The following is a 57,186-nucleotide window of genomic DNA, read 5'->3' as shown; positions in this document are numbered from 1 at the left end:
TTCGGCGATTCGGAACTCCCCCGAGTCGGGGTTGACGCCGCGCCAGATCGCGGCGACCGACGGCCGCTCGTCCTCGGGCGGGAGTTCGGCTTGAATGTTCGAGATAAAGTCGTCGTAGAACGTCTGCCACGCCTCGAACTGGTCCTGGCGCTGGAAGATCTCCGCGGCCTTCTCGAACGCACCGTAGAGATCGTACGCCGGCTCGTCGCCGTTGGTTATCGAACTCGAGGCGAACCGAATGGTCGAGCCGAGGAACGGACCGGTCGCCTCTTCGATCTCCGCGATGTCGTCCTCGTTCCAGTTGGCGTAGAACTGCAGCGTTCGCGGATCGATGAGGTGAACGTCGACGTCCGCAGTGTAGAAGTTCTCCTTGTCGTACCCCTCCTCGGCGTCGCCAGCGAGCAACGTGACGGCATCCGTATCGAGGGAGACGTCCGGCAACAGGTCGTAGTATTTCAGGGGTGCGCGATCGAAACTCGCGACGGCGTCGGGTTCGATTCCCAGCGCCATCCCGATATCGAGCCAGACGCTGGGGATCACCGCGTACGATTCCGGCACCGAATCGAACTCGTAACTGCCGTGTGGCTCGACGGTCACGGTGTACGGATCGACGTCCTTGCTCGAATCGTCTTCATCCGCGGTCGGATCACCCGTACAGCCGGCGACGGTCGCTGCAACGAACCCTGCGCTACTGGCGAGTACTGCCCGTCTGCGTGGCATGTTTTAGGCTTACCTAAGAACGTATTAGTGATTCCCCACGTTGCATGTTACACGCCGCGTTACGTGTAATCCAGTCCGTAACGGACTAGTCGTCGGTCGTGCCGGCTCCGGGACGGCGTTGCTCGAGCGGGACTGCAGCGGCTCGTTTCTCGCCAAATAGGTTCCGTGCCCAGTCGACGACCGTCGAATGGGTCGTTCTGACGACGTTGAACCCGCCGGCTTCGGCGTTGCTGACGGACAGAAAGACCGTCTCGTCGTCGATGATATCGACGTTACAGGGGACCGCCTCGTCGACGCTGTAGTATACCGACCGATCCGTTTCGGCTTCGATCCGTCGCCACCGATCGACGAGGTCCGGATCGTCGAGGCTGACCGCGGTCGCGTCGGTATCGAACACGACCTCGGCGTCCGGCGGATCGCCGGCGTGTAACGCCTCGGCGTGAGTGTACATCGGGAGACTCGTAAACGCCCCGACGACGGCGCGGACGGTCGTCGCGCGACCGACGGCGTTGGCGACGACTCGCATCCCCGCGAGCGGATCGGCGCTCTCGGCCGCGACGATATCGGCGTCGGTGAGACACCTGAGTTCGAAGTCGAACCACTCCGTCGGGAGGGAGTCGATCACGTCCGGGGATCGTTGCCCGACGGCGATCGTCTCGAGCAAGCGGTCGAAGTGTTCGTACACTTCTCGGCCCGTATCCGTGGCCGCGTACCGGCCCTCGGCGTGGTCCCGCTCGATCCAGCCCCGATCCGCGAGATCGCCGAGGATCCGACTGAGCGTGACCCTCGTCACGTCGGTTCCCGCCTTCAACTCCTCGCGCGTCCGTGTGCCATCCGCGAGCAACTCGAGGACGCGGACCCTGTGCTCCGAACGCGCGAGAAACGCCGCTCCGTCGATGGCGTCGATCGGCGACTCTCCCCCTCCATCCTGTGTCGATCCGGTGAGTACGCTTTCACTCATCGTCTCCTACTGTCGAACCGTTGTTTAGGTGAGCCTAAAGTATGTCGTTCTCTACTTGACGCGTCCGATCCCGCGCGGCCCGGTGGCTATCGCCAGCGGCTCGATCCTTCATAGAGGGCGTTTAGTGTGTGTTTCACACGCAGGGTGTGGCCGGTTCGAAGCGCTTATACTCGAGAGCTAGATAGTTACGGTAGACTCGCTGGTTCGCGGGCATCAGCGGGCACCTGCACGGCTTTGCCGCAGGTCGGGATGTGATCCGCGGGGCATGGCCCCGGTCGGGATTGAACCAGGAAACGCCCGCGGGTGAACATACATGGCACAAAGCTTCTACTCCCACATCAAGGAGGCATGGAAGGACCCCGACGACGGCAAGCTCGGGGAACTGCAGTGGCAGCGCAAACAGGAATGGCGCAAGCAGGGCGCGATCGAACGGATCGAGCGCCCGACGCGACTCGACAAGGCGCGCGAGCTCGGCTACAAGGCCAAACAGGGTATCGTCGTCACTCGCGTGTCGGTCCGCAAGGGGACCGCCCGAAAACGTCGCTTCAAGGCCGGCCGACGGACCAAGCGACAGGGTGTCAACCGCATCGGACGGCGCAAGAACATCCAGCGCATCGGCGAGGAACGCGTCTCGCGAAAGTACCCCAACCTGCGGGTGCTCAACAGCTACTGGGTCGGTGAAGACGGCAGCCAGAAGTGGTTCGAAGTGATCCTCGTCGATCCGAACCACCCGGCCATCGAGAACGACGACGATCTCAACTGGATCTGCGACGACTCCCACCAGAACCGCGCGTTCCGCGGACTCACCAATGCCGGCAAGGACAACCGCGGCCTCAACAACCGCGGCAAGGGTGCCGAGAAGGTCCGCCCGTCCAACACCGGCGGCCAGGGCCGCGCGAAGTAACGGTTTCGCGCCGCTGTCCTCGATTTTTATCGCGACCCGGACTCGAGAGCGGCAGCTGTCTCCGTCGACAACGGCTCACGACCGCCGTCGCCGTCTCGCTCCGTCTCGACCGCCCGCGCTCGGACGGACTACTCCGGTGTACTCGGGCGAAACGCAGCGTTTCGGACAGAGCGGGAATTGGAGCCGACACTTATCACGTCGGACGCGATACAGCCCTGTATGGCGACTCACGTTCTCGTTCCGGTAGACGACTCCAACCGATCGACCGAAGCGCTCGAGTTCGCGTGCAGCGAGTACCCCGAGGCCCGGATTACTGCGTTGCACGTGCTCGATCCGGGCGATTTCTATGCGGCGACCGGTATCGAGGGTGGCGCAATGGCGAACTACGAGGAGATCCAGCAACACCACGAGCAGCGGGCCGAGGACCTCCTCGAAGAGGTCCGGGAGTTCGCAGCCGAACGCGACCACGAGATCGGGACGGCAAAGGTCGTCGGCGGCGTCTCCCGGTCGATCGTCGACTACGCCGCTGACCACGACGTCGACCACATCGTTATCGGAAGCCACGGCCGAACGGGGGCCAGTCGCATCCTCCTCGGTAGCGTCGCGGAGAACGTGGCTCGGCGGTCGCCGGTCCCGGTGACGATCGTTCGGTAGAGAACGGTCCGGCGCTCGAGGAAAACGAATCGACCGCAAGTCCGTACCGAGATTACACGGTCGTGAGCGCGCCGACGGGTGCATCGGTCCGCTCGCGTGCACGCCGGATGCCGTCGTCGCCGGCGGCGATGAGCGCGAACACTCCGGCGACGTCAGCGTCGGCGGTTTCCGCGATATCCAGCAGCAGTTCCTGCGTCTCGCCCGATCTGATGAGGTCGTCGACGACGAGGACGGACTCGCCCTCGTCGATGGCCGAGGCGGGCAGGTAGTAGGTGAGTTCGATGCCGGACTGCAGACGCTGGCGTGCTTCGATAAACTCCTCGACTGCCGTCTCCTTGCGCTTTTTCGCGTACGCACACCGCGTTCCGTAGTAACTCGCAAGCGACGCCGCGAGGGTGATCCCGTCAGTAGCGGCAGTGAGGACGACGTCCGGCCGGTCGAACTCGAATCCGTTTGCCACGACGGGGGCGACGAGATCGAGGAACGGCTGATCGAAGACCGCACCGGAGTTGTCGACGTAGCCCTCCTCGTCGACCCTGATTCGGGCGTCGAGTTCCGCCGCCAGCGCCTCCCGACCGAGATCCTCGACGACCTCGCGGGCGCGGTCGGTCCCCGGCAGGACGTGTCCGTTGACGTAGCGGTTGAGATCGCCCGCCGGCAGTCCCGTCGTCTCGGCGAGTTCGTCGTAGGTTCGCGTCTCCTTCAGCATCCGCAACACGTCGACGGCCCGCAACTGGAGGGCCGCCTTCTCGGCTCTGTTCATACCGAATATGCACGATCCTGCAACTATGGGGGTTTCGATACGATGACTGTGGGAGATAGCCACGAACGTGGTCAGAAGCGAACACGATCGAACGGCCGAGCGATCGGCTCTCGTCGGTCCACTCGCCGGATAAATCCCCTAGCGTATTCGGGCGAAGTCACAGACCGCTCGGCGACCGATATGGACGTATGCCGACGTTCGATCCATCGACGGTGATGTACCGATGACTGGCGTTCTGACAAGCGGAGTGTTCGCCGTGGGCGTTCTCCTCACCATCACGAATCTCGGCGGTATCGTCGCCAGCGCGTTCGGACTGTGCGGGTACTGGCCACCCGGCGAGCGAAACTGGGCCTACTACACCCACTGGGGAATCTCGCACGCGCTGAACGCGGTGATGCTCGCGCTCACCGTTCTCGACTGGAACAGTCTCGGCCTGCCACGCGGCCCGTCACTGATCGTCGGTGCAGTGGTGTTCGTCGCCGGCTACGGCGTCGCCATCGCGTCCGGACTGGATCTCGGGGTCGAGGAGACGAAGGGACTGGCCGGCGAGTTGCGAACCGGTGGCTGGTACCGTTACTCGAGAAATCCCCAGTACGTCGGCTATCTCGTCGCGACGGTCGGGTTCGCGGTCCTGACGAACTCCACGCTGGTCGCCGTCGTCTGTGCGATCTACATGGGCTGGTGGCTCGCGTTACCGTTCGCCGAGGAGCCGTGGCTACGCGAGCGCTACGGGGAGGATTACGAGCGGTACGCCGAACGCGTCCCGCGGTTTCTCGGCCGCGAAACGCTGCGTGCGCTGGTCGACCGCGATACGGCGGCCGCGTCGGGTTCGGGGACCTGACCCTCGAGTCGGCCGTCGAAGACGGTGACCGCACAGAAGAGGTCCTGCAGATCGGAGGACGAAACGCGGACAGTCGACGCGGGCCGTTACTCGTCCTGCGTAGAACGTGCCGTCACCCTCCTCGACCACGTTCGCAGTCAGTTACCTGATATTTCCTTCAACCTTCGCAATACGTCGATCGCCCGCAACCGGAGGGCTGTCTTCTCGACTCTGTTCAGACGCCCATCTACGAGTATGTATATAGTAGGGTCAACGGTATGTACGCACCATCGAGTATCGGACCGACGATGGCACAAACGGTGTCGTCAATATTCCTGCTGAACCGGAATGTCCACCACACCCGAGTGTATCACGCAAAATCGATCTCTATTATGGAGCCGAGCGGGAGATGACGTATCGAGAAGTAGTACACTGCTGTTGTGACTAATCGGACGACGTAAATCCACGAACGCCGGGATAAACGTTGCAGTACAGACTGCGACGCTACTCGTCCTGCAGGAAGTCGGGCTGGGTTCGCTGTTCCTCGATTTCGTCCTCGAGATGGCGCTTGAACGCGTCGATCTCGACGTCGTACTCCTGGTCCTCGAAGCGGTCCCGGACCGAGATGTTGCCGGCTTCCTCCTCGTTGTCGCCGACGATGATCTGGTAGGGGACGCGATCGTCGTGGGCCGCGCGGATCTTCCGCTCTAGGGTGCTGTCTCGGTCGTCGACCTCGACGCGGAAGTCATCGAACTCGTTTGCCACCCGGTGGGCGTAGCCGAGGTTGTCGTCGGAGATCGGCAGCACGCGGACCTGTTCGGGAGCCAGCCACAGCGGGAACCGGCCTTCGTAGTGCTCGATGAGCATCATGAAGAACCGCTCGTAGCTGCCGTACAGCGCCCGATGGATCATGACCGGCCGGTGTTCCTCGTTGTCCTCGCCGACGTACGAGAGGTCGAACCGCTCGGGCATGTTGAAGTCCAGCTGGACCGTCGGGCCGTCCCACGAGCGGCCGATGGCGTCCTCGAACGCGAAGTCGATCTTCGGGCCGTAGAACGCGCCGTCACCCTCCTCGACCTCGTAGTCGTGGGCGCGGTTCTCGAGGACGGACTCGAGTTGTTCTTCCGCGCGCTCCCAGATCTCGTCGGAGCCAACCGACTTCTCGGGGCGGGTCGCAAGCGCCATCTCGTACTCCAGATCGAACGTCTCGAGGACGTCGGTGATCATGTCCATGATCTCCTCGACCTCCTGTCTGATCTGGTCGGGTCGGATGAACAGGTGGCCGTCGTCGATGGTAAAGGCCCAGACCCGCGAGAGGCCGGAGAGTTCGCCGCGCTGTTCCTTCCGGTAGACCTTGCCGTTCTCGGCGTAGCGGATCGGGAGGTCGCGGTAGCTCCAGGACTGATCCTGGAAGATGGCGGCGTGGCCGGGACAGTTCATCGGCTTCAGGCCGAACTCGTCGTCGCCGACGTCGAAGATGAACATGTCGTCGGCGTAGTTCTCGTAGTGGCCGGAGCGGTGCCACAGATCCGTCTTGAAGACGTGGGGCGTCTCGACGTAGTCGTAGCCTGCGTCCTTGTTGAGGTCCTCGACGAAGGTCTCGAGTTCCTTGAGGACGGTTTTCCCCGGCGGATGATAGAGGGGAAGGCCCGGTCCCGTCACATCCTGAATCGAGAAGAGGTTCATCTCCGACCCGATCCGGCGGTGGTCGCGCTTTTCGGCCTCGCGCTTGCGCTCTAAGAACTCCTCGAGATCGCTCTCGTCCTCGAAGGCCGTCCCGTAGATCCGGGTCTGCATCTCGTTTTCCTCGTCGCCGCGCCAGTAGGCACCGGCGATCTCGAGCAGTTCGACGACGCCGATCTCGCCCGTCGAGTCGACGTGCGGGCCGGCACAGAGGTCCTCCCACTCGCCCTGCCGGTAGAACGAGACGGTGTCGTTCTCGTCGGCGAACTCCTCGAGCAACTCGAGCTTGTAGGGTTCGTCCGCAAGGCGTTCTTCGGCCTCCTCGATCGAGACGTCCTCGCGCTCGATCTCGTAGTCGGCCTCGATGATCTCCGCCATCTCGGCCTCGAGTTCGTCGAGGTCGTCCTCGTCGACGTCGAGGTTGTCGAAATCGTAGTAAAAGCCCTCGTCGGTCGGCGGGCCGATGGCGAGTTTGACTTCGTCCTCGTCGAACAGCCGTTCGACGGCTTGGGCGAGACAGTGGGACGCGGAGTGGCGCATCACGCGCAGGTACTCCTCGCCGCCGTCGTCGGTGACGATCTCGAGTTCGGCCCCGTCGTAGACGGGTTCTTCCTTGGCGACGAGGTCGCCGTCGAGTTTGCCGGCGACCGTGTCGCTGCCGAGGCCGGGACCGATCTCGTAGGCGCAGTCTTCGACCGTCGCATCCGCGTCGACCTCGAGTTCGGAGCCGTCGGGAAGTACGACTGCGATTCGTCCGTCCGCCTGCGGTTCAGGTTCTGATTCTGACATGGTTGTAACTGTGGTGGGATAACTGTCCGGAGAACGCCGGTGGCGTGTCCGTCAGCGAGCGGGCCGTCGACACCGTTTGCTGGTCGGTTCGGGTCGACACAGCGAACGGTAGGTGGGAGTTAGAAGCGGGCACGAGCCCGGCGTGTAAAACGGACACCTACCATCGTGACTACGCGTAGTCTCGACCGGAATAAAAGCGTTGTGATGGTCCGTGGCGCTGTTCGAATTCGGATGCAAAGCGAAGCGGGACGAGTTGCGGTTGAGAAGCGAAACGACACCGCACGAATTGGTGTCAGGGAGCCGCCGGAACCGAACTAGAATGTACTGTGCTGGTGGATGTACTGGACGTTTTCGTGGAGGAGAAGCAGCATCATTATGACCAAAACGACGCCCGCGATCGCTTTTCCAAGACCGTATATTCCGTACTCGCCCGCGGTCCATCGTTTCGATCGATCGGAAATGACGAATTCCGATTCGTTCGGCCCGTTACCGACGACGATCTCGGCAGAATCCCCTTCGGTAGCGGGCCGCTTGTACCCCGTAATGTACACCGTGTCCCCGATATCCAGCCGGCGTTCGACGAATCGATTGTGGTTCCGTAGTATAGTTGACACCACGGGATGGAGCAACGTGTCCGGCGGTCGTGTTTCCGGGTTCCGTTGCATGTACTCCTCGACCGGCTCAGGGGTATCGCTTAGCGGCGCGTTGTAGTGCGTTTCGGGCGTGAATTCGAACGTCGCACCGGCCGGATCGACGAGAACCCGTCCCGTCTCGTCTTCGACGTAGAATCTCGTGGACGCTTTCCCCTCGTCGAGCACGTCGTACGTCCCGTCGTCGGACCGGGGCGCGTCGTCCGGCCCCGATCCCCGCTTTCCCTGTGCACTGTACGTGTATGCGAGACAGTCGGTTTCGGTGAACGGTCCGGTAACGGTCCCGTGTTCGTCGGCTGGAACCGCCGTTCCTTCCACTTCGATCGGCCCGCTTCGAGCGGAAACCTCGCCGATCGATCGCGGATCGGCGGTCACGATCGTCCGAGATTTGCGTAGATCGCGACCGCCAAGGTAACACAGATAGGCTGCAAACGCGAGAAACGCAGGAACGAAGACGAGAAAGAGTGGTAACACGAGCTTCGACATGGCGTAACCTGCGATCATGACAATCGAAAACCATTTTGATCCGATATCGGCCGCTGTACTGATCTGCGGTGGGACGACGGGACCGGTACTCGTTTTTCGCTCGCCATTGACCATGGGGTATGAGCGTCAACGCCGTCCTCTTCGATTTCGACAACACGTTCTACCCGTATTCGCCGTGCAATCGGGCGGGAAAGGACGCGGCTTTCGAGACCGCCCGGGAACTGGGCTACGACCTCGACCGCGAGGCGTTCGAGGAGTGCTATCGGACGGGCCGTCGGGAAACGAAACGCGAGGTCCCCGGCACCGCGGCCGCCCACGGGCGGGTGCTCTACTTCAAACGCGCCCTCGAGGAGCGAACCGGCCGTCCGCAGCCGGCGGACGCGCTCGCGCTCGCCGACGCCTACTGGGAGGCGTACATCGACGCGATCGATCTCGTTCCCGGCGTCGAAGGGACGCTCGGGACGTTGAACGAACGCGGGATCGACGTCGGCGTCGTCACGAACCTGACGACGCGCGTCCAACTCGAGAAACTCGCGACGCTCGGACTCGACTCCGAGATCGATCTCCTGTTGACCTCGGAGGAAACGGGTCGGGAGAAACCGGGATCGGCCACGTTCACGCTGGCGCTGTCGCGTCTCGAGCGCCGCCCCTCGGAGACGGTGATGGTCGGCGACAACGTCGAGACGGATATCGTCGGCGGTAACGCCGTCGGTCTCGAGACGGTGCTGTTCGACGCCGACGCTCCCGACGGGGACGAATCGCTCGACGGTCATCGAGCGCCGGATCACCGGATCGACGCGTTCGACGAACTACTGGAGGTGGTGCTGTGATCCTCGAGGCCGAACGCCGAGCGGTGGTCGAGCACGCGCCGGACCTCGCGGCGCTGACGCCCGGCCGGACGGGCAACATAAGCGTTCGTGACGGGCGCGACGGAGACGCCTTCGCTGTCACGCCGACCGGCGTCCCCTACGACGGGTTCGACGCCGCCGACGTGCCCGTGGTCGGAACCGACGGCGAACAACGCGACGGCCGGATGGCACCGAGCAGCGAGGTGCCGATGCACGCCGCCATCTACCGGCGCGAGGACGTCGGCGCGATCGTTCACACCCACTCGCCGTGGGCGACGACGCTGGCGGTCGCCCGCCGGCCGCTCCCGCCGATCCACTACATGATCGTCGCGGTCGGCAAACGCGTGCCCGTCGCCGAGTACGCACCGTACGGTACCGACGCGCTCGCCGAGAACATCGTCGCCGCGATGGCCGAGGCCGACGCGACGGCGTCGTTGATCGAAAACCACGGTCTGGTCGTCACCGCGCCCGACCTCGAGACGGCCCTCGAGAACACCCACCACGTCGAGAGCCTCGCCAGACTCTACCTCCAGTCGAGGGCGGCCGGGCTCGAGCCGGCGACGCTCTCGGACGCGCAACTCGAGACGGTCGTAGAGCAGTTCGAGTCCTACGGGCAGTAGCGGCTAACGGCCCGGAAACGGGCGCGGGTCGGTCCTCACTCCCTGTCGGCCAGCAGTTCCTCGGCCGTCACCAGCGCCTCCATCTCGACGCCGGCGTCCTCGACGTTCTCGCGGCCGCCTTCCTGCCGGTCGACGACGACCAGCGCGCGCTCGACGGTCGCGCCCGCGTCCCGCAGCGCCTCGACGGCTTCGACGAGGCTCGTTCCCGTGGTCACGATGTCCTCGAGTACCACGACCTCCTCGCCCTCCTCGAGGCGGCCCTCGATCAGATTGGCGGTGCCGTACTCCTTGCGCTGTTTCCGAGCGATGACGTAGGGAACCTCGGCCGCGACGCTGGTCGCCGCAGCGAGGGGGACGCCGCCCAGCGCAACCCCGCCGAGTTTGTCGTCCGGGTCGACCCGCTCGGCGAAGGCCGCGGCGATGGCCTCGAGACAGTCGGGGTCGGTCTCGAAGAGGTACTTGTCGACGTAGTACTCGCTGGTGCCGCCGTGGGAGAGTTCGAACTCGCCGAACCGAACGGCATCGGCCGCCCGCAGGGCGTCGATGAGTGCCTGGTTCGTCATTGCTCGAAGGCGCGTGCCGAACCGAAATAAGCGGTGTGGAACGAACCGTTCGGACGCCCCCTCGAGAACGGGACCACAACGTGCCCGTCGAGGAGCGAACCGCCGCTTGACGTACCTTTTTGTCTCGTCCGGTGAGAGTTCCGTTCGATGACGGTCTCTCGCGCTTCCGAACCGCATCCGGACGTACAGGAGTTCCTCGAACTGTACGACTCCCTCGATACGCCCTCGTTTTCCGAGCTGTCACCGCCGGAGGCCCGCCGGGCGTTCGAGCGGTTGCAGGCCGGCGGCGACCCACGGATCGAACTGGCGTCGGTCGAGGACCGGACTATCGACGGTCCCGGCGGCGACCTGCCGATCAGGGTTTACGAACCGGGAACCGACGGCTCGAACCGACCGCTGGTGGTGTATTTCCACGGCGGGGGCTGGGTCATCGGGAGCATCGAGACCCACGACGCAACCTGTCGCAAACTCGCCGCCGAGTCCGGCTACCCCGTCGTCAGCGTCGAGTATCGTCTCGCGCCCGAACACCCCTTCCCCGCCGGACTCCGGGACTGTTATGCCGCCCTCGAGTGGGCGGGTTCGGCCGCCCCAGAACTGGACGCCGACCCCGATCGGATCGTGCTGGCCGGCGACAGCGCGGGCGGGAACCTCGCGGCGGCGACGGCGCTGCTCGCACGCGACCGTGACGGACCCGACATCGCCTACCAGTTGCTCGTCTACCCCAGCACGGGGAACGTCCTCGAGACGGACGCGTACGAGGAAAACGCCGACGGATACTTCCTGACCGAAGACGACATGGCGTGGTTTCGAACGAACTACTTCGAGCGCGAGATCGACGAGGGGAACGTCTACGCGTTGCCCCGGCTGGCACACGACCTCTCGGGGCTGCCGCCGGCGACGGTCATCACCGCGGGGTTCGATCCACTTCGGGACGACGGTGCCGCCTACGCACGGCGGCTCGCGGACGACGGCGTTCCCGTCAGCCACCACCACTACGACGACGTGATCCACGGCTTCTTCGGGATGCTCGCCGGCCCGGCGGAACTCGAGCGCGCCCACGAGGCCCACGACGACGCGGTCGCGGATCTCCGGGACGCGCTCGAGTGAACGATCGGAGGTCCGGTCGCTGGCACGCTCCACGCTCGAGAACGGCCGAGTCGGGCGAGTAATAGACGCCGCTGAAAGCACTTACCAGGGTTCGTTCTTCAGCCCGAGTTTGTACGCGATCATATTCGTCGTGACGTGCAGGACGGGCGTAAGCACGACGACGACGAGGATCACGTCCAGCGTAAACCACGTACGGAACCACTCGGTCGCGAGCAGGGCGGTCAACGGCAGCGAGACGACGACGAAATCGAGCTGGTCGAGACCGGGGAACATCGCGCCGCGCTGGCGGCCGCTTCGGCGCTTGAGAAACGAGGCGAGGATGTCGCCGAGCATCGCTCCGGCGGCGAGACCGAGCGCTGCAAGCGGCTCGAACGCCGGGACGTCGAATCCCAGCGCGTCGCTGACGGTCGGTTCGATGACGGTCAGAACGGCCGCGAGCACGACGCCCGCGGCGATTCCCGCGGCCGTCCCGCGCCAGGTTTTCCCGTCGCCGAGGACCCGTTTGTCCCCCCACGTTCGGCCGCCGTCGATCGGTCGGCCACCCCCACCGAGCACTGCGGCGTTGTTCGGAACGTAGGCAGGCAACATCGCCCAGAACGCGATCACGACTGTCTCGAGTACTGCCATGTGCGCCGGAATGTCCCGGCACGTCTTAACCGGTGGTGGTTCGGTCCACGCCAGCGACGGCCCGCTCGCGCACGATATCTCCACAATCCAACAGTATCGGGAGAGTGGCGACGAATCGGTACGAAACGGGTCAAACGAGCCGATTCGGGTGCTTCACGGAGCGGACCCGTGTCGATCGAAATACCAAACTCCTTATGCCCGGCAGCCGATACGCCGGCTATGATCCCGCCGATCGCGAACCGGTTCGTCGCGGGGGAATCCCCCGCGGAAGCGCTCGACCATGCCCGTCAACTCAACCAGCAAAACGTCAAGGCGATCATCAACCTGCTCGGGGAACACTACGACGAGCGGCCGCCGGCCCGTTCCGACGCCGCGGAGTATCGGTCGCTGGCAAACGACATCGCGTCCTCGGACCTCGACGCGTGTCTCTCGGTCAAACCCTCGCAGCTGGGGCTGGACCTCGGCGACGACGTGTTCCGCGAGGAAGTGACGGAGATCGTCAACGCCGCGGCGGAACACGACGTCTTCGTCTGGATCGACATGGAGGATCACACGACGACCGACGTGACGCTCGATACGTTCGAGGAACTGGCCCGCGAGCACGACGGCGGCGTCGGCGTCTGCGTTCAGGCGAACCTCAAACGAACCCGTGAGGACGTCGAACGACTCGCCGACGTCCCCGGCAAGGTCCGGTTCGTCAAGGGCGCGTACGACGAGCCGTCCGAAGTCGCCTACAAAAAGGGCGAGCGGGTCGACGAGGCCTACCGGTCGCTTCTCGAGTACGCGTTCGAGCACTTCGACGGCGGGATCGCGGTCGGAAGCCACGATCCCGAGATGATCGAGTACGCGACTTCCCTCCACGAGGAACACGGCACCGACTTCGAGATCCAGATGCTCATGGGCGTCCGCAAGGACGCGCAGTACGACCTCGCAGACGAGTACGAGGTCTGGCAGTACGTTCCCTACGGCGGGCGCTGGAAGTCGTACTTCTTCCGGCGCGTGATGGAACGCAAGGAGAACCTCCGGTTTGCCCTCCGTGCCGTTCTCGGCCGATAAAGGGAAGGGCTCATTAGGCCCTAGTGTGAGTCTCACTACATGGCTTCGTGGAAGCGGGACTTTGCGAGCGGGCTGATCGTCCTCGGGCCCATCCTCGTGACGCTCTACGTCATCTACTGGCTCTACGGGCTCGTCGCCGGAGTTACTCCCGGGCTTATTCTCAAAGCGGAAGCGCTCGAGTCGTTGATCCCCGGCAGCACTGACCAGGCCGTACAAACGCGTCGACAACTCGCCCAGTTCCTCCGTGTCATCGTCGCACTGACGGTCTTCATTATTCTCACCTTCTCCGTCGGCTATCTCATGCGAACGACGATCGGTGGGCTGGTCGAACGCGTCGTCGACAACGTCGCCAACCGGGTCCCGGTGATGCGGGTCGTCTACAACGCATCCAAAATGGCCGCCGAAACCGCCTTCGGCGAACAGGAATCGCTCCAGAAACCCGTCAAACTCGAGGTGTGGGACGGGCTTCGAATGACCGCGTTCAAGACGGGCAAGGTAACCGAAGACGGACGGGAAGTGCTGTTTTTGCCGACGTCTCCGAATATCACGACCGGGTTCGTGATCGAGGTCGAGTCCGAGGACATCATCGACCTCGACGAGGACGTCGAGGATGCGCTCACCCGGGTCCTAAGCGCCGGGTTCGGCGACGCGGACCGAAACCGCGGTATGGACGCCGGCGTCTCGATCGACGTCATCGACGAGAGTCAGGCCGGTCGCTCCGACGACGACGATTGAACGCCGTCGGCCGGCTCGAGCGGGCTATCGCGTGCAGTCGTTGCGTCTCGATCGGTGACGGTTTGCGGGGCTAGACGTACTCGAACCACTCGTCGTACTCGTCGGTCGTCCGTTCGACGAGATCGAAAAACGCCGACTGGAGTTCCTCGGTGACGGGACCGCGGGAACCGTTTCCGACGACGACGTTATCGACTTTCCGGATGGGCGTAACCTCGGCCGCGGAGCCGGTGAAAAACAGTTCGTCGGCCGTGTGGAGTTCGCCGCGCGAAATCGAGACGTTGTCGTGGACCGTATACCCCAGATCCTCGGCGAGCGTGATCACGGTATCGCGGGTGATGCCGTCGAGGATCGATTCCGAAAGTCCGGGCGTGTAGATTTCGCCGTCGCGAACGAGGAAGACGTTCTCGCCGGGGCCTTCCGCGACGTTGCCTTCCTTGTTGAGGACGATCGCTTCGGCGTAGCCGTTCCGGCGCGCTTCCTCGCCGGCGAGCATGCTGTTGACGTAAAGTCCCGTCGTCTTGGCGTTGGTCGGGATCTGGCTCGAGGCGTGTTTGCGCCACGAGGAGACCATCACTTCGATGCCGTTCTCGAGCGCGTCCTCGCCGAGGTACGCGCCCCACGGCCAGGCGGCGATGGCCGTCGTGGTGGGACAGTCCTGCGGGCTGACACCGAGGGAGTTGTAGCCGTAGAAGGCGAGCGGGCGGATGTAACAGGACGCGAGGTCCTGACGGCGGATGAGTTCCTTCGTCGCCTCCGTGAGTTCCGCTTTCGTGTAGTCGATGTCCATCTCGTAGGGCTTTGCGGACTCGAAGAGCCGATCGAGGTGTTCGTCCCAGCGGAAGATGGCGGGGCCGTTTTCGGTGTCGTAACAGCGGACACCCTCGAAAACGCCGCTGCCGTAGTGGAGTCCGTGGGTGAGCACGTGGATCTGTGCGTCGTCCCAGTCGACGAACTCTCCGTCCATCCAGATCGTGTCGACGTCCATCTCGTCGAATCCCATGATCGTGTGTGTTGCAAGCCACCGTACTAAGTGTTCGCGATTTTTCGGGCGCAAACCGGCCGGCGGCGGCCGGCGGTTGGACGATCGACGGCGATTAGTCGCCGAACCGGACGGCCTCGAGGACGACCGCGGCGGTACCGACGACCGCGATCGCGACCGCGCCGAACCGAAGCCAGATAGGAAGCGGGGGATCGTTCCCATCGGATCGAGCGGTGTCGTCGCTCGCGGTGCGATCGTCAGCGACGCGCGCGTCGATCCACCAGTCGTCGAAATCGCCGTCCGGCGCGCCGGTGATTCGAAGCTCCCAGTCGCCGTCGGCGGGCAGCCGCTGGACCGTCGCGTACGTTCCCCCGTTCGTCTCCTCGAGTTCGACCTCGATCGTCGCGTCGCCGTCGACGGCGGTTGCGAGCAGCCGAACCGGCCGATCGGAGGCGACCGGGTCCCCGCCGGCACCGCTCGAGAAGGCGACCTCGAACACGAGCGGCGTGTTCTCCGCGACCAGAAGCCGCTCGCGCCGGTCGCCGGTCGCGTCGCGGTCCGTTACGGTCGCGGCTGGGGTCGCCGCCAGTTCGACCACGGTATCGTCGTCGGTGCGTTCGACGGTCGCCGTCTCGAGCCCATGGTCCCCGCCGGCGACGACCGCGGCCGTCGGGACGGAAGCGAGCAGGCCAGAGAGGAGGACGACGACCGCGAGGAGGGCGACTTCGAGCCTGACGGCGCGCGTGAACGCGACGATCGGTGCCGAACGATCGGCTCCGGTCTCGAGGCGGCGCAGGAGGACGAACCGTGTGCCTCCACCGAGGCCGAGCGCCAGCAGGACCAGGAGGGTCTTCGCGGAAAGGGTTCGACCGTATCCCGTTCCGGCGAGGTCCTCGAGCGCGGGGACGTGCCACGACGCGAGCGTGAGTCCGGTCGCGCCGGCGAGGGTGACGCCGGCCAGCGCGAGCAGCGAGTACCGCCGGATCGTTTCGGCCGCGGCGGCCCTGCGGTCGGCCGCGGCCGTCCCGCGGAGCATCGGCGGGACGACGACCGCGAGGACGAACAGCCCCCCGAGCCACAGCCCGGCACCGACGACGTGGGCGAAGTCGGCGGCCAGTCCCCATAGCCGATCGATCGCCGTCGCCGAGTGGCTCGTCCAACTGCCGAGCGCGCCGACGGCGAGCGCGCCGACGAGTGCCGTTCCGAGCCGACCGCGACGGGAGCGTCGATCGGGGTCGCGGGCGATACTGACGAGGGCGACGGCGAGGGCAGCGGCGAGGCCGAGCTGCACCAGCCAGACCCGTCCCAGCGCGGTGGCGACGAACTCGCGGACGGTCCCGACGGCGAGCGGTCCAAGCGACGCGGCTCGCGCTAGTCCGAGGGCGAGCACCGACGCGAACAGGATCGCGCTCGTTCCCGCGACCGATCGCGCGAGGAGACGATCGACCGTCCGGGTTGGCGAGTCGAACCGAGTCGCGACCGGGTACACGGCGACCGCAGCCGTCGCCGGGAGGCCGACGAGTCCGGCGATCGCGAGCAGTACCAATCCCTTCGCGCCGGCTTCCGGTAGCGGCGTCCCCTCGTCCGCCCCGCCGCCTTCGGTCCGGTAGGTCTCGAGGACGGCATCCCGATCCAGCGGCCCGTCGCCGACGGTGAACACGAACGATCCGGACGTGGTGTGGCCGTCGTCGGCGAAGACCTCCCACTCGACGGTGTACAGTCCGTGCTGGCCGTCCGTCGGTCCGGGCTCGAGGGGCACGCGGACGAGTTGCGCGTCGTCGGGGTCGACGCGCGCCTCGCGGCTGACGTCCTCGCCGTCGGGGTCGAGGACGGCGACATCGGCGGTCTGGATCCCGTCGCCGGCGAACGTAAGCGTCGCCTCCGCGGGACGGGTCTCGAGCCGAGCGCCGTTTTCGGGGTCGGAATCGCTCAGGGACGCGTGTGCCGCCACGGGGGCGGCGACGCCGGTCAGGACGAGGACGGCGACCGCGAGCACGGCCGGCACCCACGCCGGCGGCGACCGGCCACGGGGATCGCGCGCGAGCGATTCGCCGGGGATCATTCGGACGCGGGGACGTACTGGACGGTGTCGACGCCGTCCTCGACCGGGACGTGCGCGACCAGCTCCCGGGCGGTCATATCGATGACCGCGACGGTCCCGTCACCGTCGGCGGGAGTGAAAAAGTAGCCGTCGCCGGAGACGCCGGAGCGATGGAGGTGGTGTGCGTCCTCGGGGCGTTCGATGTCGCCGGCGTCGATGTGCTCGACGACCTCGAGTTCGTCGACGTCGACGACCGTCGCGGTGGCGGCCATCGTGTTCGCCGTGAATCCGTAGCGCGTGCCGTCGTGTTCGTGGTAGGCGAGTGCATCCGGCCCGTCGTCGACGGCGACGGACCCGATCGAGACGGTGTCCTCGCCGGTCACGTCGAAGACGTGGATTTCGCCGTGGTCGACGATGCTCATCCGGTCCCCGCTCGGGGTGAGATACATCCCGCCGGCGACGTCGAGTTCGTCGACGACCTCGTCGGTATCGGTGTCGACGACGGCGGTGACGTCGCCGTACTCGAAGTACGCGAGGCCGTTCGCCGGACTGTACGCCTTGTAGTGGGTGCCGCCCTCCTCGCCGAGTTCGATCGATCCAGTCCGCTCGTACGCGTCCAGATCGACGACGTGGGCCGCGGGGTCGTTGACGTTCGTCGCGTAGCCGACCGACCCGAGATCCGCGTGGGAGAGGAGTTTGCCGTGGCCCTCTCCCTCGAGGCCGACCGCGACGGTCTCGACGACCTCGTGGGAATCGGTGTCGATGACGTAGAACGTCCCTTCCGCGTCCGAGTGGGCCCACATCTCGTCGGCGTTCGGATGGTACATGTGCGTGCCGTCGGGACCCATCGGGACCTCGTCGACGATGGTCCGCGTTTCGGTGTCGATCACGAGCACCTGCGTGAGCGTTTCCTCGATGACGAAGAGTTCGCTCCCGTCGTCGGTCAGGACCGCGTCCCCGTACTCGTAGCCGTCGACGCCCTCGGTGAGTTCATCGACGACCTCGCCGGCCTCGGGATCGATAAGTGCGATCGTGTTCGGGCCGAAGGCGTACGCGAGGCCCGAACTCCCCGTCCGCTCGCCGTGATCGGCGGTTTCGTCCGACTCGTCGCCGTCGTCCGGATCGGCTTCGCCATCGCCGCTCTCGCCGCCGAGACAGCCGGCGGCCCCGACCGCGAGACCGCTACTTGCCATCTGTACGAACCGCCGCCGCTTGACGGGCTGTTTCATAGCCGATCGCACGCCCGGTGTATTATTCCTAGTTATGGTTCGAACGTCGAAATTATGGTACGGCCGTCGAAACCCCGCCGCCCGATGGGTGATCGTCGGTCGGCGACCGCGGAACCGTCCGACGCCCGGCGTCACTCCGAGGCGGGACCGGCCTCGAGCAGGCCGTCGACGAGCCGCGTGAACCGGTCGACGAGCCGATCCGGAACCGACGGCTCGACCGTCGACAGCAGTCGGGCCGTTCGCTCGGGGTCGGCCAGTCGGATCGTCACCCGGTTTCGATCGTCGTAGGTTTTCTCGACCACGTCGCACTCGACGAGCCGGTCGAGGTGGTACTCGAGCGTGCTGCGGGCGATGCCGATCGCGTCGGCGACGTCGCCCGGCGCGGCCGAATCGTCCTCGAGCAGGTGGACGACGATCTCCCGAGTCGTTTCGCGGCGAAACAGCGCAAGGACCGCTCGCTCCCACTCGTCGTACTCCGGCGGATAGTAGTGGGTTCGTCCGTAGCATTCCTCGCGGACGAGGTCACCGGCGTCGATCAGGCGGCGAACGTGATACTGGATCTGTCCCGGTGCGAACTCCGACTCCCGGACGAGTTCGTTGAAGTGAATGCCGGCGTTCGCGTGAACGTGCGTTCTGATCTGTCGACGAGTCTCGCTCATTGGAATCGATAGCCGTCGAACGGACGGCCGCTGTCGAGAGGTAGCGGTGGCGCCCTGATAACGGGTTCCGATCGTTCCCGTTCGTTGAGAACGGGTCATATGACCCGTCGGTTTCGTTCCGACCGAAGCACATACGTAACTCTCACACCCACGTAGGGTAGCGGCGATGGAACATACGAGTCCGTTCGACGTCGGGTGGCTGGACCCGCAGCTCGCGCCAGTTCTGCTTGCCGTGATCGTCCTGGCGGTCGCGGGGACGACGATCCTCTTTTGCTGTGGCGTCGTCGCGTACTCGCGTCGGCGGTCGCTCAGATACCTGCTGATTACGGTCGTTCTCGGCTTGCTCGTGGCACGGTCGGTGACCGGGCTCTGTACCGTCTTCGGGTTGCTCCCGATGACGGTCCATCACCTCGTCGAACACAGCTTCGATTTCGCGATCGCCGTGCTCGTGCTCTATGCCGTCTACCGGAGCGGGCCGTCGGGCAACGGGGCGTCGCTGGGGTCCCGCAGCGACTAGCGGTTAGCCGAGTCGTTCGAGGACCGCACGGCCCTCGAGATAGGGGAATCCGTGTCGGTCGGCGTAGGCACGGGCGTCGACGGGCGAGCGCGCCTCGCCGGTTTCGTCGTCCAGCATCTCACAGACGACGACGGCCGGCGGGAGGTCGGCCGCGTCGGCGAGAGCGAGCCCGAGTTCGGTATGGCCCTTCCGCTGGGCGAGCAGATCGGGAGCGGCCTTCAGCAAGTGGACGTGTCCCGGCACGCGGAACTCGCCGGCGAAATCGGTTTCGTCGGGTTCGGCGGCGGCCGCACCGAGCGCCCGGATCGTCCGCGAGCGGTCGTTGTCCGTGATCCCGGTGTAGGTATCCCGGTGGTTGACCGTCAGCGAGAACGAGGACCGTTCGTCGTAGCCGAGGTCGTGGTCGCCCGTCGCCGGGTGATCGACCGCCGCCGCGTAGAAGGGGAGCTCGAACGCTTCGGCGACCTCGTGGCCGAGCGCGACGCAGACGAGCCCGCCGGCGTCGTTTCGCAGTCGGGCGAGGGCATCGGGTGTGACGGCGTCGGCGTGATAGATGAGGTCGGTTTCCCCCTCGCGGTCGGCCGCGTCGTGGACGAGAACCGGCTCTCCGGACCGGAGCGCATCGAGCGCGCGTTCGAACGCCGCATCCGTGTCCACGTCGGCGTCCCCGCTCGAGGCGGCACGCGCGTTCGCGTTCGACCGTGGACCGGCGTGCGAGCCGGTCATCGTCGATCACCCACGTGGACGGTGACGTGGTCGTCGTCCTCGAGTGCCAACTGCTCGCGGAGTTTGTCCGGCGCGATGACCTCGAGTTGATCGTCGTCGTGGTGTGTTCGTTCGGGGGCGATGGTGTGGGCGTTCTCGTATCGGTCCCCCTCCGCCGTCTCGACGATCGCGGGGTGACAGACCGCGGGGCCGTAGGTCCGTTCGTCGTCCTCCCAGCCGTCGATCGGGACGGGCTCGAGCGACGAGACCGCGCTGCGCCGGCGCACGCTGTCGTCGCGGAGGTCGACGTTCAACGTCCCGGGGAACGGTTCGTAGCCGAGTCGATCCTCGAACTGGCGTTTGTACCCCGGCAGCGAGATGTAGTGGCGGCCCTCCCCCATGCCGCTGGTGACCGTCCCCTCGAGTTCGACCTCCGCGTCCGTCTCGAAAATACGCCGGTAATCCTCGTACTCCCCGTGGAGGACCTGCTCGCCCGCGTCGGTGATCGCGACCCACTGGCCGTCGCTTACCGTGTCGCGTTCGAGCAGGGCCGCGCTCTCGAGTCGCTGGAGCCGACGCGATGCGGTCTGGTTCGACGCCTCGAGACGGTCCGCGAGGTGAGAACAGGAGATCTTGAGGTCGCCTTCGAGACCGCCCTCGAGCGCGAGAAGTTTCAGCACGGCGAGTTCGTCGTGGCCGACGGCGGACTCCGATGTCACTGACATACCCACAGGTTTGGTGTACCCGCTCAAAAGCGTATCGAATATGGTATGCGTCACAAAACCGTGATGGAGTTGGCGAGCGTTTATCCGTACCTTCCGATCCCGGTCGGGGTGGAAAAGCCCACCGATCCGGCGTCGATCGGCTGCTCTCCCGTTTCGAAACCCGTGACAGTAACGACCGTCGCCCCTTGCACAATGCAGGGCGGCCGGCTTTGTCACAACCTGATGAACGGTTACGCGTCCTCTCATGAAGCGTCTCGTCGAAGCCCTGTTCGGGGTGGTGGCACTGACCGGACTCCCGTACCTGTGGTATCTCTGCCTGTACTACCTCCGCCGACCGACCGGCACTCCCGCCGATACGCGGCCGCAGACGCCGCCGGTGAGTATCGTCCTCCCGACGTACAACGAGGCGGCGATCGTCGGCTCGAAACTCGAGAACCTCGTCGCACTCGACTACCCGATGGATCGGGTCGAGATCGTCGTCGTCGACTCGAGCGACGACGGGACGGCCGAGCGGGTCGAAACGTTCTTCGCGGGGCGATCGGAGCCGGAACTGACGCTCGTTCGACGGGACGAGCGCGAGGGGCTTGCGACCGCCCTGAACGAGGCCTACGCCGTCGCAAGCAACGAACTCGTCGTCAAGACCGACTGTGATTCGCGGATCGCGGCCGACGCCGTACGGACGGCCGCGGCGAACCTCGCCGATCCCGACGTCGCCGCGGTGACCGGTCGCAACGCCGAGGTCATCGGCGACAGTGACGTCGAGCGGGGCTACCGGAACCTCCAGACCCGGATCCAGATGCTCGAGTCGCATCTCGACTCGACGCTGATCTTTCACGGCCCGTTCTCGGCCTACGAGCGGGAGGCGATCGTCCCGATCGACGAGGACTCGATGGCCGACGACACCGAACTCGCCCTGAAGATCCGCCGCAACGGCGATCGGGTGGTCTTCGATCCCGACATCCGATATCGGGAAGCGGCCCACTCCGCGTTCGGTAAGCGCCGCGAACAGAAGGATCGGCGAGCGGTGGGCCTGTTGCGGTTGCTGTGGCGACAGCGGGACGCGCTCGGCCGACACGGCACCTACGGGCGCGTCGTGTTGCCCTTCAACTGGTGGTTCATGGTCGTCTCGCCGTGGCTCGTCGCCGGCACCCTCGCGCTGGCGACGGTCGGTTCGCTGGCCGTCCTCGGCCCTGCTGGACTTGCCGTTCCGGCCGCCGTCGTCGGAGTCACCGCGCTTGGCTCCCGCGACGCGCTCGGACCGATCCAGCCGTTGTACTCGCTGTTCGACGCCCAGATCTCGCTGCTTCGCGCGAGCGTCGCCCTCCTGCGCGATCGCGACGACGAAACACACGACGGAACCTGGGATCCGGATCGGGAACTCCGGGAGGTGTTACAGTGACCGACGTCGACGTCGCGATCCTCCACGACCGGTTTCCCGGTCTCGGCGGCGGCGAAGCGTTCGCCATCGAGGCCGCGCGCGTGCTCGAGGCGCCGATATACACGACCTACGTCGCCGACGGGACCGACCTTCCCGACGACGTCGAGGTTCGCCCGTTCCGGCAGTCGAAGTACACGTCGTTGCCGTGGCGTCCGCTACTCGAGTGGCGAAACGAGGGGATGAATCCGCTCGAGACGCTCAACGTTGCACTGGATATCACTGACGCCCACGAGGACCTGCCCGAGTACGACGTGATCCTCGAGAGCGCGCCGCTGTCGAAGTACTACGTCCCCGAGGTCGACCAGCGGGTCGTCCACTATCCCCACAGCCCCCCGCGGTGGCTGTACGATCGGTATCGAGCCCGGCTCTCGTCGTTCGATCTCCCGCTCGTCGGGACCGGACTCAAAGCCTACGCGAAGGGCTGGCGAGCGCTGGACAAGGAGGCAAACGACTACGTCGACCGGTTCGTCGCGAACAGCGAACTCGTTCGTGACCGGATCCGGCGGTTCTACGGCCGCGACGCCGCGGTCCTCTATCCGCCGGTTACCGGCGACTGGCGCAACGACGGTGACGACGGCTACTTCGTCACCTGGTCCCGGCTGGCACCCGAAAAGCGGATCGACCTGATCGCGACGGCTTTTGCGGGTCTGGACGAACGGCTCGTAATCGCCGGTGACGGACGCCAGCGCGAACGACTCGAGGCGTTCGCGGCCCGCCACGACAACATCGAGGTGCGCGGCTACGTCGCGGACATCGAGTCGCTGGTCGCGCGGGCGACGGCGGTCGTCTACGCGCCGGTTCAGGAGGACTTCGGCCTCGTCGGCGCGGAAACCATGATGGCCGGCAAACCCCTGCTCGGGGTAAACGAGGGGTTCACGCGCTACCAGATACAGGGCGGCCGTACGGGGATGTGCTTCGAGCCGACCGTCGCGTCCCTCCGGGAGACGGTTCGACGGTTCGACTCCGACGACTTCGATCCGGTCGAGATCCGCGAGGAAGCGCGCCGGTACGAGTACGACCGCTTTGCGGAGCGACTCCGCGGAATCGTCTCGGAGACGGCGACCGCCGACGTCGGCCCACCGGCTGCCACGGACCGCGTTCCGAAGGCGGACAGCGAACCGGTCGACTCCGCCCTCGAGAGCGAGCGCGAGCTGCCAGCGACCGAGGCGTCTCGGCACGCCGACGAGGAGCGTGACCGGGATGCATCGATCGAGGGGGTGACCGACGGATGACCGGCCAGCGGGCGACGGCGGCCGACGCCGTTTCCGCCGCCGACTCCGGTCCCGAAACCGACCTGAATGCCTGTATGCTCTTCCAGAATCCCCACCCGGCACACCGGACGTTCGGTGACGCGCTCGGGGCCGAGTACGTCCACTTCGAAACCGGCGAGGGACTCGCCGACGGCTCCCGGACGCTCGACGACGAGTTCGCGCGCCTCGAGACGGGGACGACGCTGTCGGGCGACTACGACGTCGTGATCGCGGAGGGGACCGCGCCGCTCCAGACGCTGTTGGCCTACGGAGCGAGCCACCCGTCGACGCTGTTCGGCTCGACGGCACTGGTCTACCTCGCGGCGGACGAGACCTTCCTGACGCTGCGCAACCGCGGGACCAGACACGTCTGGACGGCGCTCGAACCGGTGACCGGCCGGCTGCTCGACGGCGCGATCGGCGTCAGCGAAACGGCCCTCGAGTGGGCGCGGCCGTATCTCGGGGCCGTCCACACGCGGGTCGTCAGGCCGCCTATCGCCCCGGCGAAGTACGACCGCCTCCGTAGCCTCGAACCGGCGTCCCCGGACGATCCCGTCGAACTTTTGACCGCCGGAACGACGAAACCGGCGAACAACGTGGCCGCGCTCGCGAGCGCCGCCGACCGCCTCCCCGGCGTCGAACTGACGATCCTCGGCGCGGGCCACGACGAGGAGCCGTACGCGTCGCTCGAGAGCGTCCGAACGCCCGGCTTCGTCGATCTCGAGGCGTTCGCCGCGGCGTTCGCCCGGGCGAGTCTCTACGTCCAGCCGTCGATCGGCGACGCGTTCCCCGTCGCCGCGATGGAGGGGATGCTCTCGGGAACGCCCGTGATCGCCAGTACCGAAACCGGAACACGGGAGGTGCTTCCCGAGCGGAACGTCTTCGAACCGCACGTCGACGACATCGCCGACTGTATCGACCGCGTCCGAACCATGGACAGGACTGCACGCATCGAGATGGGCCGGAGGCATCGCCAGCGAATCGAGGACTGCACGGAGTCGCGCCAGGCCGCGGCGTTTCGAGCCGCAGTGGAGGGGATGGTCAGATGACGAGAAACGTCGCGCTGATCCTCATCGATACGGTTCGCAAGGACTACTTCGACGAGTATGCGCCGCGGTTGCAGGCCATGTCGGACATCTCGATCGACCGGTGTCGTGCCGCCAGTTCCTGGAGCGTCCCCAGCCACGCGAGCATGTTCACCGGCGACCTTCCGAGCGAACACGACATCCACACCCACGACCGGGTCTTCGATCTCGAGCGCTCAGACACGTTCCTCGCCGGGGTACCCCACGGGGCCTACGGCGCGAGTTCGAACGTCTACGCGAGTTCGACGTTCGGGTTCGACGCGATCTTCGACGAGTACCGGGACGTGGCCCCCCACCGGATCTTTCCGGCGGGGATGGACATGGAGCAGTTCGTCCAGGAACGCGAGACCGACGAAACCGACGGCGCGAGGCGGTTCCTCGAGTTCTTCCGGACGGCGCTTGCCCACGACGCGCCGGCCAAGACGCTCGTCAACGGCGTCGTCTTCAAGCTCAACGCGACGATGCGGACCGCGCCGGTCCCCAAACTGATCGACGACGGCGCGCGGGCGATCGGCTCCCAGCTCGTCGAACTGGCACGGACGCGTCCCGAACCGCTGTTTCTCTTCGCCAACTTCATGGACGCCCACGCGCCCCACCAGCACGTCCTCGGGTACGACCGCTCCATCCACGATGCCCCGTACGGCTGGTCGTCGCTCGAGTTCGAGACGTGGGATCGGATGGCCGACCGAAACGAGGTTCCGGAACGCGAGTTTCGGCGGGACCGACGGTATCACCGCCAACTCTATGCCGCCGCGATCGACTACCTCGACCGGACCGTCACGGATACCATCGAACGCCTCCGGGACGAAACCGCGGGCGAGACCACGGTCGTGGTCACCGCCGATCACGGCGAGAACCTCGGCTACGACGCCGACGACGGCCTCTTCGATCACACCTCGAGTCTCACGGACGGGCTCGTCCACGTCCCCCTCGAGATCATCAATCCACCCGAGGGGATGGACGCCCCCGACGACGGGGAGTACGTTACCCACCTCGATCTCGGCGAGTTGATCGTCGACATCGCCGACGAGGACCGCGAGGCCTCGGTTCCGACCCGGGAGATCGCTCCGGCGGAACTGATCGGCTGCGGGCTCGGCGTTCCCGACGACGTCGATGACGAGTACTGGGACCGGATGATCCGGGCGGTCTACCGCGACGACCGGAAGTACGAGTGGGATTCAATGGGTAATACGTTCGTCTACGACGTCAGCGGCACGTCCCACCAGAAACTGCGATCGGACGGCGACGGCGTCCCCGACTGGTGTCGCGACGAGTTCGACGTCCCCATCGAGGCGTACAAAGACAAGGCGAGACGCGAGTCCGAGGCGGTCGATCTGGACGAGGCGACCGTCAGCCGACTCGAGGACCTCGGATACGTCTAGATGGTCGACGCCTCGAGCGTCAGTCTCGGCGGCGAGACGGTCAAAGCCACGGCGGCGAAGTTCGCGATGGCGGCTGTCGGGTTCGTCGGCGTGGTGTTGTTCGCCCGCATCCTCGGACCGACGGCGTTCGGCGGCTTCTACCTGCTGTTGGCGCTGGTCAAACTCGCCGACCGCGTGGCCGTCGGCTGGGGGATCGCCATCAAGAAACGGTTCTCCGAGGCCGGCGCACCCGAGCGCGAGCTGCTCGGCGCGCAGGCGCTCTTTACCGTGGCGTGGATCGCCATCGCCGGCGTGGCGACCGTCCTCGGCGCTCGGTGGCTCGTCTCCTATACGGGCCTTGCCGCCGCGCCGGTGTTGTTCGTCGTGGTACTCCTGAGTACGACGCTGTACGAGCCCGTCGATCGCGTCGTTCAGGCCCGCGGACTCGTCGGCGCATCGATGTGGGTCGACACGCTGCGCTCGATCCTGACGTTCCCGTTGCAGTTGGGGCTGGTCCTCCTCGGGCTTGGAGCCGCCGGCATGGCCTACGGGCTGGCCGGGGCGACGTTCCTGACGGTGCCGGTCCTCTGGTACTACGTTCGGGTCGTGCCGACGCTCCCGCCCCGGGACACCCTCTCGAACCTCGGGGAGTACGCCCGGTTCAGCGTTCCCAACGCCGTTCTGGGGCAGGCCTACGATCGGTTCGACGTCCTCCTGCTCGGCTACCTGCTGACCCCGGCCGCCGCCGGCTACTACGAGGTCGCGCTGAAGATCACCCTGCCGGCGACGTTCGTTTCGATGGCGGCCGCGAGCGGCTTGATGGCGCGGGTCAGCCACCGCCACAGCATGGACGCCGACGTCAGCGAGGACGTCTCGAACACCGTCGCGTTCGCGAGCGTCATCGCGATTCCGCTCTTTCTGGGGGCGCTCGCCCTGCGGGAGTCCCTCGTCGTGACGCTGTTCGGTCCCGAGTACGCCGAGGCCGCCGCCCTGCTCGTCGGGCTGGCGCTGTACAAGGTGGTCCGAACCCAGAGCGTTCCGCTGTTGCGCGTGATCGACGGGATCGACCGCCCGGAGATCAACACGGCCGCAGCGTCGGGCACCCTGGCGATCAACGTCGTCCTCGGGGTCGTGCTGACGCTTTCGTACGGGCCGATCGGCGTCGTGGTCGCGACCGTCGTCGCGGAGTCGATCCGGTACGCCGTCGCCGCTATCGTCGTCAAACGCCACCTTCCCGACGTCTCGCTGTTGCCGCGAACGCTGCTCGAGCAGGTCGCGGCCGCGGCCGTGATGTTCGCGGTCGTCGTCCTCGCGGCCCGCGTCATTGCGATCGAGGGGTGGTCACACCTTCTCGCGATCGTCACGCTCGGGGCGGCGGTCTACGCCGGCACGCTGTGGGCACTCAGCAGTAAACTCCGCGTGACCGTCGGCGGCGTGGTGCGAGGGACGGGACTCGAGTTCTGACTCGAGCGGGCCTCAGTCGCCGGTGACGGGGTCGCGCTCCCAGAACTCGCTGTCTTTCTTCAGCTTGGGCACCCACGTGTCGCTGGTTCTCGAGAGCAAGGCCACGCGGGAGGCCGGCACCGCCTTGAGTTCGGGGAACTCGGGCATGTGTTCCCCGACGGCTTCGGCGAACTCGACGACCTCCTCGTGGTCGGGCATCGACGATCGGTCCAGCCGCCCCTGTGAGTGGCCGACGTGCATGTACGCCTTCAGCTCGATGAAATCGGGGTCGGCCTGCTGGTAGAACCCGGCGTACCAGTCGGGATGGTGCATGTTCTCGCCCTTGACCAGCGTCGTCCGGAGGACGGTCCGGGTCTCGTCCTTGTCGGCGAGGACCGCCATCGTCTCGAGCAGCCGCTCCCAGGCGTCGTCCTCGACGGCCTTGACGACCTGATCGAACGTGTGGCGCTCGGGGGCGTCGACGCTGACGTACAGTTGGGTTGGATCGCACTCGGCGAGCACCTCGGGACGGGTGCCGTTGGAGACGAGGAACGTCGTCACGTCGCGGTCGTGAAACGCCTCGATGAGTTCCGGCAGGTACGGGTACAGCGTCGGCTCGCCGTCGAGCGAGATGGCGACGTGGCGGGGTTCCATCGCCTCGTCGAAGACCTCCCGGGGGACCTCGTCGTTGCCGCCGAAGCCCGAGAGCAGTTTCTTCTGCAGTTCGATCGAGGCGTCGACGACGGCCTCGGGGTCGTCCCACTCGACTTCGTCCATCTCGTAGGCGTGGCCCTGGTGGTCGCGCCAGCAGAAGACACAGCGCTCGTTGCACTTGACCACCGGCGTCATCTGAATACAGCGGTGGGACTCGATCCCGTAGAAGATGTTCTTGTAACACTTGCCCTCGCCGCGCAGGGCGTTTGCCGTCCAGCCGCAGGTCTGGGCCGCGGTGTGGTTCTCGCTGTGGTAGTCCGGACTCGAGACCTGTGCCGGCCCGCCGTCGCCGTCCGCGGCGTCGCCGCCAGCGCCGTCCGTCCCGGGATTCGCGGAGTCGCTCATGTTGGCGGCCGTTGGACGGGCGCGGGCAAAAGGCGTGCGGTGTGGCGGACGATCACTCCTCGCGGCCGCGGTCGGCCCCGGAATCGTCCCCCGAGTCGCCCGGGAGCGAGCGCGGGTCGGCCGATCCGCCGCCGTGTTTCGCGTCGTCGCGCTCGAACAGGTACAGCGCCGGACCGGCGAGGACGATCACGAGCAACCCGGGAACCGGGACGGGAAACGGGAACAGGTAGCCGGCGAACCCGGACCCGACGGTAAGAGCGACGAATCCGGCCCACGGACCCGCCCTCGAGACGCCGACCCGGGTCGCGTCCCTGTAGACGGCACCGGCACAGCCGACGACGATCGCGAACCCGAGAAGCGCGACGGCGAGCCCCTGCAGCGACACCATACGTCGACTTGAGCTAACGGCGGGAAAAGCGTTCTGAGAGGCGATGCGACGACCGGGAGACGCGACCGGCTCGTTCTCGTCCGCCTGTCCGCGAGGGGGCCACTTCCGTACGAAAGCCGCGTCCTCTTTCCCGTTCCGGCGCAAGCGCCGCCCATGATCGGCGCGTACACGATCGGCAAGAAGGCGATCACGTTCGGGTACAAACGCTACGGGATTCCGGGGGCGATCGCGTCCGGAAGCGTCGCCCTGGCGGGCTATTTCGTCGTTCGGCGGGCGCTCGAGTCGGCCGCCGACTCCGAGAGCGTCGACTCGGCCATCGACGCCGGCGAGATCCGGTCGGCGGTCGAAGACGGCGGGCTGGGCGCGGTGGCCGATCGGGACACCCTCGAGCGGTCGATCGACGCGGACGAACTCGGCTCGACCTTCGACATGGACGACGTCCAGTCGTCGGCGCAGGCGGACGCCGACGAGTTCACCGACGACGACTCGCAGTAGCGCCGCGAGCGCTATCCGGTTTCGGCGACCCGCTCGAGGACCGCGAGCGTCCCGTCCGCGTGTGCCCCCTCGAGCACTTCATCGGCCGCGCGTGTCGCGGGTTCGTCGGCGTTCGAAACGGCGAAACTGCGGCCGACCACCTCGAACGTCGAGACGTCGTTGACGGAGTCGCCGACGGCCACGCAGTCGGCGAGGTCGACCCCGACGCGGTCGGCAATCGTCTCGACGCCGTCGCCCTTGTTCGGGGCGGTGTCCTTGACGTGATAGGCGTAGCCGGTGTCGATCACTTCGAGGCCGTGCTCGGCCGCGATCTCCCGGAGCGGGGCGATCGGCTGTTCGAGAGCGACGGCGATCTCGGTTTCACGCCACCGGTTGACGGTATCCTCCGCGCCCCAGCCGAGCGAATAGCCGGCGGCGCGGTACGCCTCGGCGACGGCCTGTGCGGCCTCGCGGTCGGCGGTGAAGAAGACGTCGTCGCCGGTGTAGACGACGCCGCCGTTTTCGGCCACGACCAGTTCGGGAATGCCGACGAAGTGACAGAGCGCGACAGGATACGGGAAGGCTTTCCCGGTCGCGACGATGACGGGGGCGTCCCACGCCCGGAGCGGATCGAAGACCCGCGGGTCGATGCCCCAGCCTTCGGGGCGGGTCAGCGTCCCGTCGATGTCGAGCACCAGCGGCGGATCGGCTGTCATACCGACGGGTCGGATGCCCGTCCCCAAAACCGTTTCTCGAGCGAACTCCGGTCCGTTCGAAGCCGGACGGATGCAAACCGTTCTCACAGTAGGGGTATGAGTCGATCCGGCCGGTACGTTTCGCTTCGGTCGCGTATGGTCAGCTCCTAGTAACGTTCATTACCCTCGTGTGGGACCTCGAAGCCGTGAGCCGCAATTCACGCAGAGCGCTTCTGAAAGGGGGAGCCGCGTCGCTTACCGGCAGTCTCGCGATAGCCGGCTGTCTCAGCGACGCCCTCCCCGGCGGGAGCGACGGCCTCGAGACGCCGAACGAGGACGCCGTCACCGTCTGGCACGCGATGGGCGGCGGGAACGGCGAGACGATGACGGAACTGGGGGACGCGTTCGAAGACGAAACCGGCATCGCGGTCGAGATGTCGTATCAGGGCAGCTACGAGGACACCCTGAACCAGTCGTTCGCGGGGCTCGAAGCCGGGACGATGCCCGAAATCGTCCAGATCGACAGCCTGCACGCGAAACAGCTCCTCGATACCGGCGCGTACCAGCCGGTCGAGGACGTGCTACCGGACGACTATCCAGTCGCGGACTTCCTCGATCCCGTCGCCGACTTCTTTACCGTCGACGGAACCCTCTACTCCCTGCCGTTTAACAACTCGAACGCGATCCTCTACTACAACAAGGACGTCTTCGACGAGGCGGGACTCGATCCGGAGTCGCCGCCGGAAACGCTCGAGGAGGTAACCGAGTACTCGCAAGCGATCGTCGACGCCGGCGCGGCCGACTACGGCATCACCTGGCCCAACCACGTCTGGTTTCTCGAACACTGGTACGCGCTGGCCGGCCAGCCCCTCGTCGACAACGAGAACGGCTGGGCGGACGATCCGACCACCGTCCACACCGAAACGGACGTCGGCGAGACGATCTGGTCGTGGTGGCGCGACCTGGCGAGCGAGGACCTCTATACGAACCCGGGGATGGAGGCCTGGACCGAGGCGACCGATCTCTTCTACGGGCAGGACGTCGGCATGTTACTCACGTCGACGGCCTCCGTCTCGGGGGCCATCGCACAGAGCGAGGCAAACGGGTTCGAACTCGGGACCGGGTTCTACCCGGCGATCGACGGCCGCGAGGGCGTTGTCATCGGCGGCGCGTCCCTGTGGGTCCCCGCGGACCTCCCGGACGACCGCGCCGAGGAGGCCGGCCGACTGCTCGAGTTCATGACCCGTCCGGAAAACCAGATCGAGTGGCACCGCGAGACGGGCTACTACCCGGTTCGTGAGTCGGCCGTCGATCGGCTCGAGGACGAGGGCTGGTTCGAGGAGAGCCCACACCACGGGACCGCGTTCGAGCAACTGCTCGCCAGCGAGCAGACGACCGCGACAAAGCGGATGCTCGTCGGTCCCGCCCGGAAGGTCGCCGTCGAACTGCAGGAGGGATCCGTCGAGATATTCGAGGACCGGACCGGGCTCGAGGACGGGCTCTCGACCATGAAAACGGCGATCGAATCGGAGATGGAGCGGTACGTCGAGGCACGCGGGTCCTAACCCATGTCGACGCGAGAGATATACGGCGGCTCGCTCGGCGTGTGTCGGTTCCTGCGGAAGCGGGGGCTCCGGGGGACCGCGGCGTACCTGCGAGAGCACGGCGTTCGAGGGGCCATCGCGAACGCTCGAGCGGGTCGACGGCCGCTGCGTACCGAGATCCGGGGGATCGCCGTCGCGTACCTGCTGGTGGCCCCGACGCTGCTCGTCTCGGCGGTCTTTCTCTACTACCCCGCGATCAAGGCCTTCGAGTTGAGCTTCTACCAGACGCTGTTTTTCGGCGGCCAGCGAACGTGGGTCGGCCTCGGGAACTACGAGACGCTGCTGGAGTCGTCGTCGTATCACGAAAGCGTCGCCGTGACCGTCGCGTTCGCGGCGGTGGTCGTCGGCGGCGTGATGGCCGTCTCGCTCGTCGTCTCCGCGCTGTTGCACGAGGTCGACTGGGGCCAGTCGTGGTATCTGATCGCCGCGATCTGGCCGTACGCGTTGCCGCCCGCCGTCGCCGGCACCGTCTTTCTCTTTCTAGTCCATCCGTCGATCGGGACGGTCACCGGGCTCGTCGAAGGATACACCCCGATCGACGTCGACTGGTTCAGCAATGGCCGGCAGGCGTTCGTCGTCGTCACGGCCGCGGCGATCTGGAAACAACTCGGTTACAACGTCATCTTCATGCTCGCGGCGCTGAACAAGGTCCCAGAGACCCTCACGGAAGCCGCCGAACTCGACGGGGTCGGTCGATGGACCCGGCTCCTTCGAGTCTACGCCCCGCTGATCTCGCCGACCCTGCTGTTTCTGGTGGTAATGAACACCATCTACGCGTTCTTCGGCACGTTCGCGTTCATCGACCTGATGACACAGGGCGGTCCCGGGGGGGCCACGAACGTCCTGATCTTCGATCTCTACCGAAACGCGTTCGAGTTCAACAACCACGGCCTCGCCTCGGCGCAATCGATCGTCCTGTTCGTGGTCGTGAGCGCGCTGATGTACGCACAGCTTCGGCTCTCGAACGACCGCGTCCACTACGGTGCCTGACCATGCGCGAACAGCTACCCGGATCGAGAACCGCGCCAGTCGACCTCGAGTGGCCGTCGATCCGCGACCGCGAGGCTCCGCTGGGTGCCCACGTCGGATTGCTGGTCGCGGTGAGTCTGATGGCGCTTCCGCTGGCGGTGGCGGTCCTCATCAGCTTCGGGACGCGAGCGACGCTGACGAGCCTCTCGGAACTGTCGCTCGAGACGGCGGCCCGAAACTACCACGACGTGCTCTTTCGGTACGACATGGGGCGGTACATGCTCAACTCGTTTCTCATGTCGATCGTCGTGGTCGCCGGCAAACTCGTCGTCTCGCTGCTGGCCGCGCTCGCGATCGTCTACTACCGGTTCCCGTTCAAAAACGCGGTGTTCGCGGTCGTCCTCGTGACGCTCATGCTTCCGGTTCCAGTTCGGATCGTCCCGCTGTTCCAACTCGTTGCCGACCTCGGCTGGGCCAATACGTTCTTCGCGCTGACGATTCCGTACCTCGCCAGCGCGACGACGGTGTTTCTGCTTCGCCAGCACTTCCTGTCGATCCCGCCCTCGCTCGTCGAGGCGGCGAAACTCGACGGCGTCGGGCCGCTTCGGTTCCTCGTGTTCGTCCTGCTTCCCATGTCGAAGGGGATGCTCGCGGGCGTCTCCGTCATCATGTTCATCTACTCGTGGAACCAGTACCTCTGGCCGCTGTTGATCGTCAACGACCAGTCGATGCAGGTCTCGCAGGTCGGCATCCGGCTCCTCCGGGGGGTCGTCGAATCCGGCGACGTCTCCTGGCCGCTCGTGATGGCCGGGTCGATCGTGACGCTCGTCCCGCCGCTTTTCGTTCTGATCGCCTGCCGAAAACCGCTGCTCGAGACGTTTGGCGTCCAATAACATGGCTTCGATAACACTCACTGACCTGACGAAACGCTTCGACGACGTGACCGCCGTCGACGGGATCGACCTGTCCGTTTCCGACGGGGAGTTCCTCGTCATCGTCGGCCCGTCCGGCTGTGGCAAGTCGACGCTGCTTCGGTGTCTCGCCGGCCTCGAGTCGCCGACCGACGGGACGATCCGTCTCGGCGACGAGGACGTGACCGCCCGCGAACCCCACGAACGCGACGTCGCGATGGTGTTCCAGAACTACGCGCTGTATCCGCATATGACCGCCGAACGGAACATGACCTTCGGAATGGGCTCTGCCACGTCGTTCTCGAGCGCGGAGATCGACCGGCGCGTCGCGGAGGCCGCCGACGTGCTCGACATCGCCGACCTCCTCGATCGGAAACCGGCGGCGCTCTCCGGCGGGGAGCGCCAGCGGGTCGCGCTCGGCCGGGCGATCGTTCGCGACCCGGCCGTCTTCCTCATGGACGAACCGCTGTCGAACCTCGACGCGAAACTGCGCGTCCGGATGCGGACCGAACTGGCGCGACTCCACGAGGACCTGGGGACGACGACCGTCTACGTCACGCACGACCAGACCGAAGCGATGACGCTCGGCGAGCGAGTCGTCGTCATGCGCGATGGGCAGGTCCAGCAGGTCGCACCGCCACAGCGGCTCTACGACTCCCCGGCCAACCGCTTCGTCGCCGAGTTCATCGGCGATCCGGCGATGAACATGCTCGAGGTCGAACTCGAGGGGACGCCGGGTGGTCCGATCGCCCGCCACGGTGCGTTCGAACTGTCGCTGCCGCAGGCGTCCGAACTCGATGACTACGCCGGTCGAGCCGTCCTCGGCTTCCGGCCGGAGGACGTCTCGATCGTCGACCGCGGGACGGGTCCGGAGCGAGGATCGACGGGACCGATCGAGGCGACGATCACGGTGACCGAACCGCTCGGCGATACGCTGTTGCTCCACTGTCGCGCCGGCGGGGACGAGTTTCACGTCCAGACCGACCCGCGAGCCGACCGCGACGCCGGCGACGCCGTGACGCTGACCGTCGACGAAACCCGGCTCCACCTGTTCGATCCGGAAACGGGGGCGGCGATCTACCACTCCGATCGCGAGCACTGCCGACCGGAGGCGTCCGTCACCCGATGATTGGCCCGAAGGTGACGCGGCGGCACCTGCTGGCCGGCACGGCCGTCGGCGGCGCGACGCTGCTGTCCGGGAGTCTCGCCCGCGAGCGCTCGACCGAGGTCATCGCCCACCGCGGGTTCGCGGACGAGCGACCCGAAAACACCGTCGCAGCCGTCCGATACGCCGCGCCGCGGGCGGACGCGATCGAGGTCGACGTCCGGCACTGTGGCTCGGGGGAACTCGTCTGTCTCCACGACGAGCGCCTCGAGCGAACCACCGACGGGAACGGTCGGGTCGGCGCGACCGACTGGGAGCGGCTCAAAACGCTGCGGGTCGAATCCAGCGACGCTCGCGTCCCCCGACTCGAGGCGGTCTTCGAGGCGGTTCCCGCGGACGTCCGTCTGAACGTCGAACTGAAAGAGCGCGGGCTGGCACCGGATCTCCTCGAGTTGCTCGAGCGCCACGAGGTCACGGTTCGTGTCTCGTCGTTCGACGCAACCGCGCTAGCTCAGGTGGAGTCGCTCGATTCGACCGTTCCGCTCGCGTACGTGGTCGGGGACGGGGCGGCTCCCGCGGACGTCCTCGAGACCGCCGCGGAACTGGACTGCGTGGCCGTTCATCCGTCGACCGCGCTGTGTTTCGAGACGGACATCATCGACCGGGCACACGACCGAGGGTTCGACGTGAACGCCTGGACGGTCGACTCGGGGTTCGAAACGGCGATGCTCTCGCTCGAGGGCGTCGACGGCGTGTTCGCGGATACGCCGATCCCGTGGTTGTGACGCGACCGGACCGGAGCCGGTCGGCTCGGGGACGCGAGTCGACAAAAAACGGATCGTCAGTTGGCGACGGTCAGAACCACGGGACCCAGACGGTGGTTCCGAAGACCCCGGCAACGTAACAGAGCGTCACGAGGAAGGTCCCGAAGACGATCGCCGCTGCCGGCGGGTCCCAGTGGGTGTCGCTGTGGGCGTAGAAGATTCGCTGGAACAGTTCTCCGAACAGCGCACAGACGATGCCGAACAGGAGGCCGACGACGAGCGCGACCGCCAGTCCTTCGCCGGCGAGCATCGCCCCCTCCTGATAGTCGACGGGCGCGGTGGCAGCCGCTTGTGGACCGAGAGAGACCGCCAGCGCGGCGGTCGATGCCGGGAGGGTGATGTGGTGGGTGACCGGGGTCTTCTCGACGCCGCAGTTGAGAAAGACCAGCGACGCCGCGCTGATACCGAACCCGAGGAACGCGCTGCCGGTCGTGACGGCGACGTACGCCCCCAGAATTCCGGCGACGAGACCGATCATCGCGACGTGACCCCACTTGTACTGGTGGCCGAGCCACGGTTCGACGACCAGTCGGTCGCCCTCCCGCTGTTCGGCCGGCGACGCGTCGGCGGCCTGTGCCTGTCCGCCGTCGGTCGCGGGCTCGCCGATGACGCGCTTTTCCCCGTCCTCGAACGGACTCATGTCGAGAACGCTCGAGCTCCGGACCGTCCCGATGATGCTGTAGCCGAGGATCAGCCGGTGAAACAGCGCGGAGAGCACGACGCCCATCGCGATGGGGTCGTACGGCATCGCGAGTTCAGCCGAGACGGTCTGGAGCCAGTAGCCGAGGACACCGAACGCGCCGCCGACGGCGAGCACGTCGGGCTTGGTACCGAGCGCGAACGCGATGTTCTTCGCCTCGTGGTAATCGAACCCCGTCTCGAGGTAGCCACGGCGTGCGGCATAGGCCGTCGCGGCCACGCCGCCGGCGAAACTGATCGCCGGCGAGAACGGCGGCCCGAAGGCGACCCCATCGGTGATGGCGGCCGCGTTCGGGTCGACGAGGGTCGCGGCTTCGCCGGCGATCACCAGGAACCCGGTGAAGATGAAGGCGGGAAGCGGCCCGAGCGCCGCGCCGAAGGCACCGCCGCCGAACGCGGCGATGAGTTCCGCGAGATCGAGCAGCGCATCGATCATTCGGCATCACCGTCGTTCGCCCAGTCGCGGGACCGTTCGACGGCGTCGATCCAGCGTTCGTAGCGTTTGTCGGCCGTGTTCGGATCCATCTTCGGCTCGAACTCGCGATCGATCTGCCAGTTGTTGCGCAACTCGTCGAGATCGTTCCAGTAGCCGACGGCCAGCCCCGCGGCGTAGGCCGACCCGAGCGCCGTCGTCTCGTCGACGACCGGTCGGACGATCTCCGAGCCGATGATATCGGACTGAAGCTGACAGAGGTAGTTGTTCTTGACCGCGCCGCCGTCGACTTTCAGGCTCGTCATGTCGATCCCCGAGTCGGCTTCCATCGCCGCCGCGACGTCGCGGGTCTGGTAGGCGATCGATTCGAGCGTCGCCCGGACGATGTGCTCCTTGCGGGTGCCACGTGTCATCCCGACGATGGTACCCCGGGCGCGCTGGTCCCAGTGGGGCGCTCCAAGGCCGGTGAACGCCGGGACGACGTAGACGCCGTCGGTCGAGTCGACGCTGCGGGCGAGTTCCGCGGTTTCGGACGGGTCGTCGATCAGCGACATGTCCTCGAGCCACTCGATGGCCGCGCCGGTGATGAAGATCGATCCCTCCAGTGCGTACTGGACGTCCTCGCCCGAGCGCTGGAAGCCGATCGTCGTCAACAGGCCGTGGTCGCTTTCGACGGCCTCGTTGCCGGTGTTCATCAGGAAGAACGAACCCGTCCCGTAGGTGTTCTTGGCGTCGCCGGCGTCGAAGCAGGTCTGACCGAACAGCGCCGCCTGCTGGTCGCCGAGCGCCCCCGCAACGGGGATCTCGGCCTCGAGGAAGCCCTCGGGGTCGGTCGTCCCGTAGGTCGCCTCGTCGCTCGAGGGGCGGACCTCGGGTAACATCTCCGCTGGGACGTTGAACTCATCGAGGAGGTCGTCGTCCCACTCGAGGTCGTGGATGTTGTACAGCATCGTCCGCGAGGCGTTCGTGACCTCGGTGACGTGGTTGCCCGTGAGGTTGTAGATGAGCCACGTGTCGATGGTGCCAAAGAGCACGTCCCCCTGTTCGGCCCGTTCGCGAATGTCGGCCGGCCGGGCGCGCTCCATCTTGATCGGATCGGCCTCGTCGAGCAGCCACTCGGCTTTGGTCGCCGAGAAGTACGCGTCGGCCTCGAGTCCCGTCTTCTCGCGGATGGTCTCGACCATGCCGTTTTCCTCGAGTTCCTCGACGCGGTCGGTCGTCCGGCGGTCCTGCCAGACGATGGCGTTGTGGACCGGCCGACCGGAGTCGGCGTCCCACAGCACCGTGGTTTCGCGCTGGTTCGTGACGCCAAGGGCCTCGAGCTGGTCGGGGCTGATGCCCGCCTGTCCGAGCGCCTGCGTGATGACGCGTTTGGTGTTCTCCCAGATTTCCATCGGGTCGTGCTCGACCCAGCCGGGTTCCGGGTAGATCTGTTCGTGCTTTTCGTAGGCGTTAGCGACGACCTGACCGCCGTGATCGAACACGATAAACCGCGTTCCGGTCGTCCCCTGATCGACTGCGCCGACGTACGTATTGTCTGTCACTGGTAATCACCCCTGAACTGACCACGCGACATTTTTACCGCTGGTCGCGTGCTACTGGTAAACAGTCTCGACGATCATTATAAATGTTACTGATAGCGGGGCTGATGGATCGAGACCCGCTCGGCCCCTCTCTGATCCCTCTCTCTAGGACCTGATACCTGTTTCTGTGTAAGGAAGTCGACCGGCGTCGAAACCTCGATCGCGGGTCGCGGCTCACCTCCGATTATTATGGGTGTTAGGCAACCGCCGATAAAATAAAGGCGGGGGAGTGCTAGGGACGAACGAAGGGATGGCACAGGACACGGATGTCCTCGTCCTCGGGGGCGGCTCGACCGGCTGTGGCATCGCCCGGGATCTGGCGATGCGCGGGCTCGAGGTGACCCTCGTCGAGCGAGGCAACTTGACAGGCGGAACGACCGGACGAATGCACGGGCTTTTACACAGCGGCGGTCGGTACGCCGTCTCCGATCAGGCGAGCGCGACGGAGTGTATCGAGGAAAACGAGGTGCTCCGGGACATCGCCGATCACTGCGTCGAGATGACCGGCGGGCTGTTCGTCCAGCGGCCCGAGGACTCGGACGAGTACTTTCAGGAGAAACTCGAGGGGTGTCGGGAGTGTGGCATTCCCGCACGCGTGCTTTCGGGACGGGAAGCCCGGGAAGTCGAACCGTACCTTGCCGACGACGTGGCGCGTGCGATCGAGGTTCCGGACGGAGCGGTCGACCCGTTTCGACTCTGTGTCGCGAACGCACTCGACGCACAGAATCACGGGGCACGTATCGAAACCCACGCCGAAGTCATCGACCTCCTGCGGGAGGGCGACGACATCTACGGCGTGAAAGTCCGCCACGACTCCGGCCCCGGCAAGCGCACGCACAACGCCCCCGGTACCACCGAGGAGATCACCGCCGAGTACGTCGTCAACGCGACCGGCGCGTGGGCCGGGCAGATCGGCGCGATGGCCGACCTCGAGATCGAGGTCCGGCCCTCGAAGGGCGTCATGACGATCATGAACGTGCGGCAGGTCGACACCGTCGTCAACCGCTGTCGACCGAAGGGCGACGCCGACATCATCGTCCCCCACGAAACCACGGCGATCCTCGGGACGACCGACGAGGAGGTCGCCGATCCCGACGACTACCCCGAGGAACAGTGGGAGGTCGATCACATGATCGAGACGCTCTCGGAACTCGTGCCCATCCTGCAGGAGGCACGGACGATCCGCTCGTTCTGGGGGGTCCGACCGCTGTACGAACCGCCGGGGACGGGCACGAAGGACCCGACCGACATCACGCGGGACTTCTTCCTGCTCGACCACGCCGATCGGGACGGGGTCGCCGGCATGTCCAGCATCGTCGGCGGCAAGTTCACGACCTACCGGGCGATGGCCGAGGAGATTTCGGATCACGTCTGTGAGAAACTCGGCGTCGACGCCAGCTGTGCCACCGCCGAGGAACCGCTGCCCGGCAGCGAGAACATCGAGGCCCTCGAGCAGGGGATGGACGACTTCGGCCTGCGGTCCCCGATCGCACGGCGGAGCAAACAACGACTGGGCAGTCGGGCGAGCGAGGTGCTCGAGACCGACGAGGCAAACCCCGTCATCTGTCAGTGTGAGGGGGTCACCCGCGCGGAGGTTCGAGACGCGATCGAACAGTCCGGCTCGGATCTGAACGCGGTTCGCATCCGCACGCGGGCGTCGATGGGCAACTGTCAGGGCGGCTTTTGTAGCATGCAGATGGCCAACGAACTCCACCCCGAGTACGACGAGGCGACGGTCCGGGAGGCACTCGACGAACTCTTTCAGGAACGCTGGAAGGGCCAACGACACGCGCTGTGGGGCGAACAGCTCTCGCAGGCGATGCTCAACTACGCGCTTCACGCGACCACGATGAACCGGGACGCCGATCCCGCCGGCACGCCCGGTGACATCGAGTACGCGAACTTCGACGGGGGGAACTGAGATGGCGATCGAAGACGACGTGCTCGTGATCGGCGGCGGCCTCGCCGGCGCGACCGCCGCACTCGCCGCCGCCGAACGGGACGGACAGGTCCGGCTCGTCACGTACAAACAGAGCACGCTCCGACACGCCAGCGGCCTGATCGACGTGCTGGGCTACACGCCCGACGGGGAGGGGCCGGTGGTCGATCCGTTCGACGCGCTGGCGGCCCTCCCGGACGGCCATCCCTACGAACGCGTCGGGGTCGAGGCGGTCCGAGAGGCACTGTCGTTTTTCGACGACGTGGCCGGCGATAGCTACGCTGGCGGCCATACCGACGCCAACGCGCTCGTTCCGACCCACGGCGGCACCGTCAAGCCGACCGCGCGCTATCCGGCCTCGACGGCCGCCGGACTGGCAAGCGACGACCGGGACACCCTGCTGGTCGGCTTCGGGACGCTGCCCGATTTCGAAGCCCCGCTTGCGGCCGCCCACCTCGAGGCCGCCGGCGCGCCGTTTGCGGCCCGCGGCGTCACCCTCTCGTTTCCCGGCATCGTCCGGGACGACGCGAAGGTCACGCGGTACGCCCACCTGCTCGACCGGGACGACACCGTCGCGACCGGGGACGGCGAGGCCGGCGCGCGCGAGGCACTCGCCGCGGCCGTCGAACCCCACCTCGAGGACGAGACCCGCGTCGGCTTCCCCGCGATTTTGGGGGACGAACACGCCGCGGCGGTCCGGGCCGATCTCGCGGACGCGCTCGGCGTCGAGGTATTCGAAGTCCCGATGGGACCGCCGAGCCTGCCGGGCATCCGACTCGAGGAGTTGCTGTACGACGCCCTCGAGGAGGCGGGCGTCCGGACGACATCGGGCGTTCCCGTGATCGATTTCGAGACCGACGACGGCGGCGACCGGATCGATCACGTCGTCGTCGACCGGAACGGGACGGAGATCCCTTATCGGGCCGAGCAGTACGTCCTCGCGACGGGCGGACTGGTCGGGAAGGGCGTCCGATCCGAGCGCGAACGGGTGTTCGAACCGATCTTCGACTGTCACGTGCCACACGCCACGGACCGCTACGACTGGTTCGTCGACGACGTCTTCGGCGACCACCCCTACGCGCGGTTCGGTCTCGTTCCCGACCGCGACCTTCGCCCGCTCGATGCGGGGGAGAACCCGGAGTATTCGAACCTGCGAGCGGCGGGTGCCGTCCTCGGCGGCTACGACTTCGCGGCGGAGAAATCCGGCGGGGGCGTCTCGCTGGCGACCGGATACGTCGCCGGCACGCGCGCCGGCGAGGAGGGGAGCGAATGAGCGACTCGAGTATGATCTCACGACAGATTCAGGTGATTCGATGAGCGACGCAGAACGACCGACCGACGATCACGTACCGGGAGACGAGGAGTTCGAACCGATCCAGGTGTTCCCCGAGGCCGAGGAGATGGACCTCCGACCGGGCGCGGACAACTGTTACAAGTGTTCGACCTGCGACACCAACTGTCCGGTCGCGGAGGTCGACGACGAGTTCCCCGGGCCGAAGTTTCAGGGGCCGGAGCAGTGGCGGCTCAAGCGTCAGGACGACCACGACATCGACGACTCGGTGATGAAGTGTTCGAACTGTATGCGCTGTGATAGCGCTTGCCCCTCCGAGGTGCCGCTCTCGCAGATGCACAACACCGCCCGGGCGGAGTACGTCGACGAGAACATGAGCAAACTCTCCCGGGAATACCTCCGGAACAGAATACTGGCGAACTACCGGCGTCTCGCCCCGCTGGGCGCGATGTTCCCGCGGACGGCCAACTTCGTGATGGGGCTTTCCGTAACCAAGTGGATGGGTGAGAAACTCCTCGGGATCACGAGCGAGCGCGACTTCCCCGAGTTCGCGACCGAGACGTTCCGCGAGTGGTGGACCAAACGCGGGGGCGCGAAGGTCCAAAGCGAGGAGAAACGGATCGCCTACTTCCACGGCTGTTACTCGAACTACAACACGCCGGAGGTCGCGAAGGCACTGGTCCGGGTCTACGAGTACTTCGGCTACGAGGTCATGGTCCCCGAGCAAGCCTGTTCCGGGACGCCGATGTTCGCAAACGGGATGCTCGAGGACGCCCGGCGGGCGGCCGAGACGAACGTCCGCGAACTCGCTGCGGCGATCGAGGACGGGGCCGACATCGTCGCCGGCTGTAGCTCCTGTTCGATGTCGCTTCGCCAGGAGTACCCCGAACTGTTTGACTTCGACGGCACCGAAACCGTCGCCGAAAACACCTGGGACGCCATCGAGTATCTCCGGGTCCACGAGGACCTCGAGGGCGAACTCGAGGGAACGTCCGTCGGCGACGAGTTCGACGACTTCGCGTATCACGCGCCGTGTCACTCCCGAAATCAGGGACTCGACGGCCAGACGCTCGAAGTGCTCGACGCGATCGACGGGGTCGACGCCCACGACGTCGGGGACTCCTGTTCCGGGATTTCGGGAACGTACGGATGGAAGGCGGAGAATTACGAAACATCCATGAAAATCGGTGAAGAGATGTTCGATCACATGGAGGACGCCGACGCCCGGACGGGTCTGACGGAGTGTCCGACCTGTTCGATGCAGATGGAACACGGCACCGGCTACGAGATCACCCACACGCTCGAGGTACTCGAAGCAGCCCTCGTCGGTCCCGACCCGTCCGCGAAGTAATGAACCTCCACGAGCGCATCGCACGACGGCGGTCGGCACAGCAGGGGAGAGCGGTCATCGTCGACCGCGATCATCTCAGTCCCGTGGTCCACCGGCCGGAGCCGATCGGTCGCGGTCCCGTTCTCGAGCAGTTGCTCGACGCGCTCGAGCCGGTGTTCAACGGAGAGTTACCGTCGCCGGTTGCGGTCGTCGGTCCGGCCGGGTCGGGAACGTCCGCGATCGTCACTGCGCTGTTCGATGCGTTAAACGAGCGACTCGGCGAATCGAGCCGGTCGATCGCCACGACGACTCGGGCCGGCAGCACCGGCCCGGTGACGTGGTTCGTCTACGTCGACGGCCGCCGCGTCGAGAGTGCGTTCGCCTTCTATCGTGCGGTTCTTTCGGTAGTCTCGGCCGACGCGGTCCCCGAAAGCGGCATCGGGACCGACGAACTGCGGGATCGACTCGGTGCCCTGCTCGGCCGTCGCGACCGGCGTGCGGTCGTGGCGATCGACCACCACGACGAACCCGAGACGTTGTCGTACGACCGGGTCAGGGAACTGCTGGTTCCGGTCGCGGACAGCACGTCGACCGTCGCCGTCGGCCAACGCGAACCCGACGACTGGGACGGCACGACCGTCACCGTCCCCGCCTACCGCCACCACGAACTCGTCGACGTCGTGACGGACCGCGTCTCGACCGGGCTGGCTGCGGGCGCGCTCGATCACGAGTCCGTCCGCGACCTGGCGGTCTGGGCCGACGGAAACGCCCACGACGCCCTCGCGGCGCTGTTCGGAGCCGCGGTATGTGCCAGCGAGGCAGACGCAGAGCGGGTCGCCGACCGACATCTCGAGCGGGCAAAGTCGGACGTCCCCGAGGACGGCGTCCACGTCGACCGGGCGCTCGCGCTCTCGGAAACGCGCCAGCAGGTGCTGTGGCATCTGGTCTCGGTCGAGACGGCCGAGCAACCGATCCGCGAGGTCGCGACCGAGATCGCCGATCGGTCGTCGCTGACCGACGGGACGGTCAAACGGTTCCTGTACGAACTCGCCGACCGCGGCGTGATCGAGCGGGTACCCTTGCCGGCAAACGGAAGCGGTCGCCGCCCGAGTACGGTCGAGCCGCGGTTCCCGACGATCGTGTTTCGGGCGCTCAGTTCGGCGGCCGACGAAAACGGGTCCGAAACCGAATCCCGGACGTGATCACCGGGACACCCGTCAACGAGAAAGCGCGGACACTCGAACAATGGTATCTTTTTTGACTGTGCGCTCGCATATTTCTCTCATCGACGGACGAGACATGACGATTACCTTCGAGGAAACTACTCACCCTGCGGGGCTCGAGGTCTACGACTCGCTCGAGCAACGGCATCTCCAAGTGAAGACGGACGGCGTCGTCTCGTCAGTAACCGACGAGCCCGAGGGGTTCCGTTTCCCGGTAAACAAGACCTGTACGATCGAAACGGACGAACTCTACTTCGATCGGCTCTTTTCCGTGACGCTTCACGATCGGACGGGTCGGTCGGAAGCGAACTTCGACGTCGGTGAGACGGTTGCTCTCGACGAGCGAACCCAGTTCGTCGGCCTGAGCGGCCCGATCAAACTGTACTGTCGGACCGAGACCGCCGGGACGGTCGATATCGGGCTCACATCGATCCGCATCACGCTCGAGCGGGAGTCCACGATCGAACTCGGTGCCAGATCGCTGCACGATCGGCCGGCGGGGACGATTACGACGCCGCCCGACGTCGAGTCGATGATGGACGCCATCTCGGTGTTGCCGTCCGCGCTGAAGACGACCTCGCCGGAGCGGACGTGGCCGACCCTGCGTGGCCATCCGCCGTTGATCGAACTGGGGGAGCGTCTCGAAGTTCCGGACTCCATCGACCGTCCGGATAACGACCACGGGATCACGGTTACGGTGCCCCCGGAGTATCTGCCGCTCTATCAGGCTGCGCCGCTGGCGTTCTTTCTCGGCGCGACGATCCGTCCCGGACCGGAACCGAAACTCGAGACGCCCCAGTTCGAGTACACGCTGGCGGACACCCGCTCGTTCGGCGACGACATCGCCAGGCTGTTGAAGCGCTTTTTCTTCCTCGACTGCCTCGTCAGAAACGAGGGGTTCTTTCAGTACGACCTGCTCGAGCTATCGGTTCTCGAAGACGAGTTGCCGTTCGCCCTCGGATCGATGTACGAAACGCCGCTGCCAGCACGACTGGAACGGTACCTCGAGATTCCCTACGAGGTAATCGACTCCCACGCACCGCGCTGGCCGCTGACGGCGCACGTTCCGGACGACCCGGAGAGTATCGAACTGATACCGTTCGTCGTCAACGAACTCGGCCTCGTCCGCGAAGCGACCGGGACCGTCGCGGACGCCGTTTCGAGCGCGGACCCGTCGAACGCGCAACTCGTTCGTTCGGCAGCGGCCACACGCTCGCCGCCGTCGGTAACCGGCGATTCGGAGTTCGTCGTGCCGACGGTTACCGACGAATCAGTGGAACACGCGTGGTTCGGCGACGCCGTGCCCCAGAACGCGTCGAAAGCGACGATCGAGGCCTACCGGAACCAACTCGACCGCGGCGCGCGAAGCGAGTCGATCGAGATCCTGCTCGTCTGCAACGATGCCCGCATGATCGACGAGCACGATTTGCTCGACGAAGCCTACGGAACCCGGGAGGAACTGCCCTTCGAGATCCGCTCGGAGTTCGGCGTGAGTTCGGACCGGCTCGCGTCGTTGCTTTCCGAGGGCGGCTACGACTTCGTCCACTACATCGGTCACGCGACCGAAGACGGCCTCCGCTGTCCCGACGCCGATCTCGACGTGCGATCCCTCGAGTCGGTCGACGTGGGTGTGTTCTTCCTGAACGCCTGTCGCTCCTACGAACAGGGAATCGCGCTCACCCGCCGCGGCGCGTTCGGCGGCGTCAGTACGTACGGCGACGTCGCAAACGAGGACGCCGTCGAAGCGGGCGAGACGATGGCGCGACTTCTCAACCGCGGTTTCCCGCTTCGGGGCGCGCTCGAGATCGCGCAACAGAACTCGTCGCTCGGAGATCAGTATCTCATCGTCGGCGACGGATCGGTAGATATCGCTCAAACGGATCATGGAGCACCCGGAATTATTGAACTTGAAAGGCGAAATGAAGATGAATTTGGTTTCTCAATTAGATCTTATTCGACTAAAGAATTTAAACTCGGTTCGGTAACTGAATCAAATCTCAAGTCGGTTGCAGACCGTCATTTAACGCCAGGCTTCACACCGTTTTCTGGGGTTGAAGCGGATTCAATCCAGGAATACTTGATATGGATAGAACTTCCAATACTGATTGATGACCAGTTACACTGGAATGACGGTGTTGGACCAGCTATAATATAATTGCAGATAAACCGTATGTTTTATACCAATAACATTCAGTAAGATTGATTTTAATCTACGGGCCGACCTGGGTATTAGTTCCTGCAACGACTGTTCCCGCCTGACTGAGCAGGACGAACAACGTGAACAGGACACCGATCATTCGTGGGTGCTGTGCGAGGTAATCCTTCATGCTGTCTTTCGCGGACATCACATCCCTATGGTTGTTACCTCTGGTATTAAATTTATCTTATATTTTCAGATAATTTTATTTATAATTGTATAATGTAGTGATAGATGTATCGGAATATACTTATCTATTATTATTCCTTGGAGATATAGTCGTTGCCGCAGTCGTTCATACTCTAGAAACATGATAGATGACCTCAATTCACGAGAATAACGGGATCTTATTGTTAGGCCCACAAATTGTCCACTACGGAGGCCTATTCGTCTTTGCAGCTGATTCCGTACAGTCACTAGTCAAGACAATTGACAGTCTTAACGGGCGCTCTCGGTTGCCGAGCGCCACTCGAGTCGCCCACCGACGCGCTGCGCGTCGCTACAACTCGAACGCGTACGCGACACCCGGGCCGTCGTCGGGAGCGCCCACGAGCGCAGTCGTCCCCTCGAGTGCGACGGTCTTCCCGAACCCTGTTTTGCTGTCGGGGGTCTCGGGCGCGAGGATCGCTCGCCGGTGCCAGGTACCGTCACGCCGTTCGAACGCCTGGGCCGCTCCCGTCCCGTCCGAGTTGGAGCGTTCAGTTGGTGCGCCGACGAGCGCAATCCCGTCATCGACCGCGACCGCCGTCCCGAACCCGCGGTCGTCGCCGTCGGGCTCGAGGATCGCCCGTTCGTGCCAGTCCCCGTCCGAGCGCTCGAAGACGAACGCCGTTCCCGTCCCGTCCGCGGCGAACTCGCGACGAGGAGCGCCGACGAGAGCGATGTCGTCCGCCACCGCGACCGCAGCACCGAACTCGTCGGCGCTGTCACCCTCCGCCGGTTCGAGCGTCGCTCGCCGATGCCAGCCCCCGTTCGTCCGCTCGAACGCGTACGCGACACCCGGGCCCGGAGCGCCCACGAGCGCGGTCGTCCCCTCGAGCGCGATCGCCGTTCCGAACCGGCCGCCGCGCTTGGCGGCTTCGGGTTCGAGCGTCGCCGATCGTCCCCAAGCGCCATCCGTTCGCTCGAACGCGTACGCAACGCCAGGGCCGTCGCCGGGAGCGCCCACGAGCGCGGTCGACCCCTCGAGCGCGACGGTCTCACCGAACCACCCCCCGCTCGTTCCGCCGTCGGGTGACAGGGTTACCTGCCGGTGCCAGTCCCCGTCCGAGCGCTCGAAGACGAACGCCGATCCGGACTCGAATCCACCTGATTCGTCGAAGGGGACTCCAACCAGCGCGGCGTCGCCGTCGACCGCGACGGCCGCCCCGAACTCGATATCCACACCGTCGCGGTCCGGGGCCAGTGCCGAGCGCTGTACCCACTCGTCATCGGTCCGATCGAAGCCGTACGCCGCGCCCACACGGTATCCGGTAGCATCGATGTCGCCGGGAGCACCAACGAGGGAGGTGCTCCCCTCGAGTGCGATCGCCGCCCCGAATCGGTCACCGATCTCGCCGTCTTCCGGCGTCACCTCGGCCGCGACCGGGGGATCGTCGATCTCGCTTGCGCCATGCGTTTCCGTTCCGTCGGTGTCTTTCCCCGTCTCCGTCTGCGGCTTTGCCTCACTCTTGTCGTCGACACATCCCGCCGCTCCGATCGCCGCGAGGACACCCCCGGACCGAAGGATCCCCCGTCGACTCACTCGCTGTCGTTCCATCGTTGGTATCGGTCCGACCGCGGATCAAAAAGCCACCTATCCTCGATACCGCTTCTGAGACAGCGTGCGACGTTCGGATCGGTTCGACCACCGAAGATTCTCGGACGGGGACGAACGGCAAATTCAGGTGCAACAGCCCGGTCGCCACAGAGACCGCGCTGAAAAAACAGTCAGCGAGCCGTCGTCGAGGTGTTACCGCGCCGGCTCGGCGATCGGTGCGAGCGACGCGTCCGTTTCGTTGTCGGCCGACTCACCGCTGTCAGTATCGTTCTCGCCGTCAGCGTTCTCGCCGTCGACCGCGCCCTCGTCGCTTTCGCCTTCGGTTTCGTTGCCGGATTCGTTGAACTCGACTTCCTCGGCTTGCTCGAGGTCGACGTCGACCGTCTCACCCTCGATAACCGTGGTCTCCGGCACCGACGTCTGTCCCTGATAGACGGTGAATCCGTTCTCGTTCGAGACGGTGGCACTCACGTTGTAGTCGCCGGTCGCTTCGACGCTGCTGTTCGTGTACCCGTCCTCGACGCCGAGTTCGTCGTTCGTCGCGTACGGGACCGTCAGTTCGAAGCTGCCGTCGTCGTCGACTTCGGCCCGCTGGGTGTAGTTGAACGTGCCACGATCCGCGTTCGTCTCGAGTTCGACCGAGGCGGTCACCGTGACGTCCTCGTCGGTGACGTTCTCGTCGTCGAGCGTCCCGGTGATCGTCGCCCCCTCGACCCGTTCGTAGGTCTTGACTGCGGCACCCTGCCGTTGATCGATGATCTCGTAATCCAGATTCTGATGCCGCTGGATCTGCGCGAGACGCACCTGGGTCAACTGGTTCACCTGTTGGTTCACGAACACCTGCGGACTCCCGTCCTCCCCGAGCAGCACCTGATCGTTATCCTGCCGCACGACCGCATAGCTGATGAACGTCGATGTTCGCTTGTCGTTTTCGTGTACGAGCCGGTAGTGTTCCATTCCGGCCGCGTCGTCGAAGTACAGCCGGGACAGCGTCGTATTGTCGTACGGGACGTTGGCGAACCGCTCTCTAACCTCGTCGCGGCTGATCTGCTCGCCCGCTTCGTAATCCTCGGGTGTCGTGTAGTGGTCGTAGCCGGGGCCAGTCCACGTCGAGATCGCGGAGAACTTCCCGCCGGCCATCTGGTCGTCGATCATCACGTACCGGATCTCCTCGTCCGATTCGTCCTCGTTCGCGATTATCGACTCGAGTTCCTCGTTGGACTTGCCGCTGACGGATGCGCCCGTCGCGATCGAATCGAGGATCAGTTCGGACCGCTCTTCGGATTCGGCGGTCAGGAACGCCGATGACGAGCGAGCGTTCTGCTGGAACGGGTTGGAGTGGGGTATCCGATTGGCCTGTGTCGTTATCAGGTGGCCGTAGTCCCACCACGACATCACGCCGTAGGTTCCGTCGGGATAGTCGTAGTCACCGTCCTCGGGGTAATTGTACGTGCCGTAGAGCTCGAGTTCGTCGGCCTTGTCCGCCCCACCCCAGTTACCGGGCTCGGGGGTATTTTCGGCGAGCCAGTGGTTCGACTCTTCCCAGACCATGGCATCGGGATGCGGTTGGGCGTTGTCGGTCTGCTCCCATGCCGTCGTCCCTTCGGCGGCGATCGGCGGGAGCAGCGGTGCGAACAACAGCATGACGATCATGAACAGGATGATGATCTGATAGGTTTCGATACGACGGAGCGATTCGATCCCGCCCGAAAGATCCAGGTTGAACAGTCGCACGACATCCGCGACGAAGACGGCGTTGACGACCGCTACGGCAAGCACCAGATAGTACGAGAACCGAATCTGGGTCGCGGCCATGCTGGTCAAAAACAGCGACCAAACGATGACCAGCGTGTATTCGGCACGGTATTCCCGCCCCAGGAAGGGGCGTGCGACGAGGAAGACGAGACCCGCGAGCATCGTGTAGAACGCCGCGCCGAACTCGTCTCTTACATGACCGGGGAAGTCGCTCGGCGGCTGCGCCTCCTGAATCGTGAGATCGGTCGCCGACTCGCCAAACGGAAGAACCCGACCGGTCAGGTTGTTCGTGATGGTGCTGAACAGGTCCGGGAGGACAAGCCACAGGACCCCGAACGTTGCGGCGATCAGTCCGGCGACTGCGACCGGGTAGTACCGTCGATCGACCCCGTAGTCGTTCCACTGCCGGGCCAACCAGGCCATGAACACACAGCCGCCCGCGACGAGCGCCGCGCTGAGTGGCTGCAGGTAGCCGAAGCTCGTCACGCTCGTTCCGGGCTCTTCGATCAACACCGCCGTTACGAGCGCCGTGAGACCGAGGCTGATCGCGCCGACGAAGGCGACGTGGTCCGGCGACACGTTACGGACGTAGTCGAGACAAAGCTGTACGGTGAAGAAAACCGCGAGGATCCCGATCAGTACGACGCCCGGTGGCCACACCCAGATGTACAGTGAGAGGGCCAGCCCCGCAAGGACACTGTAGATTGCCGGCCGGCGGAGCGTCTCCCAGTCACCGTCCGCAACCAGTTCGTAGATCGGCTTTTCGCGTTCGGCGACCCGAAGCGCAACCATCATCGCGAGCACGGCGATCGCCATGAACAGGACCTCCGCAACGTGGTGCTGGAGTTGTCCCACGTTCGTTCGCGAGAGGAACTGCCCTCGAGCGAGCGCGAGCACGAGAATCGCAACGATCCCGCCGATCGTCCCGCCGAGTCGTCGGCCCATGTAAAACACCGGGATCGCGATGAGTGCAGCCATCACCGGCACCGCGAGCAGGGACACGGTATATAGCGTTTCCGTCGATGGATCGCCGAACCCGACGATCATCGCCGCCGTGACGATCAACTGATCGAACAGCGTCCCGAACTGGCCGACGTATCGCCCGGTCGGGAACCCGGTCCAGATGTCGTACGGCATCGTATAGGGATAGTTCTCCGCCGTCCACTGTACCGTGCGCCAGTGATACCACGAGTCGACTGCAGCCAGGGCCGGAGACCCATCCTCGGTGACGAAGTTACTGTAGGATTGGGTCCGCACCCAGATCATAAACAGCATCACGGCCCCGATGACGGGGACGTGATACCAGTTTTCCAACGTCTCGAGGAGAGACGAGGATGTCTCGGCCTCCTCCTCGATGCGTTCGGTATCGGTACTCATTAGGTTGCACCAGACCCAAACGGAGAATAAGCCTTGTCATATATTCGCGGCAGCTTCATATCCCTACCCGTAACGGGAGAGGTCGGTTCGGGATCTCATCCGGTCATCACCACGGTCGAGAGGCAGTCCTGACCTCTCGAAGGAAAAGGCTTATTCTGTGTTCACCGCAATCGATCCCCGATGAAGGTCTCCGTCGTCATTTGCACGTATGCGATGGACCGCTACGACGTCTTCTCCGAATGCGTCGATAGCGTTCTCGCACAGACGTACGAGCCACTCGAGATCGTTATCGTCGTCGACGGCAACGAAGACGTCTTCGATCGCGTCTGCGAGGATTACGGGGACCTCGAGAACGTCGTCCTTCACTGTAACGAGGAAAACCAGGGTATTTCCTATAGTCGAACTCGCGGTGCCGAACTCGCGACGGGTGAGGTGGTCGCGTTTATCGACGACGACGCCGTCGCGGAACCGGACTGGGTTGCGGAACTGGCTCGGGTATACGACGAGACCGATGCGATCGCCGTCGGTGGCCACGCCAAGCCGGACTGGGTGACCGAAAAACCCGATTTCTTCCCCGCGGAGTTCTACTGGCTCGTCGGCTGTGACGAGCGCGGCATGGGCGAACACATGGAGGAACTCCGGAACACGTACGGATCAAACATCTCGTTTCGACGTGACGTGTTTCTGAACGTCGGCGGCTACGACGAGAATACCGGACGGAAAGGAGATAAACACATTCAGGCACACGAAGCCCCCGTCTGTATCCGGATGGCCAACGCGTACGGCAAAGGCGTGATCTACAACACCGACGCCGTGGTGAACCACAAACTGTTCGACTACCGCGGCGACTTCCGCTGGCTCGTTTTTCGGTCGTTCTGGCAAGGCTACTCGAAACGGATCATGGATCTGCTCTTGCCCGAGGCAAAAGGGGACAAAAACGAGTATCTACAGCAACTCATGCTCGAGTTCGTTCCATCACGATTGTCACATCTCGTTCGGCAACCATCGGCACCGAAAGCGAAACAACTTTTGTCGATCTTCGTTTTCACCGCCGCAGTTGGTTTCGGGTATCTGTACGGACTGCTGTCGGTCGATCGCTCGAGTTTGACTGTTGATAATGACGCTGTGGTTAACAACTGAGCGAGATAATGAATCTCTAATCAGCAGGCCGCCCAAGAGGAAGACGAGTTCATCGACGAGGTAGAAGCGATGTAGTCCGTCGGTAGTACGACTATCGAATGGATGTTACTCACGTTCCGAGACCGATACTGGACCGAATCTCGAAGACTGCATACGTCAACGGAAAGTCCCCCCCCCTACTGTCCCGTCCCCCGGTAACCACAAGCGATGTAGATGAGGAGACCTACGAACCCTCGATCGAACCGGATCTAACCCGCGACACGGGTGCTCGAACCCATCTCGAAAATCTCGGGTATCTCTAAATTTCAGTACTGACCGAGACACCGGGAACAGTAGCGTCTATTCGACGACCGATCCGTTCGATGAGAACGTTTTTAGTTAGACCCGAGAACGCTTCTCGTAGCAGCAGTCGATCCCGCTGCTCGTTTCGGTCTCGACAATGACTCGAAATACAGACCTTCGTCCGCTTCTCGTCAACGCCTCGGATACGGGCGGATCAGCGACGGCGACGAAACGAATTCATCACGCGCTCAGATCGATCGGCGTCGACTCACGAATGCTCGTTCAGGAAAAGTCGACGAACGACGCCACAATAACGGGTCCGTCCTCGAAACTCGAGACCGCATGGAGTCTCGCCCGTCCACACGTGGACATGCTACCGCTTCGGTGGTACGGTCGATCGAGCGGATTTATGATCAACTGGCTTCCGGAACGGATGAACCGGACCATCGAACGCATTGACCCCGATGTGGTCCACCTCAACTGGTTGGGTCGCGGGGCGATGTCCATTCGATCTATCGGTCAAATCGATCGTCCCCTCGTCTGGCGGCTTCCCGATATGAGTGCGCTCACCGGCGGCTGCCACTACGCCTACGGCTGTGACGGCTTCGAAGACAAGTGCGGGGCGTGCCCACAACTCGGAAGCGATTCCAGCTACGATCTCTCGCGACTCACATGGCATCGGAAGCACTTCCACTGGGACGATCTCGATCTGACTGTCGTGACGCCGAGCACGTGGCTCGCCGACCAAGCCCGCAAGAGTTCGTTGTTCGGCGATCACCGAATCGAAGTGATCCCGAACGCACTCGATACCGACGTCTACAGGCCTCGAGACAGTATGCTGGGCCGTGAGTTGTTCGATCTGCCGGAGGACAAGCAACTTCTACTCTTTGGAGCCGTAAACCCGATGGGAGACCATCGAAAAGGCGCAGACTTGCTCCAGGAGGCGCTCCAAGAACTGTCCACTTCAGTAGACCTAGAGCTAGTGATATTTGGGGCAGAAGAACCTGAAGACCCGCCGGATTTTGGCTTCCAATCGAATTACGTCGGTTATCTTCACGACGATCCTAGTTTAGTGCTGTTATATAGTGCAGCTGATGCGATGGTAGTTCCGTCACGATATGAGGGATTCGGCCAAACCGTTTCAGAATCACTTGCATGTGGAACTCCCGTCATTGCATTCGATGCGACTGGTCCAAAAGATATTATTGACCACAGAGAAAGCGGATACCTCGCAGAACCATACGATATAGAAAGTTTACGACAAGGAATTAATTGGGTGATAGAGGATTCTGCACGGAACACTATTCTCGGTCAAAAAGCACGAAAACGAGCAGTTGATAGGTATAAGAAAACAGAAGTCGCAAATAAATACTATAATATTTACCAAGATATGTGGGGAATGTAATTAAATACTACCACAGTGTGGTGTCATATGTCGGACTTTGGGCCCAAAATTTTAACAACAAGCAAATACCTTTTCGACTAAATGGTTGAGTTATTTGGTGACGCTTCAGGGAAATCCCGTATCTTTTCGTCCAGTGATCGGTTTAAGTACGAGCAATGGTATGAGTACACTGAATCCCAAACGGACACGTATCGACTCGGATTCTATCACCACGGTGATCATGATCCTGGTGACTGGTCTGTTATTTCGACGGATCTTATCGAGGGGATGGTATATGGTTATATTACTGGACTAAACGAAACAAAGAGTCTGAGTGAGAATCTTGAAAAAATTATCGACAATCCCAATGAAAATCTTTCTCAGTTGAACGGCTCTTTCGTATTAGCTGTTGCAACAGATGAAGAACTAATCGTTGCATCTGATAAAATTGGGTCAAGACCGATCTATTATACTCCAGAACAGGAGGGGGCATTCGCTACACATCCCGGTGCACTTGTTCCTGTACTCGATGATCCCAACGTTGACGTGAGAGCAATCAGTGAGATGCTACAAACAGGTTTTTCGTGGGGTAAGAAAACCCTCATTCAAGGAATTAAGTGTCTCCCAGTTGGTTCCTACCTCCGTTGGAGTAACGGAACAATGGAAACACATCGGTACTGGAGGTTTAGTCCTTCGACACCCGATGAAAATTATGTTAATGATGTGTACAATGCATTTATGGATGCTACGGATCATGCTATAAAAACAGTTGCCGATAATTCTCGTGTAGGGACGTATCTTTCCGGTGGTCTTGACAGTCGGTTATTGAGTGGAGCACTATCCGAATATGATATAAATCTCACGTCATATACATATGATGCTAACCCCGGCGGTGGAGTGAATATTGGACCTGCGAGACGATTAGCTGATGTCCTTAATGTCGAGAATGAAATACTTGATTATGGTCCTGAATCAACTTCCCAATATATTGAAGAAGCAATACGTCGGACAAGTGGACTTCAATCTTGGCATGAATTACACGGTATCTCCGGGAAATTAGAACGGTTTCCAGACGAACTCAATGTCGTGTTCTGGGGGGCAGGGCAAGGAGAGTTATTCGGTGAGGACATACCTTACGATCTTTGTCAGGGTGACCCTGTGAAGAACTTTACTATGTACTGGGGTTCTGATATTTCAGAGCGAGTTTTGACTAATACTCCTAACATTCGAGAAACCTTCGAAGACGAATATAAACGTTTCGAATATGAAAATAAATATACACAATCAACAGATTTGATTTTCCGTAATTATTACTCAAACGCCCATGCAAGAGGAAATATTGAAAGGACCGTTGCTGGGTTTCGTTGTGTACATGCAGACGGTGACGTGATAGAGAAGTCCACTCCAGTTCCACCTGCTTACCGGTGGGGTCCTGTTACCGAATACATGAATATGTTTAGTCATAGCTCTTCAAAGTTGAAATTGGAACTTGTTCGCCAGCATAATAATGGAATTGACCAAATACCGTATGAACGAACCAACTTAGCACCAAAGCGATCCATATATATGCACGACATCTCATTCAAATCCAGTGATTTGTTTGGGAATGGAAATGAGCCCGTACATGCCCGCTGGTATAGGGAAAGTAGTGCTCTTCGTAATATCGTGAATAAATATGTTGATGATATAGCTGAGAGAGAATTTATAAATAGTACCGCAGTACACGAACTAAAGAAGCAACATCAATCTCATACAACTAACCATATTGATCCGTTAGCAAAACTCTCTACAGTCGAGATCTGGCTACAAGAATATCTCGATTGAATTATCATAATACATCAACACTTGGGGTAATAGACCGAAGGAATCAATATCTGGTTACTGTTGGACTATTCATTATGAAGCAACCCACGTTTCTGGAGAGATTCAAAGTGTATACTATGCTACGTCGAATATATGATTATTATCTTCGGCCCCGACTTCCACGAAAGATTGGTGTATACAACGGCGTTCCGGTCCGAGACCGAGCACTTTTTGATATCACTGACGAACAGCCAAATTACGAGGGTGCACTCATTGCCGCTCTACGAGATGTCGTTGCGACTACTGATAGATGTCTCATTGTCGGTGGTGGGCGAGGTGTTTCTGGTACTGTCGCCGCAAATCTCACTGGACCATCCGGTCATGTTACGGTGTATGAAGGAAGTCACGATCAGGTCAAACTCGTTCGCGAAACGCTTGAACTCGCTCAAGTATCTGAATGGACGACGGTTCACCATGCAATTGTATCTAAAAAGGTAGAGATATACGGAGAGTCAGGAGATGCAGATAGGATCTCAGCAGATGAACTACCAAATTGTGATACACTCATTCTTGATTGTGAAGGTGCGGAAATCAGTATTATCAACTCTCTTGATGAAAAGCCAGAGAATATAATTGTCGAAACACATGCTGTTTTCGGCTCGCCAGAGTCCGATGTTCGTGCTGCACTTAACAATGCAGGATATAGTGTCGTTGATAAAAAAACGGAATACGAAGACAGAGGAATTCACGTGCTGACAGCAGTGACAGACGAAGAATTAGAGTCAGCGTAAAACAGTATCCGAAAGGCGCCTCAGAACAGGATTTCGTTCCCACCAAGACGTTCGTAATTTGTGAAATTCTTCGTCGAATGTACGATCGACAGCTACATAGTCGTGAAAATCCAAGGGAAAATCGATTTTTCCTCTGGGAATATTGGCCATGTTTGACCCCTCGTTAGTAGTGTTCGTTGCATGATCTCCAAATCCCACGTTTGTAACTAGATTTCGAGAGGGAACAACAGAGAGACCAGAATTAACGTGTCTCGCGAACCCCCACTGATAGTCCCATGTTTCGATCACGCCTTGATAGGTACGATCATATACTGTTCGAAGATACTCATATTGACTTTTACTAGCAAGAACATCTTTCAGTCGATGTTGTACCCCTTCTTCGGTCCAAAGACGCATTTTTGGATCGTATTTCATCCATGCCCGTCGCCAGGTTGCCCAGCCCCATATACCGCCATAATACGAGAAGTGGTAATCCTGTTGCTCAGGCTTCCACTCCCCCAGATAGTTTGTGCCACTGATATCCCAAACTCGCATATCGTCTTCGTATCTTTCTAGCATTTCATCGCAAAATATGAAGAAATCGTGGTTTGGAACACAATCGTCTTCCAGAATAATCGCACGGTCTTCATTCGAAAAAATCGTCTCAAGGCCGGTAACGAAGCGTCTCTTTAGACCCAGATTTTCTACTGCGTATTCGCGATGAACTGTACAGTTCCAATCAACGTTTTCGGTTATTGCACGTGTTCGTCGACA

At 63.7% G+C, this 57,186-nt stretch carries 51 protein-coding genes (2 of these 51 only partly in view); 29 read left to right on the top strand and 22 right to left on the bottom strand.

The window, feature by feature from the left end; translation table 11 throughout:
• Nucleotides 1-720 carry the 5' portion of an ABC transporter substrate-binding protein gene (locus TX80_RS03345; protein ID WP_049921453.1) on the bottom strand. 423 nt of this gene lie to the left of the window's left edge, so the window shows 720 of its 1,143 coding nt (coding positions 1-720); it begins with the start codon at nt 718-720; the stop codon falls past the left edge of the window.
• Between the two features lie 85 nt (nt 721-805).
• Nucleotides 806-1,681 (bottom strand): helix-turn-helix transcriptional regulator, encoded by an 876-nt coding sequence (locus tag TX80_RS03340; protein WP_049921452.1) that lies wholly within the window; start codon nt 1,679-1,681, stop codon nt 806-808.
• Between the two features lie 313 nt (nt 1,682-1,994).
• Here TX80_RS03340 and TX80_RS03335 point away from each other — a divergent pair, with 313 nt between their 5' ends.
• Nucleotides 1,995-2,585 (top strand): 50S ribosomal protein L15e, encoded by a 591-nt coding sequence (locus TX80_RS03335; RefSeq protein WP_049921451.1) that lies wholly within the window; start codon nt 1,995-1,997, stop codon nt 2,583-2,585.
• 219 nt (nt 2,586-2,804) lie between these two features.
• The gene (locus TX80_RS03330; protein ID WP_049921450.1) at nt 2,805-3,239 is read left to right on the top strand and encodes a universal stress protein; all 435 of its coding nucleotides are present in this window, start codon (nt 2,805-2,807) and stop codon (nt 3,237-3,239) included.
• 52 nt (nt 3,240-3,291) lie between these two features.
• On the opposite strand, the gene TX80_RS03325 is transcribed toward TX80_RS03330, so the two are convergent.
• On the bottom strand, nt 3,292-4,002 hold the full coding sequence (locus TX80_RS03325) for a phosphoribosyltransferase family protein (protein WP_049921449.1): 711 nt from the start codon (nt 4,000-4,002) through the stop codon (nt 3,292-3,294).
• 223 nt (nt 4,003-4,225) lie between these two features.
• Between TX80_RS03325 and TX80_RS03320 the strand changes: the two genes are divergently transcribed.
• Nucleotides 4,226-4,843, top strand: a complete 618-nt coding sequence (locus TX80_RS03320; RefSeq protein ID WP_049921448.1) for a methyltransferase family protein — start codon at nt 4,226-4,228, stop codon at nt 4,841-4,843.
• A gap of 483 nt (nt 4,844-5,326) precedes the next feature.
• Here TX80_RS03320 and thrS read toward each other — a convergent pair whose 3' ends face one another.
• On the bottom strand, nt 5,327-7,294 hold the full coding sequence (gene thrS / locus TX80_RS03315) for a threonine--tRNA ligase (RefSeq protein WP_049921447.1): 1,968 nt from the start codon (nt 7,292-7,294) through the stop codon (nt 5,327-5,329).
• A gap of 314 nt (nt 7,295-7,608) precedes the next feature.
• The gene (locus tag TX80_RS03310; protein ID WP_195893023.1) at nt 7,609-8,448 is read right to left on the bottom strand and encodes a GIDE domain-containing protein; all 840 of its coding nucleotides are present in this window, start codon (nt 8,446-8,448) and stop codon (nt 7,609-7,611) included.
• Nucleotides 8,449-8,549: 101 nt separating this feature from the next.
• On the opposite strand from TX80_RS03310, the gene TX80_RS03305 reads away from it, so the two are divergent.
• Together TX80_RS03305 and TX80_RS03300 are read left to right on the top strand one after the other, a co-directional pair.
• Complete coding sequence (locus TX80_RS03305; RefSeq protein ID WP_049921444.1) at nt 8,550-9,260, top strand: HAD family hydrolase; 711 nt, start codon at nt 8,550-8,552, stop codon at nt 9,258-9,260.
• Nucleotides 9,257-9,898 (top strand): class II aldolase/adducin family protein, encoded by a 642-nt coding sequence (locus TX80_RS03300; RefSeq protein WP_049921443.1) that lies wholly within the window; start codon nt 9,257-9,259, stop codon nt 9,896-9,898. The genes TX80_RS03305 and TX80_RS03300 overlap by 4 nt, the downstream gene beginning before the upstream one ends.
• A 35-nt stretch (nt 9,899-9,933) precedes the next feature.
• Here TX80_RS03300 and pyrE read toward each other — a convergent pair whose 3' ends face one another.
• Entirely contained in the window at nt 9,934-10,461 is a 528-nt protein-coding gene (pyrE, locus tag TX80_RS03295; RefSeq protein ID WP_049921442.1) for an orotate phosphoribosyltransferase, read from the bottom strand.
• Between the two features lie 147 nt (nt 10,462-10,608).
• Between pyrE and TX80_RS03290 the strand changes: the two genes are divergently transcribed.
• Nucleotides 10,609-11,568: an alpha/beta hydrolase gene (locus TX80_RS03290; RefSeq protein WP_049921441.1), complete on the top strand. Its 960-nt coding sequence runs from the start codon at nt 10,609-10,611 to the stop codon at nt 11,566-11,568.
• A gap of 81 nt (nt 11,569-11,649) precedes the next feature.
• Here TX80_RS03290 and TX80_RS03285 read toward each other — a convergent pair whose 3' ends face one another.
• Nucleotides 11,650-12,195 carry a CDP-2,3-bis-(O-geranylgeranyl)-sn-glycerol synthase gene (locus TX80_RS03285; RefSeq protein ID WP_049921440.1) on the bottom strand — a complete coding sequence of 182 codons (546 nt, stop codon included), beginning with the start codon at nt 12,193-12,195 and terminating at the stop codon, nt 11,650-11,652.
• A 219-nt stretch (nt 12,196-12,414) separates the two neighbouring features.
• Between TX80_RS03285 and TX80_RS03280 the strand changes: the two genes are divergently transcribed.
• Both TX80_RS03280 and TX80_RS03275 read left to right on the top strand, forming a co-directional pair.
• Nucleotides 12,415-13,251 carry a proline dehydrogenase family protein gene (locus TX80_RS03280; RefSeq protein WP_049921439.1) on the top strand — a complete coding sequence of 279 codons (837 nt, stop codon included), beginning with the start codon at nt 12,415-12,417 and terminating at the stop codon, nt 13,249-13,251.
• Nucleotides 13,252-13,290: 39 nt separating this feature from the next.
• Nucleotides 13,291-13,986 (top strand): DUF502 domain-containing protein, encoded by a 696-nt coding sequence (locus tag TX80_RS03275; RefSeq protein ID WP_049921438.1) that lies wholly within the window; start codon nt 13,291-13,293, stop codon nt 13,984-13,986.
• 70 nt (nt 13,987-14,056) lie between these two features.
• Here the strand turns inward: TX80_RS03275 and TX80_RS03270 are convergent, their stop codons facing one another.
• The 4 genes from TX80_RS03270 to TX80_RS03255 all read right to left on the bottom strand — a co-directional run bounded on the left by TX80_RS03270 (nt 14,057) and on the right by TX80_RS03255 (nt 18,894).
• Nucleotides 14,057-14,986 carry a branched-chain amino acid transaminase gene (locus TX80_RS03270; protein WP_049921437.1) on the bottom strand — a complete coding sequence of 310 codons (930 nt, stop codon included), beginning with the start codon at nt 14,984-14,986 and terminating at the stop codon, nt 14,057-14,059.
• 94 nt (nt 14,987-15,080) lie between these two features.
• Nucleotides 15,081-17,027: a copper resistance CopC/CopD family protein gene (locus TX80_RS03265; protein ID WP_049921436.1), complete on the bottom strand. Its 1,947-nt coding sequence runs from the start codon at nt 17,025-17,027 to the stop codon at nt 15,081-15,083.
• Complete coding sequence (locus tag TX80_RS03260) at nt 17,024-18,235, bottom strand: hypothetical protein (RefSeq protein ID WP_049921434.1); 1,212 nt, start codon at nt 18,233-18,235, stop codon at nt 17,024-17,026. Before TX80_RS03260 ends, TX80_RS03265 begins: the two co-directional genes overlap by 4 nt.
• Nucleotides 18,236-18,366: 131 nt before the next feature.
• Nucleotides 18,367-18,894 (bottom strand): winged helix-turn-helix transcriptional regulator, encoded by a 528-nt coding sequence (locus TX80_RS03255; protein ID WP_049921433.1) that lies wholly within the window; start codon nt 18,892-18,894, stop codon nt 18,367-18,369.
• A gap of 166 nt (nt 18,895-19,060) precedes the next feature.
• On the opposite strand from TX80_RS03255, the gene TX80_RS03250 reads away from it, so the two are divergent.
• Nucleotides 19,061-19,411, top strand: coding sequence for a DUF7471 family protein (locus TX80_RS03250; RefSeq protein ID WP_049921431.1), 351 nt, complete (start codon nt 19,061-19,063; stop codon nt 19,409-19,411).
• A 3-nt stretch (nt 19,412-19,414) separates the two neighbouring features.
• On the opposite strand, the gene ribB is transcribed toward TX80_RS03250, so the two are convergent.
• Nucleotides 19,415-20,137, bottom strand: coding sequence for a 3,4-dihydroxy-2-butanone-4-phosphate synthase (gene ribB, locus TX80_RS03245; RefSeq protein ID WP_049921430.1), 723 nt, complete (start codon nt 20,135-20,137; stop codon nt 19,415-19,417).
• A complete protein-coding gene (locus TX80_RS03240) occupies nt 20,134-20,841 on the bottom strand; it encodes a DUF120 domain-containing protein (protein ID WP_049921429.1) in 708 nt (235 codons plus the stop codon). Before TX80_RS03240 ends, ribB begins: the two co-directional genes overlap by 4 nt.
• A 244-nt stretch (nt 20,842-21,085) precedes the next feature.
• On the opposite strand from TX80_RS03240, the gene TX80_RS03235 reads away from it, so the two are divergent.
• The 5 genes from TX80_RS03235 to TX80_RS19280 are packed head-to-tail and all read left to right on the top strand — an operon-like array spanning nt 21,086 to nt 27,439.
• Entirely contained in the window at nt 21,086-22,240 is a 1,155-nt protein-coding gene (locus TX80_RS03235) for a glycosyltransferase (RefSeq protein WP_049921428.1), read from the top strand.
• A complete protein-coding gene (locus TX80_RS03230) occupies nt 22,237-23,511 on the top strand; it encodes a glycosyltransferase (protein WP_049921426.1) in 1,275 nt (424 codons plus the stop codon). The genes TX80_RS03235 and TX80_RS03230 overlap by 4 nt, the downstream gene beginning before the upstream one ends.
• Complete coding sequence (locus TX80_RS03225) at nt 23,508-24,578, top strand: glycosyltransferase family 4 protein (protein WP_049921425.1); 1,071 nt, start codon at nt 23,508-23,510, stop codon at nt 24,576-24,578. Before TX80_RS03230 ends, TX80_RS03225 begins: the two co-directional genes overlap by 4 nt.
• Nucleotides 24,575-25,996: a sulfatase-like hydrolase/transferase gene (locus tag TX80_RS19285; protein ID WP_049921424.1), complete on the top strand. Its 1,422-nt coding sequence runs from the start codon at nt 24,575-24,577 to the stop codon at nt 25,994-25,996. Before TX80_RS03225 ends, TX80_RS19285 begins: the two co-directional genes overlap by 4 nt.
• Nucleotides 25,997-27,439 (top strand): lipopolysaccharide biosynthesis protein, encoded by a 1,443-nt coding sequence (locus tag TX80_RS19280; RefSeq protein WP_049921423.1) that lies wholly within the window; start codon nt 25,997-25,999, stop codon nt 27,437-27,439.
• 12 nt (nt 27,440-27,451) lie between these two features.
• Here the strand turns inward: TX80_RS19280 and twy1 are convergent, their stop codons facing one another.
• Nucleotides 27,452-28,477, bottom strand: coding sequence for a 4-demethylwyosine synthase TYW1 (gene twy1 / locus TX80_RS03210; protein WP_049921422.1), 1,026 nt, complete (start codon nt 28,475-28,477; stop codon nt 27,452-27,454).
• A gap of 52 nt (nt 28,478-28,529) precedes the next feature.
• Entirely contained in the window at nt 28,530-28,865 is a 336-nt protein-coding gene (locus tag TX80_RS03205; protein WP_049921421.1) for a hypothetical protein, read from the bottom strand.
• 153 nt (nt 28,866-29,018) lie between these two features.
• On the opposite strand from TX80_RS03205, the gene TX80_RS03200 reads away from it, so the two are divergent.
• Nucleotides 29,019-29,360, top strand: a complete 342-nt coding sequence (locus tag TX80_RS03200; protein ID WP_049921420.1) for a hypothetical protein — start codon at nt 29,019-29,021, stop codon at nt 29,358-29,360.
• An 11-nt stretch (nt 29,361-29,371) separates the two neighbouring features.
• Here the strand turns inward: TX80_RS03200 and TX80_RS03195 are convergent, their stop codons facing one another.
• A complete protein-coding gene (locus TX80_RS03195; RefSeq protein ID WP_049921419.1) occupies nt 29,372-30,055 on the bottom strand; it encodes an HAD-IIB family hydrolase in 684 nt (227 codons plus the stop codon).
• A 338-nt stretch (nt 30,056-30,393) separates the two neighbouring features.
• On the opposite strand from TX80_RS03195, the gene TX80_RS03190 reads away from it, so the two are divergent.
• The 5 genes from TX80_RS03190 to TX80_RS03170 are packed head-to-tail and all read left to right on the top strand — an operon-like array spanning nt 30,394 to nt 35,408.
• Nucleotides 30,394-31,599, top strand: a complete 1,206-nt coding sequence (locus tag TX80_RS03190; protein ID WP_049922175.1) for an ABC transporter substrate-binding protein — start codon at nt 30,394-30,396, stop codon at nt 31,597-31,599.
• A 3-nt stretch (nt 31,600-31,602) separates the two neighbouring features.
• Nucleotides 31,603-32,628: a carbohydrate ABC transporter permease gene (locus TX80_RS03185; RefSeq protein ID WP_081661428.1), complete on the top strand. Its 1,026-nt coding sequence runs from the start codon at nt 31,603-31,605 to the stop codon at nt 32,626-32,628.
• A 2-nt stretch (nt 32,629-32,630) separates the two neighbouring features.
• The gene (locus TX80_RS03180; RefSeq protein WP_049921418.1) at nt 32,631-33,500 is read left to right on the top strand and encodes a carbohydrate ABC transporter permease; all 870 of its coding nucleotides are present in this window, start codon (nt 32,631-32,633) and stop codon (nt 33,498-33,500) included.
• 1 nt (nt 33,501) lies between these two features.
• On the top strand, nt 33,502-34,647 hold the full coding sequence (locus TX80_RS03175; protein ID WP_049921417.1) for an ABC transporter ATP-binding protein: 1,146 nt from the start codon (nt 33,502-33,504) through the stop codon (nt 34,645-34,647).
• Complete coding sequence (locus TX80_RS03170) at nt 34,644-35,408, top strand: glycerophosphodiester phosphodiesterase (RefSeq protein WP_081661412.1); 765 nt, start codon at nt 34,644-34,646, stop codon at nt 35,406-35,408. The genes TX80_RS03175 and TX80_RS03170 overlap by 4 nt, the downstream gene beginning before the upstream one ends.
• Before the next feature lie 70 nt (nt 35,409-35,478).
• Here TX80_RS03170 and TX80_RS03165 read toward each other — a convergent pair whose 3' ends face one another.
• Together TX80_RS03165 and glpK are read right to left on the bottom strand one after the other, a co-directional pair.
• Entirely contained in the window at nt 35,479-36,582 is a 1,104-nt protein-coding gene (locus tag TX80_RS03165; protein ID WP_049921416.1) for a hypothetical protein, read from the bottom strand.
• Nucleotides 36,579-38,123, bottom strand: coding sequence for a glycerol kinase GlpK (gene glpK / locus TX80_RS03160; protein ID WP_049921415.1), 1,545 nt, complete (start codon nt 38,121-38,123; stop codon nt 36,579-36,581). The genes TX80_RS03165 and glpK overlap by 4 nt, the downstream gene beginning before the upstream one ends.
• Before the next feature lie 289 nt (nt 38,124-38,412).
• Between glpK and glpA the strand changes: the two genes are divergently transcribed.
• The 5 genes from glpA to TX80_RS03135 all read left to right on the top strand — a co-directional run bounded on the left by glpA (nt 38,413) and on the right by TX80_RS03135 (nt 46,100).
• Nucleotides 38,413-40,083: an anaerobic glycerol-3-phosphate dehydrogenase subunit GlpA gene (gene glpA, locus TX80_RS03155; protein ID WP_049921414.1), complete on the top strand. Its 1,671-nt coding sequence runs from the start codon at nt 38,413-38,415 to the stop codon at nt 40,081-40,083.
• 1 nt (nt 40,084) lies between these two features.
• A complete protein-coding gene (glpB, locus tag TX80_RS03150) occupies nt 40,085-41,374 on the top strand; it encodes a glycerol-3-phosphate dehydrogenase subunit GlpB (RefSeq protein WP_049921413.1) in 1,290 nt (429 codons plus the stop codon).
• Between the two features lie 40 nt (nt 41,375-41,414).
• Nucleotides 41,415-42,743, top strand: coding sequence for an anaerobic glycerol-3-phosphate dehydrogenase subunit C (locus TX80_RS03145; protein WP_049921412.1), 1,329 nt, complete (start codon nt 41,415-41,417; stop codon nt 42,741-42,743).
• Entirely contained in the window at nt 42,743-43,924 is a 1,182-nt protein-coding gene (locus TX80_RS03140) for a Cdc6/Cdc18 family protein (protein ID WP_049921411.1), read from the top strand. Before TX80_RS03145 ends, TX80_RS03140 begins: the two co-directional genes overlap by 1 nt.
• Nucleotides 43,925-44,021: 97 nt before the next feature.
• Entirely contained in the window at nt 44,022-46,100 is a 2,079-nt protein-coding gene (locus TX80_RS03135) for a hypothetical protein (protein ID WP_049921410.1), read from the top strand.
• A gap of 55 nt (nt 46,101-46,155) precedes the next feature.
• Here TX80_RS03135 and TX80_RS20135 read toward each other — a convergent pair whose 3' ends face one another.
• The 3 genes from TX80_RS20135 to TX80_RS03125 form a co-directional block, all read right to left on the bottom strand.
• Entirely contained in the window at nt 46,156-46,290 is a 135-nt protein-coding gene (locus TX80_RS20135) for a DUF7503 family protein (RefSeq protein ID WP_449271530.1), read from the bottom strand.
• 351 nt (nt 46,291-46,641) lie between these two features.
• Nucleotides 46,642-47,901: an FG-GAP repeat protein gene (locus TX80_RS03130; protein ID WP_049921409.1), complete on the bottom strand. Its 1,260-nt coding sequence runs from the start codon at nt 47,899-47,901 to the stop codon at nt 46,642-46,644.
• Nucleotides 47,902-48,093: 192 nt separating this feature from the next.
• Nucleotides 48,094-51,033, bottom strand: coding sequence for an oligosaccharyl transferase, archaeosortase A system-associated (locus TX80_RS03125; RefSeq protein WP_049921408.1), 2,940 nt, complete (start codon nt 51,031-51,033; stop codon nt 48,094-48,096).
• Between the two features lie 180 nt (nt 51,034-51,213).
• On the opposite strand from TX80_RS03125, the gene aglG reads away from it, so the two are divergent.
• From aglG to TX80_RS18865, 4 genes are all read left to right on the top strand, one after another.
• Nucleotides 51,214-52,173 carry a glucosyl-dolichyl phosphate glucuronosyltransferase gene (gene aglG / locus TX80_RS03120; protein WP_049921407.1) on the top strand — a complete coding sequence of 320 codons (960 nt, stop codon included), beginning with the start codon at nt 51,214-51,216 and terminating at the stop codon, nt 52,171-52,173.
• Nucleotides 52,174-52,612: 439 nt separating this feature from the next.
• Nucleotides 52,613-53,860 (top strand): glycosyltransferase family 4 protein, encoded by a 1,248-nt coding sequence (locus tag TX80_RS03115; protein ID WP_049921406.1) that lies wholly within the window; start codon nt 52,613-52,615, stop codon nt 53,858-53,860.
• Between the two features lie 81 nt (nt 53,861-53,941).
• Entirely contained in the window at nt 53,942-55,663 is a 1,722-nt protein-coding gene (locus tag TX80_RS18475; protein WP_081661410.1) for an asparagine synthase-related protein, read from the top strand.
• 74 nt (nt 55,664-55,737) lie between these two features.
• On the top strand, nt 55,738-56,433 hold the full coding sequence (locus TX80_RS18865; protein ID WP_154658560.1) for an FkbM family methyltransferase: 696 nt from the start codon (nt 55,738-55,740) through the stop codon (nt 56,431-56,433).
• Here TX80_RS18865 and TX80_RS18470 read toward each other — a convergent pair.
• Nucleotides 56,425-57,186, bottom strand: the 3' portion of a protein-coding gene (locus tag TX80_RS18470) for a glycosyltransferase family 2 protein (RefSeq protein ID WP_195893022.1). The gene runs 153 nt beyond the window's last position; the window shows 762 of its 915 coding nt (coding positions 154-915); the start codon falls outside the window, past its right edge; it ends in the stop codon at nt 56,425-56,427. The two genes, TX80_RS18865 and TX80_RS18470, sit on opposite strands and share 9 nt — an antisense overlap.

Source organism: Halopiger djelfimassiliensis, assembly GCF_000455365.1.
GTDB lineage: Archaea > Halobacteriota > Halobacteria > Halobacteriales > Natrialbaceae > Halopiger_B > Halopiger_B djelfimassiliensis.
The sequence above is the reverse complement of the archived record's forward strand: the minus strand, read 5'-3'. Positions and strand labels throughout refer to the sequence as shown.

Excerpts from the sequence above, each read along its gene's own strand:
- TX80_RS03340 (WP_049921452.1), bottom strand. The coding sequence starts at position 1,681 with ATGAGTGAAAGCGTACTCACCGGATCGACACAGGATGGAGGGGGAGAG.
- TX80_RS03335 (WP_049921451.1), top strand. The coding sequence starts at position 1,995 with ATGGCACAAAGCTTCTACTCCCACATCAAGGAGGCATGGAAGGACCCC.
- TX80_RS03330 (WP_049921450.1), top strand. The coding sequence starts at position 2,805 with ATGGCGACTCACGTTCTCGTTCCGGTAGACGACTCCAACCGATCGACC.
- TX80_RS03325 (WP_049921449.1), bottom strand. The coding sequence starts at position 4,002 with ATGAACAGAGCCGAGAAGGCGGCCCTCCAGTTGCGGGCCGTCGACGTG.
- TX80_RS03320 (WP_049921448.1), top strand. The coding sequence starts at position 4,226 with ATGACTGGCGTTCTGACAAGCGGAGTGTTCGCCGTGGGCGTTCTCCTC.
- thrS (WP_049921447.1), bottom strand. The coding sequence starts at position 7,294 with ATGTCAGAATCAGAACCTGAACCGCAGGCGGACGGACGAATCGCAGTC.
- TX80_RS03310 (WP_195893023.1), bottom strand. The coding sequence starts at position 8,448 with ATGATCGCAGGTTACGCCATGTCGAAGCTCGTGTTACCACTCTTTCTC.
- TX80_RS03305 (WP_049921444.1), top strand. The coding sequence starts at position 8,550 with ATGAGCGTCAACGCCGTCCTCTTCGATTTCGACAACACGTTCTACCCG.
- pyrE (WP_049921442.1), bottom strand. The coding sequence starts at position 10,461 with ATGACGAACCAGGCACTCATCGACGCCCTGCGGGCGGCCGATGCCGTT.
- TX80_RS03290 (WP_049921441.1), top strand. The coding sequence starts at position 10,609 with ATGACGGTCTCTCGCGCTTCCGAACCGCATCCGGACGTACAGGAGTTC.
- TX80_RS03285 (WP_049921440.1), bottom strand. The coding sequence starts at position 12,195 with ATGGCAGTACTCGAGACAGTCGTGATCGCGTTCTGGGCGATGTTGCCT.
- TX80_RS03280 (WP_049921439.1), top strand. The coding sequence starts at position 12,415 with ATGATCCCGCCGATCGCGAACCGGTTCGTCGCGGGGGAATCCCCCGCG.
- TX80_RS03275 (WP_049921438.1), top strand. The coding sequence starts at position 13,291 with ATGGCTTCGTGGAAGCGGGACTTTGCGAGCGGGCTGATCGTCCTCGGG.
- TX80_RS03270 (WP_049921437.1), bottom strand. The coding sequence starts at position 14,986 with ATGGGATTCGACGAGATGGACGTCGACACGATCTGGATGGACGGAGAG.
- TX80_RS03265 (WP_049921436.1), bottom strand. The coding sequence starts at position 17,027 with ATGATCCCCGGCGAATCGCTCGCGCGCGATCCCCGTGGCCGGTCGCCG.
- TX80_RS03260 (WP_049921434.1), bottom strand. The coding sequence starts at position 18,235 with ATGAAACAGCCCGTCAAGCGGCGGCGGTTCGTACAGATGGCAAGTAGC.
- TX80_RS03255 (WP_049921433.1), bottom strand. The coding sequence starts at position 18,894 with ATGAGCGAGACTCGTCGACAGATCAGAACGCACGTTCACGCGAACGCC.
- TX80_RS03250 (WP_049921431.1), top strand. The coding sequence starts at position 19,061 with ATGGAACATACGAGTCCGTTCGACGTCGGGTGGCTGGACCCGCAGCTC.
- ribB (WP_049921430.1), bottom strand. The coding sequence starts at position 20,137 with ATGACCGGCTCGCACGCCGGTCCACGGTCGAACGCGAACGCGCGTGCC.
- TX80_RS03240 (WP_049921429.1), bottom strand. The coding sequence starts at position 20,841 with ATGTCAGTGACATCGGAGTCCGCCGTCGGCCACGACGAACTCGCCGTG.
- TX80_RS03235 (WP_049921428.1), top strand. The coding sequence starts at position 21,086 with ATGAAGCGTCTCGTCGAAGCCCTGTTCGGGGTGGTGGCACTGACCGGA.
- TX80_RS03225 (WP_049921425.1), top strand. The coding sequence starts at position 23,508 with ATGACCGGCCAGCGGGCGACGGCGGCCGACGCCGTTTCCGCCGCCGAC.
- TX80_RS19285 (WP_049921424.1), top strand. The coding sequence starts at position 24,575 with ATGACGAGAAACGTCGCGCTGATCCTCATCGATACGGTTCGCAAGGAC.
- TX80_RS19280 (WP_049921423.1), top strand. The coding sequence starts at position 25,997 with ATGGTCGACGCCTCGAGCGTCAGTCTCGGCGGCGAGACGGTCAAAGCC.
- twy1 (WP_049921422.1), bottom strand. The coding sequence starts at position 28,477 with ATGAGCGACTCCGCGAATCCCGGGACGGACGGCGCTGGCGGCGACGCC.
- TX80_RS03205 (WP_049921421.1), bottom strand. The coding sequence starts at position 28,865 with ATGGTGTCGCTGCAGGGGCTCGCCGTCGCGCTTCTCGGGTTCGCGATC.
- TX80_RS03200 (WP_049921420.1), top strand. The coding sequence starts at position 29,019 with ATGATCGGCGCGTACACGATCGGCAAGAAGGCGATCACGTTCGGGTAC.
- TX80_RS03195 (WP_049921419.1), bottom strand. The coding sequence starts at position 30,055 with ATGACAGCCGATCCGCCGCTGGTGCTCGACATCGACGGGACGCTGACC.
- TX80_RS03190 (WP_049922175.1), top strand. The coding sequence starts at position 30,394 with ATGGGCGGCGGGAACGGCGAGACGATGACGGAACTGGGGGACGCGTTC.
- TX80_RS03185 (WP_081661428.1), top strand. The coding sequence starts at position 31,603 with ATGTCGACGCGAGAGATATACGGCGGCTCGCTCGGCGTGTGTCGGTTC.
- TX80_RS03180 (WP_049921418.1), top strand. The coding sequence starts at position 32,631 with ATGCGCGAACAGCTACCCGGATCGAGAACCGCGCCAGTCGACCTCGAG.
- TX80_RS03175 (WP_049921417.1), top strand. The coding sequence starts at position 33,502 with ATGGCTTCGATAACACTCACTGACCTGACGAAACGCTTCGACGACGTG.
- TX80_RS03170 (WP_081661412.1), top strand. The coding sequence starts at position 34,644 with ATGATTGGCCCGAAGGTGACGCGGCGGCACCTGCTGGCCGGCACGGCC.
- TX80_RS03165 (WP_049921416.1), bottom strand. The coding sequence starts at position 36,582 with ATGATCGATGCGCTGCTCGATCTCGCGGAACTCATCGCCGCGTTCGGC.
- glpA (WP_049921414.1), top strand. The coding sequence starts at position 38,413 with ATGGCACAGGACACGGATGTCCTCGTCCTCGGGGGCGGCTCGACCGGC.
- glpB (WP_049921413.1), top strand. The coding sequence starts at position 40,085 with ATGGCGATCGAAGACGACGTGCTCGTGATCGGCGGCGGCCTCGCCGGC.
- TX80_RS03145 (WP_049921412.1), top strand. The coding sequence starts at position 41,415 with ATGAGCGACGCAGAACGACCGACCGACGATCACGTACCGGGAGACGAG.
- TX80_RS03140 (WP_049921411.1), top strand. The coding sequence starts at position 42,743 with ATGAACCTCCACGAGCGCATCGCACGACGGCGGTCGGCACAGCAGGGG.
- TX80_RS03135 (WP_049921410.1), top strand. The coding sequence starts at position 44,022 with ATGACGATTACCTTCGAGGAAACTACTCACCCTGCGGGGCTCGAGGTC.
- TX80_RS20135 (WP_449271530.1), bottom strand. The coding sequence starts at position 46,290 with ATGTCCGCGAAAGACAGCATGAAGGATTACCTCGCACAGCACCCACGA.
- TX80_RS03130 (WP_049921409.1), bottom strand. The coding sequence starts at position 47,901 with ATGGAACGACAGCGAGTGAGTCGACGGGGGATCCTTCGGTCCGGGGGT.
- TX80_RS03125 (WP_049921408.1), bottom strand. The coding sequence starts at position 51,033 with ATGAGTACCGATACCGAACGCATCGAGGAGGAGGCCGAGACATCCTCG.
- aglG (WP_049921407.1), top strand. The coding sequence starts at position 51,214 with ATGAAGGTCTCCGTCGTCATTTGCACGTATGCGATGGACCGCTACGAC.
- TX80_RS03115 (WP_049921406.1), top strand. The coding sequence starts at position 52,613 with ATGACTCGAAATACAGACCTTCGTCCGCTTCTCGTCAACGCCTCGGAT.
- TX80_RS18475 (WP_081661410.1), top strand. The coding sequence starts at position 53,942 with ATGGTTGAGTTATTTGGTGACGCTTCAGGGAAATCCCGTATCTTTTCG.
- TX80_RS18865 (WP_154658560.1), top strand. The coding sequence starts at position 55,738 with ATGAAGCAACCCACGTTTCTGGAGAGATTCAAAGTGTATACTATGCTA.